We start from the raw sequence: 51,405 nt of genomic DNA, 5'->3' as shown, positions 1-51,405 counted from the left end.
ACAGAATATAATAATTCATCATAAAATCATGTAAAACCACTGCACCTTTTAATATTTAAACTCACCACCGTGATTATAGTTTAATTAAATTAAATCACCTCCCAATAAGAAGTGAAAATTAGAAATAAACTTCACTATAAATAGTGTGGCTTAATAAAATACAAGATATTGATATGTCGATTCAGTCGACATATCAATATCTGAATAAACTAAGGGTGACATATCCGTTTTGGTTGCTCAGTACCGAGACTGAACCGGAGCTATTTAAAGCACAGAAAAGAGAATAACCGAAAATAAAAATACAATTACAACCGCCGCGAGTAATACCCTGAATATCCCCTTCACCGTCTGTTCAAGAAATACCAGTCCGTGTTTGTTACCCATCTCGTTCAAGATCCATCATTTTACTCATTTTATTTTTAGTTATGTGAAACCCATCACGATATAATGATATTACTTATTCATTTAGTCAATAAATATACTGTTACCGGACTCTTTTTTTGATGACCATCAGTGTCACCCGCTCAGCAGACAAGGCAGCGCTCTGCATTCAGATCTGACGTATTTTTTATCCGTTTTGCTCTTCACCGGGGAAAAAACACATTCCCGCAACCGAACTGAAACAATTCATCGGATGCTGCCAATCAGTTGATAATGCTTTATCACTGAAAGTATGACGTAACGCAACAAACACGGTATAATCATGTTATTACTCAGCTTTTACCCTTACAACACTATGCCTTTCATAAAACAGATCTGCCATAAATACAACGTCAATTGCAATTAATTCCAACTTATTCAAAATAACCAGATTTATAATCCGGAAATACCCTTTCAACCTCCCCAGAAGCAGTTCATCTGTTTTTTTTACTAAAAAAATGTGTCTGAGCGCAATTTTCATTTGCCTTAAGATCGAAAACCCAATAAATTACGCATCAAATTGGTTTAACCCAAAATTTTCATGCAGTCATCCGCAACGGCACACGCGTGCCTGACACGATCTGGTTTGCATCCCCATTTTTATGATGGACATATATTATTAATATAATTAACTAATCTGATTTTTTAACATAACTTTTGATTCAACACCGGGTTTATTGCTGACACTGCAATAAGTCACTTCATCGTATTACCTGAAAAGAATAAATATCATCATGGCTTACGCACATAAAAAACACTTTAATAAAACATTACTGGCATTATTACTGACGTCACAAAGCACACTGGCATTTTCCGCAATGGATTATGAAGTCTCAAAGATAAAAAACATTGGTCAGTCTGCCGCTATATCAGCAGATGGTCGTGTAGTTGCCGGTACTTATGAAATCTCAAATGATAATTACCGTCCTTTCATTATTATTGATGGCAATGCAGTTGACCTGAGTAAATATGCAGCCGGGAATAACAGTATTTATGTCTCCGGCCTTTCAGCAGACGGTAATATCGCCATCGGTTATATCGTTGATGTAAATAATAAATCTGACTCTAAAATGTATATTTATGATACCAATACCGATACGGTGAATATCCCTGATCAGCAGGCATTTGCCAGTGTCGCTTCCCTGGGTATTTCCGGTGACGGTAAAACCGTTATCGGCATTGCAGACGAAAAAGCTTTCCGCTTTAGCGGACAGGACGGCATTACATTATTAGATCCGTCAGAAACAGCAACCTCCACCGCAAACGGCGTTAATTATGACGGCAGTGTAATTGTCGGCCGCTTCATCAGCGGCAGTGGTCAGGCATTTAAATATACCGGTGATAAAGGCATGGTTTCACTGGGCACCCTGAGAGAAGAGAATGCGGGCGAATCCGGCGCTAATGCCGTATCCGCTGACGGGCTTGTTACCGTAGGCTGGTCAAATATCAGTGAATATGAAACACATGCGATGAGTCATACCGATAAAGACGGTATGCGTGATCTCGGCACCCTGAAGAAAGATAACAGCGGCTATTCCAGTGCTTCATCTGTTTCAAGTGACGGACAATTTATTGTGGGTTCATCCGATAACGAAGATGATATCGCACGTGGCTTTGTCTATGTTTCAGGTGAAAAAAAGATGTACGAACTGAAACCACTACAGGAAAGCTTTGAAGGTGAATCCAGTGCGGAAGCCATTTCTGCGGATGGCAAAGTGGTCGCCGGTTATGTGCAGAATGACAATAATGAAACATCCGCTGTTCTATGGAAACTGGACTATAAACCACCAATGACCCCGCTTGAGCCGTCAAAACCGGTTGATCCGTCTGAACCACTGACACCGCTTGAGCCATCAGAGCCGGTCAAACCAGTCAAACCAATCCTGCCGCTGACACCGGTTGACCCGGCTGATAACGGCGGTATCACGGTCTCTGATCCTGTTGATATTATTAAAACCCGCAATACAGTAACAAAACTGGCAAACAGCAGTTATCAGGTTCTGGATTTATACCAGACCGCCCTGTATAACCTCGCGGAAAGCCGTTGCCAGATGGGTGACGATAATTACTGCGCCGGCCTGTTTACCCAATATGACAATGTGCATCAGAACAGCCGTGTGGCCACCGGCGTATTTGGTTCATTCCGTTTACCGGCAGAAAACTGGACGCTGGGCGCGTCACTGAATTTCGCCGTAAATACCCGTCTGGCCGATGGCTACGACACCCGCGGCAATAATCATCCCGGTGTTGGCGCATGGCTGCGTTATCAGGAAAATAAAGATAACTCCGGCTTTAACAGTGAGCTTTCCGCTGCATTTTTACAGCAGGGTCTGGAAATCACCCGTCAGGCACAACGGGGCACTGAAACCGGAAAAGGCAATTCTGATATCAAAGGTTACTATGTAAAATTCACCACCGGTTATGGCATTACCGTGAGTGCAAATACCCTGGTGACACCACTGGCTGCTATTAAATATCATAATGTCACCCGTGCCGGATATACAGAATCAAATGGTATTGATTTCCCGGCAACCTATGGCCGTGCCGGAAATAAAAACCTTGATTTACAACTCGGCGTGGATTTGAAACATCAGTTTAATAAGAGCACAGAACTGGATGCAGGTATCGGCGCGGATATTAAACTCAGTCACCAGCGTGATGCCTTTACCGGCCATATTCAGTATGTGAACGATGCTGATTATATTTATGATCGCGGCAACAGCCAGAGTGTAAAACCGTATGCCCGTGCCGGTGTGAATTACTTTATCACGGAGAACTCCACCCTTCGCGGCGATATTGGTTATCACACCACGGATTACCGTAATGATGGTTTGCAGATTGGTCTCAGCTATTCATACCACTGGTAACCACTGTTTCAGTTAATTAAAATCATCCGGCAATAACTATTTATTGCCGGATTTTTATTATCTGTACAACCTGTTTTATTTCTGTTTTTCCGTATCCGCAGAATATGAGAGATAATGCACAACCGTTTTGCTCCGGATAATAGCATTTAACTGACTGTCAATCCGGCGATCATCCACGGTTGCCCGTTTATGCTGACGGTGATGTTCTGCCGAGGATGACACCATAAATGTCTCCATAAATTCATCCTGCGTACCGGGAACCGAAAACAGCCCTCTGGAATAACCACCATCCCGTAACCGGATCCGTTTTAATTGCTCCATCAGTGCAAAAAATTGCGCCTGATGTTCCGTATCCACTTTATACTGAATACACACCATCACCGGTTTTTTATCTTCCTCAGAATACGGTAATTCCTCCGGCATTGTCAGATGTTCAGACGGTGATAGATTGATATTGTCGTGGTCAATTTTCACTTTCAGCACACATAACCAGACAACAATAATACCTGCTGCCGCCGCAAGCAGCGCGATTGTTATTGATGTGTGTGAGGCAATCTGCCCCCAGATTAATGACCCCAGTGCCATTGACCCCGAGAATACCGTCAGATACAGCGCCAGCCCTCTCGCTCTGACCCAGTCCGGCAGTGCTGTCTGCGCTGACACCATCAGCGTGGAGAGCGTGATCAGCCAGCTGAACCCGGCAATAATACTGCCGGCGATTGCCAGATATTTTGATGTGGTCACGGCAAAGATCACCAGCACAATAACCGTTCCGGCAGTCCCGGCAGTCACTAATATTCCGGTACTGAACCTGGCCCGCAGCGCAGATAAACTGAATGCCCCGGCGACCGCCCCGATACCGATACTGGTGGTTAAAATCCCGTATAACGTTGCATCCCCCTGAAGCGACACTCTGGCAACCAGCGGCAGCATCGCCCAGTAAGCACTGGCGAACACAAAGAAGGCAGCGGCTCTGATAATGGTTTTAATCAATGCCGGACTGTAACGGGCATAGCGCAACCCGGAAATCATCGCGGCGACAACAGATTCCGCCGGTAAGGTATTTTCTTGGTGTTTCTCCCCTTTCCACCACCATACCGCCACAATAATGGCAATAAAACTGAGTGCATTAAGCATAAAAGGAAGATAAAGCCCTACCTGTGAAATCAGCACACCGGCCAGAGCCGGGCCAATGGCACGACTGATATTAATCCCCATACTGTTCAGTGCGATCCCCGTTTTTAATTCATGCGGCGCCACAATACCCGGGACAATCGCCTGCCATGCCGGGCCTAAAAAAGCCGCACCGGATCCGAGAATAAAGGTAATTAACAATAACCAGCCGATACTGACCACATTGAAATAGACCAGAACAGCCAGTAATGCAGCGGCAAAAAACATCATGATATTGACAAATATAAGCAGCTTGCGCTTATCGAAAATATCAGCAATCGCCCCGGCCGGTAAGGCTAATAAAAAGACCGGCAATGTGGTCATCGCCTGAATGGTGGCAATCATGACAGGATCAGGACTCAGATTGGTCATCAGCCATCCCGCACCGACATCATTCATCCATGTTCCGATGTTAGAAAATAATGTCGCCATCCATAACACAAAGAAAATACGGTTACGCAGCGGCGACCAGGCTGATGATTGCGGATTAGTCATGTGAATATGATCTCCGGTTTAATATGGCCGGTGTTTTACCACCAGCCACAGTATTAACATGTACAGCGATAATTAAAATGCAAAGCAGGAACAGCCCAGCGCGCCCCAGAAGGCATTATCATCCGCAACCGGCACAGACGATTTACGGGCGATATCATGCTGGTGTCCGTGAACATGACACGAACCGCAGCACTGGTGTAACTGATTCAGGATCGCAGCTTTATTTTCCTGCTGTAAATAAGAGTAGTGTCCCGGCACTTTAATAACCGGTGACCAGTCAGGTAATACCGGAATTGACGGCGGTGCCAGCGGCCCGAAAATACCGTTGCCGTAAACAACCTCGCCGTTCACCACCGTCAGCAGGGATTCTATCGCTTTAATTTCCGCTTCCGGCACACGGAAATAATCGTCAGATAAGGCAATAAAATCTGCAAACTGCCCTGATTTAATCTGCCCTTTTTTACCCTGTTCATCAGAGAACCAGGAGCTGCCGATAGTCCATAACTCTAACGCGGTATCCCGGTCTAACCGGCTATTGTCGTCATACATCTTCATACCGCCGACTGTCCGGCCCGACACCAGCCAGTAAAGCGCTGTCCACGGGTTATAACTGGCTACGCGCGTCGCATCCGTTCCCAGGCCGACCGGCACTTCCGCGTTCAGCATTTTAGCCACCGGCGGCGTGTGTTTCACCGCTTCATGACCATAGCGGTCCGCAAAGTATTCGCCCTGGAATGCCATTCGGTGCTGAATTGCCAATCCGCCGCCCAGCACTTTTACCCGTTCAATATTTCGTTCACTGATGGTTTCCGCGTGATCGAAAAACCAGTGCAGGCCGTCAAACGGGATCTCTTTATTTACTTTTTCAAACACATCCAGCATACGGCTGATGGATTGATCATAAGTGGCATGCAGACGGAACGGCCAGCGGTGTTCAACCAGGTGGCGGATCACGGCTTCCAGCTCCGCATCCATATTATCCGGCAGATCCGGTCTCGGCTGCAGGAAATCCTCAAAGTCAGCCGCAGAGAATACCAGCATTTCCCCTGCACCATTGTGACGGAAAAAATCGGTTCCCTCTCCCGGCGACACCATCGATGTCCATTCGCGGAAATCCTCCAGTTCCTGTTTCGGACGCTGGGTAAATAGGTTATAGGCGATACGGATAGTCAGTTGATTCTGTTTTGCCAGCTCCGCGATAACCTCATAATCTTCCGGATAGTTCTGGAATCCGCCCCCGGCATCAATCGCACTGGTTACCCCGAGACGGTTAAGTTCGCGCATAAACTGACGGGTTGAATTAACCTGATAATCCAGCGGCAGTTTCGGGCCTTTCGCCAGCGCGGAATACAGCAGCATGGCATTGGGTTTTGCAATCAGCATGCCGGTCGGGTTACCGTGCTCATCCCGCTGAATTTCACCGCCCGGCGGGTTCGGGGTATCTCTGGTATAACCGATCACACGCAGTGCCGCTTTATTCAGCAGCGCGCTATCATAAAGATGCAGCACAAAAACCGGGGTATCCGGTGAAACCGCATTGATTTCATCTAATGTCGGCATCCGTCTTTCGGCAAACTGGAATTCACTCCAGCCACCCACAACACGGACCCACTGCGGCGCCGGCGCCACATCAGCCTGTGCTTTTAACATCGCCAGGGCATCCGATAATGACGGCACACCTTCCCAGCGCAATTCGAGGTTATAATTCAGTCCGCCGCGGATAAGATGAAGGTGCGAATCATTCAGGCCGGGAATAATCACCAGCCCTTTAAGATCAATAATCTCTGTTTCTTCATTCCGTAACTGCATAACTTCATCGTTGGTTCCGACAGCAATAAATTTGCCGTCACGGACAGCAACGGCCTGAGCAACGGGATTTTCACGATCGAGTGTATGAATATCACCGTTGATAAATATTTTTGATGCGAAGCGTTTATTCATGATGATGTGTTTCCTGTTTATGAGGAACTCACTGCTTATCAAATACTGTTGCGGCAAGCGGTATAGGAAAAAATAACCGGAGAGCGACCTCTCCGGTTGTTACGCTGTTACTTAATAACGCGCTGAGGTGCTTTATGAACCATAGTATAGGCGTAATCGACACCCATGCCGTAAGCACCGCTGTGCTCCTGAACCAGCCCCATTACTGCGTCATAGGTTTCTTTACGGGACCAGTCGCGCTGGTACTCCAGCAATACCTGCTGCCAGGTCACAGGAATAGCCCCGGCCTGCACCATACGATCAATAGAACGTTCATGCGCATCAACTGAGGTACCACCGGATGCATCTGTCACAATATAAACTTCATAACCGGCTTCAATCGCCATTAAGGTCGGGAAATTCAGGCAGACTTCTGTCCATAATGCCGCCATCACTAATTTTTTACGTCCGGTGGCTTTAACGGCTTCGACAAATTTCGGGTCTTCCCAGGAATTCATGGAGGTACGTTCGATAGGTTTTGATTCAGGATGGACGGCCAGTAATTCAGGCCAGATATATCCGCTGAAGCTTTCTGTTTCAACGGAGGTATAAATTGTCGGCACATTGAAAATTTTTGCTGCTTTTGCCAGGCCAACGGTATTATTTTTCAGCTGCTGGCGGTCGATATTTGCCACACCAAAGGCCATTTGCGGCTGATGATCAATAAAAATAACGGCAGAATTTTGTGGGTTTAACAGTTCTAATTTAGACATAATGCGTTCCTGTTCAATTGGTTAAATTGATAAAAATAAATATTAATCTTGCTCACTGACAGGAAACATAATAGGCCGGCACCGGATAATGACCAGATGCCAAATTTGACTTTAGAAGTCAAAAAAAATGAACGATATTTGTTATTTGTTGATTATATTGTTTTTTATGCTGGTTTTTTCGGAGTAAATGGCAATCGCTTTATGCACCTATAACAATATGCTCATTATAGTTTAACTAAAAAACAGCATATTAATTCTTTCTTTGTTTTATTGTTCCGGAATGAAATGATATCTACTGATCGTCGTATGTTGATGATCATTCGTTATTCAGATGATCCTCAAAAATATCTCATTTTGTCCTTCATCACTCTTTTCTTATTTTATCTTTTTATACCAGCCATAATGTAAGTATCACGGTAAAAAGATGCGATAATACCGACTTTAATACCTCATTCAACTTGTGCTTGGCGCTGCTAATAAGTACCAGATACAACAACCGCCAAAAATAAAAAAGCCCATTTTTACATGGGCTTAACTCATTATTTTGCCAGCCACTGCCAGCTAATTTCTTATTGCAGGATCATTCCCACTCAATCGTCGCCGGTGGCTTGCCGCTGACGTCGTATACGACACGGGAAATGCCGTCGACTTCATTGATGATGCGGTTGGAGACGCGGCCTAACAGGTCGTATGGCAGATGTGCCCAGTGTGCGGTCATAAAGTCGATGGTTTCGACTGCGCGCAGTGAGACAACCCAGTCGTATTTACGGCCGTCGCCCATGACACCGACAGAACGCACCGGCAGGAAGACAGTGAATGCCTGGCTGACTTTGTGGTACAGATCCGCTTTGTGTAATTCTTCGATAAAGATAGCATCGGCGCGGCGCAGGATGTCACAGTACTCTTTTTTCACTTCACCCAGTACGCGGACACCCAGACCAGGGCCCGGGAACGGATGGCGGTACAGCATATCGTACGGCAGACCCAGCTGCAGACCGATACGGCGGACTTCGTCTTTAAACAGTTCGCGCAGCGGCTCAACCAGTCCCAGCTCCATATCTTCCGGCAGGCCACCGACGTTATGGTGGGATTTGATCACGTGGGCTTTACCGGTTTCAGAGGCGGCAGATTCAATCACATCCGGATAGATAGTGCCCTGTGCCAGCCATTTGACTTGTTTCTGTTTTGACGCTTCTTCATCAAAAATTTCAATGAATGTATGGCCGATAGCTTTACGTTTGGCTTCCGGGTCTGCAATACCTTTCAGGGCATTCAGGAAACGGTCTTCCGCTTTGGCGTGGATGATATTGAGGTCAAATTTGCCCGCAAACATCTCCATAACCTGCTCTGCTTCGTTCAGGCGCAGTAAGCCGTTATCCACGAATACACAGGTCAGGCGCTTACCGATAGCACGGTTTAACAGCATGGCAGTCACAGATGAGTCCACACCACCGGAGAGTGCCAGGATAACATGATCATCACCAATCTGCTCACGCAGACGGATAACGGTGTCTTCGATAATGGCTTCCGGGGTCCACAGAGCTTCACACTGACAGATATCCAGCACGAAACGTTTGAGGATTTCCTGGCCCTGGTGAGTATGGGTCACTTCCGGGTGGAATTGTACGCCGTAGAAACGTTTTTCGTCGTTCGCCATGATCGCAAACGGACAGGTTTCGGTGCTGGCGACAGTCACGAAATCAGACGGGATAGCGGTAACTTTGTCACCATGGCTCATCCACACATCCAGCAGCGGTTTGCCGTTGTCATCCAGCATATCCTGAATACCACGGAACAGTTCGCAGGTTTCGCGGATTTCAACCTGTGCATAACCAAACTCGCGCTCGTCAGAGGTTTCTACTGCGCCACCGAGTTGCATAGACATGGTCTGCATGCCGTAGCAGATACCGAGAACCGGTACACCGGCGCTGAAGACATACTCAGGCGCGCGCGGGCTGTTGTGTTCAGTGGTGCTTTCCGGGCCGCCGGAGAGAATAATACCGTTCGGATTGAAATTACGGATCTGTTCTTCAGTGACATCCCATGCCCACAGTTCACAATAAACGCCGATTTCACGGATACGGCGCGCGATCAGCTGAGTGTACTGCGATCCAAAGTCGAGGATAAGAATGCGGTGCTGATGAATATTCGTTGTCATTAATGTATGTTCCAAGAGCAAACAATTATAGGCTGGCGGTCCACAGACCGCCGCATGAATCAGAGACCTGAACGGTAGTTTGGTGCTTCTTTGGTGATAGTCACATCATGAACGTGACTTTCCTGAATCCCGGCACCACTGATACGGACAAACTCTGCTTTAGTATTCAGTTCGTGAATAGTTGCACAACCGGTCAGTCCCATGCAAGAGCGCAGGCCGCCCATTTGCTGGTGAACGATGGTTTTCAGTACACCTTTGTAAGCCACACGGCCTTCGATACCTTCCGGCACCAGTTTGTCAGCGGCGTTATCGGTCTGGAAGTAACGGTCAGAAGAACCTTTGGACATCGCACCGAGTGAACCCATACCACGGTAAGATTTGTAAGCACGACCCTGATAGAGTTCCACTTCGCCCGGAGATTCCTCGGTACCGGCGAACATCGAACCGACCATCACACATGCCGCACCGGCTGCCAGCGCTTTCGCGATATCACCGGAGAAACGGATACCGCCGTCAGCGATAACCGGAATGCCGGTGCCTTCCAGCGCTTCAACAGCATCAGAAATAGCCGTTAACTGTGGTACGCCCACGCCGGTTACGATACGGGTGGTACAGATAGAACCGGGGCCGATACCCACTTTCACTGCGCTGACACCGGCTGCTGCCAGGGCTTTCGCGCCTTCGGCTGTGGCGACGTTACCGCCGATGATCTCGAGATCAGGGTATTTTTCACGGGTTTCACGGATGCGCTGTAACACGCCTTCGGAATGACCGTGAGAGGAGTCGATTAACAGAACGTCCACACCGGCAGCCACCAGCGCATCAACACGCTCTTCGTTACCGGCACCGGCACCGACTGCTGCGCCGACACGCAGACGGCCGTGCTCATCTTTACAGGCGTTTGGTTTACGCTCTGCTTTCTGGAAATCTTTTACGGTGATCATGCCGAGCAGATGGAAGGAATCATCCACCACCAGCGCTTTTTCCACGCGGCGCTCGTGCATTTTCTTCAGAACCACTTCGCGGGCTTCGCCTTCACGGACGGTCACCAGACGCTCTTTCGGGGTCATAACGGCAGTTACCGGCTGATCCAGGTCAGTCACGAAACGCACGTCACGGCCGGTGATGATACCGACTAATTCGTTATCGGTAGTGACCACCGGATAACCGGCAAAGCCGTTCTGCTCAGTCAGGGTCTGAACTTCGCGCAGAGTGGTGCACGGAGTAACAGTCTGCGGATCAGAAACCACACCGCTTTCGTGTTTTTTTACACGGCGGACTTCATCAGCCTGACGCTCAATGGACATATTTTTGTGAATAAAACCGATGCCGCCTTCCTGGGCAAGGGCAATCGCCAGACGGGCTTCCGTTACGGTATCCATCGCCGCCGAGATCATCGGGACGTTCAGACGGATTTTCGCGGTGAGTTGTGTCGATAAATCGGCAGTGTTGGGCAGAACTGTGGAGTGCGCAGGAACTAAGAGAACATCATCAAAGGTTAAAGCTTCTTTTTTAATACGTAACATGTGCAATATCTCACCAGGCAGCAGGATTGAAAGAAGATAAAATATTGCCGCGGCATTATACAGGTGGTAATCGGTTGCGCCTAGCCTTTTTTTCAAAAATTCGTTGCTAATCTGTCAGAAGGCGGTAGTATCGGACAATTAAGTCCTTGTTTTATTATTTGATCTGGCTCACATGTTGCTACCTGAAAATACCGCAATTTTTACTGTTACCCGGTTAAATACGACTGTCCGGCAGTTACTCGAGCTGGAAATGGGCCGGATTTGGATCAGCGCGGAGATCTCCAACTTTTCGCGCCCGTCTTCCGGTCACTGGTATTTTACCCTGAAAGATGAAAAATCCCAGGTGCGGGCAGCTATGTTCCGCGGCAACAACAGCCGTGTGACATTTGCGCCGCAGAACGGGCAGCAGGTGCTGGTACGTGCGGCGATCACACTGTATGAGCCGCGCGGGGATTATCAGCTGATTGTTGAGTCCATGCAACCTGCCGGTGAAGGTCTGCTTCAGCAGCAGTTTGAGCTGCTGAAAGAAAAACTGAAAGCCGAAGGACTGTTTGATACCCATCTGAAAAAGCCGCTGCCGGTACCTGCCACCTGTGTGGGTGTGGTGACATCTGCCACCGGGGCCGCTCTTCACGATATTCTGAATATTCTGCGCCGCCGTGACCCGTCACTGCCGGTGATTATCTACCCCGCTCAGGTTCAGGGGGCTGATGCACCGGCACAGATTGTCCGTGCGATTGAAACCGCTAACCGCCGTAATGAATGTGATGTGCTGATTGTCGGGCGCGGCGGCGGTTCACTGGAAGATTTGTGGAGTTTCAATGATGAGCGGGTGGCGCGGGCGATTTTTGCCAGCCGTCTGCCGGTGATCAGTGCCGTCGGCCATGAAACAGATATCACTATCGCCGATTTTGTCGCGGATTTACGGGCACCAACCCCGTCCGCGGCGGCAGAACTGGTCAGCCGGGACCTGACAGAGCGCCTGCGGCAGATCCAATCCGTACAACAACGGCTGGAAATGGCGATGGATTATTTTATCGCCAGAAAACAGCGGTTGTTCAGCCAGTTACACCACCGGTTACAGCAGCAGCATCCGCAACTGCGCCTGGCACGCCAGCAACAGCTTATTCAGCGCCTGGAACAACGGCTGATTCAGGCCGGACAGCTTATGCTGACTCAAAAGTCCCGTCAGCTGACACAGACAGAACAGCGTCTGATGCGCCGGGATCCGCGCCCGCAACTGCAACAGCAGCAGCGCTATATTCAGCAGTTGCAGTACCGTCTTTCCTCTGCCATGCGTGAACAGCTCAGTCAGCAGCGCGAGCGGTTTGGCCGCCTCTGCTCTACACTCGAGGGTGTCAGCCCGCTGGCAACACTCAGCCGGGGCTTCAGTATCAGTCAGACAGACAGCGGTGAAGTGCTGAACAAAACCCGTCAGGTAAAAGTCGGGCAAAAAATCACCACGCTGTTACAGGATGGCAGTGTGGAGAGTGAAATTATTGCCGTGCACAAAAAAGCGGCTGCCCGTAAACGGAAAACCGCTGAGTAACATCCAATTTTACCGGTGACATTGTCACACATTAAGTGACAGTGTCACGAAGCCTGCTGTTCATCCACCATCAGCAGGAACACATAACCGAGCGCCACATCCCACAAATAGTTGAACCGCCCTGACTTACCGCCGTGCCCCGCTTCCATGTCAGTATAGAGCAGCAGCAGATTATCATCCGTCTTCAGCTTCCGCAGTTTTGCCACCCATTTTGCAGGTTCCCAGTACTGAACCTGAGAATCATGCAGGCCGCTGGTCACCAGCATATTCGGGTAGGCTTTCGCCTCAATGTTGTCATACGGGCTGTAGGCGCGGATATCCCGGTAAGCTGATTCATTTTCCGGGTTGCCCCACTCGTCATATTCGCCGGTGGTCAGCGGAATGGACGGATCCGACATGGTAGTCAGTGCATCCACAAACGGTACCTGTGTCACGATACCGCGATACAGCTCCGGCGCCTGATTAATCACCGCTCCCATCAGCAAGCCGCCTGCACTGCCGCCGGTAGCGTAGATCCGGTTTTCCGCACCATAACGCCGGGCAATCAGTTCGCGAGTCACATCCACAAAATCATTAAAACTGTTGATTTTATGCTGCATCTTTCCGGCATTGTACCAGCGTTTACCCAACTCACCGCCGCCGCGGATATGCGCCTGAGCATAAACAAAACCGCGATCCAGCAGGCTCAGCCGGTTGGCGTCGAAATCCGGATCCATACTGGCACCATACGCGCCATAACCTTCAATCAGCAGCGGATTGAATCCCTGCTGATAGTGATCTTTATGCCAGACCAGCGAAACCGGTACCTGCACGCCGTCACGGGCAGTGATCCAAATTCGTTCACTGTGATAATTATCCCGCTGAAAACCGTTTACCTGCGCCTGTTTCAGCAGCATCCGTTCCCCGCTGACCATATCCAGCTCATACACCGATGCCGGTGTGGTCATCGAGGTATAACCGTAGCGCAGCAGCTGACTGTCCGGCTCCGGGTTCAGCCCGAGCCACGCGCAGTAAGCACCGTCATCAAACGCAACCTGTGTTTCTTTCCCGCTCTGCCGGTGAATAATACGGATTTGCGGCAGTGCGGCGTGGCGTTCCTGTAATACCAGCCAGTCACGGAACAGCGTGAAATCTTCCAGGTCGGTATCCGGCTGCGGCGCAATCAGTGTTTGCCACGGATTTTCCGGTGCATTCGTCTGGTAGAGGCCAAACAGTTCGTTTTCATGGTCAGAGCGGATATAAAACTGACCATCCAGATGATCGACGTGATACTCACGCCCGTCCTGACGCGGCGAGAAACAGACCGGCGGCTGTAATGGATCATTGGCATTGATAAGCTGAACTTCGGAGGTTACCGGGCTGTGACAACCGATAAAAATCCACTCACGGGAGGATGACAGGGATAACCCGGTATAAAAACGGTCATCGTCCTCGCGGTATACCAGTTCATCCTGTGTGGTATCTGTGCCGAAACGGTGGCGATATACCTCGAACGGCAGCAATGTCTGCGGATCCTGACGAACATAAAACAGAACCGAACCATCGGCTGACCAGACCAGATCGTCGGCCACTTCTGTCAGCACTGATTCCTGCCAGTGATTATCGGTCAGATCACGGTAAGCCACCTGATATTCACGGCGGCCGACTTTATCCTCAGCAATCGCAATACGGCGGTTATCCGCACTGACCGCCAGAGACACCAGCTCATAATAGGCCAGCCCCTGTGCCCGTTCATTGCCGTCCGCCAGCACTTCCCACTGGCCGCTAATTATTTTACGCCGCTCATACAGCGGATACTCTTTGCCCGCCTCAAACCGGGTGCGGTAAACATAACCGTTGTAACTGTATGGCGCAGATTCATCCGCCTGCGGCATGCGGGCGACCATCTCCTCATACAGCGCTTCGCGCAGCGGCTCTGCGGACTGCAATTTCTGCTGTGTATAGCGGTTTTCATCCGTCAGATACTGAATCACCTGCGGATCACTGCGGGTATCATCCCGCAGCCAGTAATAGTTATCCGTCCGGGTTTCACCATGTGCAGTGAACTGTACCGGGCGTTCCGGGGCTTGCGGGATAGTCATTCCGGCTCCTGATAAGATCTTTTTTTGTTGTGATGTCATAGAAATTTACTAAATTTTGCTCTCTGTTCCGCGATTCCGCACTATGATAGTAACGTTTTCATTTGTTTTATTGCTTGTTCATCACCGGGTTTTCACCGGTTCAGGAGGTTACAATGAAACAGTACCGCGTTGCTGTTGTTGTCGGTTCACTGCGTGAGCAGAGTTACAACCGTCAGCTGGCGCATGCTCTGGTCTCTCTTTTCCCTGCACACATTCAGTGCGAATTTGTCAGTATCGGTTCACTGCCGCTCTATAATCAGGACTGTGACGCACAGCCGCCTGCTGAGGTGCTGGCATTCAAACAGCAGATTTCACAGGCTGACGGCGTAATTTTTGTTACGCCGGAGTATAACCGTTCTATCCCGGGTGTGCTGAAAAACGCACTGGATCAGGGCTCCCGTCCGTGGGGACAAAACAGCTGGGATAACAAACCGGCCGCTGTAATCGGTACCTCTGCCGGGGCGATGGGTACCGCGATGGCACAGCAGCATCTGCGCAATGTGCTGGCATTCCTGAATATGCCGACACTTAATCAGCCGGAGATGTACCTGCAATGGTATGACGGCATGATCGGCGAAAACGGTAAATTCAGTGAAAAAACCGGTGCGTTTGTGCAGAAATGGGCAGATGCGTATGTCCGTTTCCTGGAAGCGCACGGCTGATAACCCCGCCGGGCAGACTCAGCGGAATGTCAGCTGCTGCCCGGTATTAAAATCGTCCGCATTCAGGGCATTGCGCCCTCTGGCACCGGTACAGTGACAGCCGTACACCCGGGTTTGCGGATCCACGGCCTCCTGTGCGCGGCGCAGTGCTGCCGGTGTTGCTCGGCGCAGATGCAGCCCGCCGACCACCGCCTGCACCGGTGCATTATCTGTCAGGGCACGCGCATGCTGTATCACCGATTCAATACCTGAATGGCTGCATCCGGTGATAATCACAATCCTCTCCTCCCCGCGCCAGATCAGAAAACTGTCGTCACGCACATAATCTGCCTCACCGTTACTGAGCAGTACCCCGTAACGGCGCACCACGGCCCGCTGCGTGATTTCTCCGGCGAACAGAAAGCGGGATGAGATAGAATACGGTTTTTCCGTCAGCACGAACTGATAGTCACGGCGCAGTGTTTCTTCACAAAATAACGGAGATAACCGCTTGAATTTCAGCGGGTAACTGCCCAGCCACAATGCGGCGCGGCGCGGCTCGAAAATATGCGGGTGTGCAATCACCTTCAGCGCCGACGGCAGATTATGCCGTTCCGTACGGGTTAATCCGCCGAAATGGTCATAATGACCGTGAGACAACACCACCGCATCAATATTTTCCAGTGAAATCCCCAGTGCCTGTGCATTGCGGATATAGGTATCATCCGCGCCCGTATCAAACAGCAGCGAGGTTTCCCCGTCGTCCAGCAACAGGCTGAGACCAGGGTGAGAATCCAGTTTCGGGTCAGTATTCGTATTTTCCAGTAGTGCGGTGATGCGTAACATGGATGATAATCCCTGAAAGATAAATGTATTCTGCCGTTATATATAACACAGTGTTTTCCGCTATAACGTATCTGTATTGTACCGCAGAGTGCAGATTATGATTTAATTCAGGTAATGTTAATAAATCAGCATGACCCGGCTGTAAAATTGTTAAATAATAGCCGGCCGACACAGACTTTCAGGAGTTCCGCATGGGAATTATTACCGCTTTTGCAAAAAGCATCGATAACAGTCAGCTTTTACGCCTTTTGCATCAGCAAATAGAAAAACAGGATGCGCCGGTAGCCTGCCGTGACGATCTGGACGATCAGCTCACCGATATCGCCGCCTATATGCACGATGAACATTATCCCGCCCTGGCAAAACGCCGCAAAAAGGTGAATATGCTGACCGGGTTACTCGCCCTGCCGGTATTACTCTTCTCCCTGCTGCTGTTTTCACAGAAGATTATTGATGCCCTGTCACTGAATATCGACATCAGCTATTTATCCCTGACCCTGCTGGATTACAGCCTGACCTATATCTGGGCAGTGTTTATTTATGCCGCCGTGTTGTTCGGCACCATTTTTTATTTTTATTTCCTGCAAAAACAGACAGAAAAATATGCCGGTCATCTGATTGATGATTTTATAAACCGGATATCACATTAAGCGGGATTGATTAAGGGTACATTAAGCCCCGTTGCCACAATAATTTGCCTGCGTTGTCACAGTAATCGTCAATGCTATACTGCAATCCGCTTTTACAGAGAGCCCGCTTTTACAGAAAGAGAGGAAACGTGCAAATTCTATTAGTCGAAGACGATTTACAATTAGGTAAAGCACTGTGCCGGGGACTGGAACTGGCCGGTTTTCGTGTGTGCTGGCTGCGTTTACTGGCCGATGCCCGTAAGCGGCTGACAGAACAGCATTTTGACCTGATGCTGCTGGATCTGGGGTTACCGGACGGCGACGGGTTTGACTCTCTGGTGGAGTGGCGCAACAGCGGGGAGCAAATCCCGATTATTATTATGACCGCCCGCAATCAGCGTGATCATCTGGTCAATTCCCTCGATTCAGGGGCGGATGATTTTATTTCCAAACCGGTTGAACTGCCGGAATTAATTTCCCGCGTTAAAGCGGTTTCCCGCCGTATTGCCGGTTTTTCCTCACAGTTATGGAAAGTGGATAATATCACCCTTAACCCGATGAACCATCAGGTGACACTGAATGACGAGTTATTACTGCTCTCCGGCAAAGAGTATCAGCTGTTATATGAATTAATGCGCAATACCGGTAATGTGGTGCGCAAGCATGAGCTGGAGCAGCGTTTATTCGGGCTGGACGATAAAATCGAAAGTAATTCCCTGGAAGTGCATATCCATAATCTGCGCCGCAAAATCGGTAAAGAGAAAGTGATTACCGTCCGCGGAATTGGTTATCTGCTGAAAAAGGACAGCGAATAAGTGAGAATCCGCTCATTCTTTGTTTATACCGTTCTCCTTCAGACCTTCTCAATGCTCCTGCTGTGGGGCGTCTGGATAGCCTGGCTGAAATACGCTTATCTGCCCGGTTTAAGTGAAGATTTTAATGCCCAGCAGATGGTGATTGCCCGTGGTGTCTCTGACACACTGCGGGAAACCCCCACGGATTCCGCCACCTTCCCGCAGATTGCCCGTGCCCTGGAGAGTATGTACGCCAATGCGATGAAAAGCGGCCTGGAAGAGGAAAATTATGATCCGCTGGTCGCTATTCTGCACAGTACAACGGGCGAAGTGCTGTACAGTAATAAACCGGATGTTCATATTCCGCTGAAACCAGACGGAATCGAGCGTTTCACCGAGGACGGCGAAACCTGGTATCTTGCTTATAATACCGACCCGGATATGCAGCGCACTGCGGTTATCGGGGAATCCGGCACCGACCGCCATATGCTGATCGGCGACCCGGCAACCGGCACCGCCGTTCCGCTGCTGTTTATTCTCGGCACCATGCTCTCATCCACGATTATCACCACCTATCTCAGTCTGCGCCCGCTGCGTGAAACCACCCGCAGTATCGCCACCCGTAACCCCGGCAACCTGACACCCATCAGCATGAAATATCAGTACAATGAAATGCGTCCGGTACTGCATGCCATTAACCAGCTGATGCAGCGGGTGGATGCCGCCAATCTGCGGGAAAAACAGTTTATGGCGGATGCCGCTCATGAACTGCGTACGCCGATTGCCGCCGTACTGGCACAAATTCATCTGCTCAAACAGATTGATGACCCGGCGGAGCGCAACGAAATCACTGCGGATATGGAAATCAGTCTGGATCGCGCGGTATCACTGTCACGGCAGCTGATTGATCTGGCCCGGCTGGAAACGGAAGATTATCCGCTGAAAATGGAAGAGATCGACCTGACCCAGGCACTGAGCCACACCATTGCCATGCTGGTGCCCTACGCCCTGCGCAAAAATATTGAGTTTTCCTTCGACGGTCCGGAAAGCTGCATTGTTGTCACCGATAAACAGGCGCTGTTCTCCATCATCAACAATATTCTGAATAATGCGGTGAAATACTGCCCGCCGGACAGCCAGGCCGAAGTCTCGCTGGACACCGGCAATCCGGATGAAGTGCAGATTATTATCCGCGACAACGGCAACGGCATCAGTGAGCAGTACCGCCACCGCCTGTTCTCTCGCTTTTTCCGTGTGCCGGGCTGCAGTGAAAACGGCAGCGGTCTCGGCCTTGCCATTGCACAGAATCTGGCGGAAAAAATCGGCGGTTATCTCTCCGTCACCGAAGGATTGCAGCAGCGCGGTATCGGGTTTGTGATCCACATTCCGGCAAAAAACCGTGAAATTTCCGCTGCTTCCCATGACAGTTCTGAAACATAAGGCTATGCTGAAAAAAGTCAGAACAGGAGGGACAGATGAAACAGGCACTGATTATTATCGACCTTATTAATGACATTACCGGCAAACACGGGCTTTCCAACGCCTGCCATGACCAGACTGCCGCCCGTAATCTGATTGCAGCCACACGGGAAACCGCCCGTCAGGCGCGGCAGCGGGATATTCCCGTGGTATGGGTGCGGGTCGGGTTTGCGGATGACTGGCATGATATCCCCGCCGGATCACCGATGTTTCAGCGGGCAAAAGAGATTGGTGCCCTGAAACTGAGCGGCAGCGGTTGTGACTGGGCAGACGGTACGGATGTGCAGAAAGAGGATGTCTGTTTTGTGAAGAAAGGCGTTAGTGCCTTTGCAGGAAATGATTTGCTGATCTGGCTGCGTAAAGCCGGGATTGAACACCTTGTTCTGGCCGGTGTCAGCACGGTGATGGCAATTCAGAGCACCGCGCGTTATGCCCACGACAGCGGGTTTTATGTCTCGGTAGCGGAGGATTTGTGTGCCGCACCGACAGCGGAGTTGCACCAGATAAGTCTGGAGATGCTCCGCCCGATGGCTGCTATCACCACATCCGCCGCCTGGCTGGCACAATAATCTTTTATCATCCGCGCAGTGATGCTGCGCGGGTCTCTCTGTTTACCACAGCGACAGCAGATAACGCAGCAGTGCGGTCACAATCGCAGCGGCCAGCACAATCACCAGAAACGGCTTTTTATACCACGTCAGTATTCCCGCAACCGCCACTCCGGCCATTTTCGGCCAGTCTGATAATTCCTGTCCGCTGAAAATCGTCATCGTTACCGCCACAGCAAACAGAATGACAATCGCCCCCGTGGAAAGCAGATTTTTAACGTGTGACGACACCGAGAAACGCCCGCTGAGCAGCGCCCCGGACGCCCGCATGGCATACGTACCGACCGCCAGCAGCGCGATCCCCGTCAGAATGGATAATGTATCCGGCATTACGCTCTCCTCAGGCTGACCACCAGCCCCAGCAGTGATAACAGCACCGGGATCCCCGGCGGTAAAAATGGCGTTGCCGCCAGGGCAATCACCGCTCCCAGCAGAGCAGCGCGGCGTGTTTTCGCCTCACGCAGTGCAGGCAGACACAATGCCAGGATAATCGCCGGGAACATGGCATCCAGCCCCAGCGCTTTGGTATCCACAATAAAGGTACCGAGAAACTCACCGATAATCGTCCCCAGCGGCCAGCACAGAAAAATTCCCAGCCCGCACAGCCAGAATGCGGCTTTCTGTTTGTCCTTCTGTTTTTCCGCCAGACCGAACACCACACTCTCATCATTAAGAATATGGAAGCCCAACAGTTTTTTCGGGCCTTTACCGGCAAGGTCGTGCACCGCAAGGCTGAACGGCACATGACGGGCATTCACCAGCAACCCGGCCAGCGCCGCAGACACCGGACTGCCGCCGGCCGCCACAACGCCGATAAACAGAAACTCTGACGCCCCTGCCAGCACAACCAGGGACAGTGTCAGCGGTACCCAGAGCGGAAAACCGTTGGCATGCGCCAGCGCCCCGTAGGAAACGCCGACAATTAAATCCGCCACACAAACCAGCAAAATATTGCGGATCATGGCATTATCGAGTGGAATAGCGAGTTTCATTGCGATAGACTTATAAATTGAACGATACGTTCATTATGTCGAACGCTTTGAATTACGCAAGTGTTAATTCCGGGTTATTTCCGTTAACCAGCAGAGAGTGTATTTTATGGATTCACCTATCACCCCGCCCCTGCAGATCATGGCTGTCAGGCTGACCGAAGAGCGTCAGCGCCAGGGACGTTCCATCGCTGATGTCGCGCGCAGTGCCGGTATTGCAAAATCCACACTGTCACAGCTGGAATCGGCACAGGGAAACCCGGGAATCGAAACACTGTGGTCGCTCTGTGTGGCACTGAATATCCCGTTTGCCAGTCTGTTTGAAACCCCGAAAAGCCGGGTAACCGTTTTGCGGCGCGGGGAAGGTATTCAGGTCAGTGCCGAGAATGCGTATTACCACGCTTTTCTGCTCTCTTCCGCTTCTGCGGTTAACCGCCGTGACCTGTACACCATCACCGCGCAGCCCGGCAAAGACCGCGTGTCTGAGCCGCATATGGCACAGGTTACCGAACATATCCTGCTGATGACCGGCAGTGCTGTTGTCGGTACCCTTGATGAACCCGCCACACTTTTGCCCGGCGACTATATTTCCTACCCCGGCGATGTCCCGCATATTTTTAAGGCGCTGGAGCCCGATACCACGGCAGTCATGATTATTGAGCACTGATTTTACGCATTTGGTATTCACAAATACTTACTTATCGCAAATAATGTAAAGTGAAGTTTATCATTTCGGGTATATTCCGCATCCGGTATCAGGCTGCCCTGCATGCTCTGATGCCGCTGTAACGGGCTTACTAAGGAAAAACCATGCTTGATTTTAATCGTCAGAATTTAACTCATATGACAGCCGACGCCCTGAAGAAACAACGGGGCTACCTGTGGATCATCGCCATTCTCCTGCTGGCCGGTGGTGTGGCCTGTCTGATGAACCCGCTGATATCCGGTGTGACTCTCAGCTATATTATCGGGGGGCTTCTCCTGATAAACGGGATCTCCATGTTATTTGTGACACTCAGCAGCCGGCTCTACAGCGGCGGCAGTAAGCTGTTTTCCGTTCTGGTTGCGGTCGCCTATCTCCTTCTGGGTTATGTGTTCCTGACCGAACCGCTCACCGGGATGCTCAGCCTCGCTATTCTGCTCGCCATTCTGTTTATTGCCGGCGGGATCCTGCGTCTGGGTTCTGGTCTGCGTCAGATGTCTCAGGCGCGCGGCTGGCTGAACATTATCATCGGCCTGCTCGATCTGTTTATCGCTTACCTGCTGGTCGGTAACGGCCCGATTGTGTCTGTCACCCTGATTGCGACTCTGGTCGGTATTGAACTGCTGTTCAGCTCTTTTGGTCTGATCGCCGTCGCTTCTGCCCTGAAAAAGAATAATTAACCGCATCCGGTGGCGCGGGCAAATAATTTGCCGCGCCACATCCCCCTTTTTTCTTTTTTTTTTCGCTTTTCCCGTATCTTTACATACCCTTTCAGTACCCGTGCCTGAAAAATGGTACAGTATTCAATGTGATCCCATTTTTAACATTTTGCTGCTCACTAAGGAGTCTGTAAAAACCACGTCACAGGAGACATTTTTTATGGAGCAACAACTGCGGTTATGGCTGCAACAACAATTTGAACTCAGTAATGACTACGCCTCATGGGCGGCCATTACCGGGGTTATTGTCCTTATTCTGGCTATCGCTGTTATTCTGCATCTTACCCTGCACAAAGGCCTTCTGCCGTATATTGAACGCCGCACCGGTGGTGCTCAGCGTCCGTGGGGCGCGTTAATTACCCGCACCCGGCTGTTTAACCGGTTTGCCTTTCTGATTCAGGGGATAGTGTTTAATATCCAGGCGCTGATCTGGCTGGGACGCGGCTCTGCCGCACAGGAGATCCTCACGACCGGCGCACAGGCATGGTGTCTGTTGTTCGGCATGCTGCTGCTGTTTTCCGTGATGGACATTCTTCAGAACCTCTCCCGCCATACCCCGTCTCTGAGCCGCCTTCCGCTGCGCGGCGTGATGCAGAGCCTGAAACTGATTATCGCGGTGCTCTTCAGTATCCTGATTATTTCGCTGCTGATAGGAAAATCCCCGCTGATTTTACTGAGCGGACTCGGTGCCATGACCGCGGTGCTGATGCTGGTCTTTAAAGACCCGATCATGGGCCTAGTGGCCGGTATTCAGTTGTCGGTCAATGATATGCTTAATGTCGGGGACTGGCTGGAGATGCCGAAATACGGCGCGGACGGTGCTGTGACGGATATCGGGCTGACGACGGTCAAAGTGCAGAACTGGGATAATACCATTACCACTATCCCGACTTACGCCCTGATTTCCGATTCCTTCAAAAACTGGCAGGGAATGACGGCATCCGGCGGACGGCGTATCAAACGCAGCATGAACCTGGATACCACCAGCATCCGTTTTCTGACTGATGAAGAGATCAGCCGGCTGCGGCAATCAAACCTGATAGCCGGGTATATCGATGCCAAATTACAGGAAATCGCAGAATACAATGCGCAGGAACCCGGAGATACCCTGCTCAACCAGCGGCGGCTGACCAATATCGGGACATTCCGTGCGTATGCGGAGGCGTACATCAAAGCCAGTCCGCATATTCACAAGAAGATGACGACCATGGTGCGCCAGCTGGCACCGACACCGGACGGGCTGCCGGTGGAAATCTACGCCTTCACCAATGTGACGGCGTGGATAAGCTATGAGCAAATCCAGTCCGATATTTTTGATCACCTGTTTGCGATCCTGCCGCAATTCTGGCTGCGGGTGCATCAGACACCAACGGGCTTTGATATGCGCGGTATTGCCGCGCATTTCGCCCGTGAGTGTGAATCAGAACGCCGAGCCGGGCTGTAACAGAAACTCCGCCTCTTCCGGGGTGGAGTTCCGCCCCAGAATCTCATTGCGGTGCGGGTAGCGGCCGAAGCGGTCAATGATCGCTTTGTGCCGCCGCTCAAAATCCTCAGTGCTCTCATCAAGCCCTTTAAACAACTGTTCCGCCTGCTGATGGATCAGTGCGGATTCTGAATGCATATACGGCATCAGCACAAACTTGCGCTGAACCGGGGGCAGTTGCAGATAATCCGGTGTTTTCACTGCTTCCTGTGCCAGCACCAGCGCCATCGGGTCCTGTGCAAATGACCGCGCGTCACCGCGCCAGAGGTTACGGGAAAACTGATCCAGCACGAGGATCTCCGCCAGACGTCCGCCGATGTGTGCCCGCCAGCTGGAACATTCTCCGGCAGCTGCCTGCTCCCATACCTTAAGAAAACGGCGGCGGATCAGGTCATCAAACTGTGTGTCTTTCTTAAACCATTGTTCCGGTGTGGCTTCATTAAACCAAAAATCCAGAATCTGTTGTGCTTCCATCGTCAGGCTCCTTATCAGTCCGGCCATGAGGATCTCTCCCTTTGCCCGGCGGTCATATCACGGTATGCTGGGAAATCATTATTAGTTTAACGCATATATTGTCAATTATTTATCACAGGCCGATATTCATGGGAAAACTGTCCGCACACACCGCCACATTTTACGGCGTTCTGGCCATTCTGTTCTGGAGTACTATTGTCGGATTAATCAAACGGGTCAGTGAGGATTTCGGGCCTGCTTTCGGTGCGGCACTGATATACACCCTGGGCTCAGTGATGTTACTGCTGGTGACCGGATTTCCGGCCATCCGCCGCTGGCCGCGCCGCTATCTTATCTGGGGCACGCTGTTGTTCGTCAGTTATGAGATCTGCTTTATTCTGGCGCTCGGTTTTTCTCAGAACCGTCAGCAGGCGATTGAACTGGGTATGGTGAATTACCTGTGGCCTTCCCTGACTGTCGGACTGGCTGTACTCATGGGCGGGCAGCGTCTGCGCCTGCCGCTGATAGCCGGTCTGGTGCTGGCGGTGCTCGGTATCAGCCGGGTGATTGGCGGAGAGAACGGGTTATCCCTCAGCTCTGTCGCCGCCAACGTCGCACTTAATCCGCTGAGTTACGGCCTGGCGTTTGCCGGTGCGGTGATCTGGGCCTTCTACAGTAATTTATCACGCAGGCTGGCGGATGGTAATAACGGCATTACCCTGTTTTTTATCATCACCGCCCTGATGCTGTGGGTGGTAACCGCCTTTGACGACATCACACTGCCCGCTGAATTTTCCGTGTCGACCGTTGGTTTTCTGATTGCCGCTGCGGCACTGTCCTGTGCCGCAAATGCACTCTGGACCATCGCGGTACTGCGCGGTAATGTTGCCCTGATAGGCACGCTCTCTTATTTTACCCCGGTACTTTCCACCGCATTTTCCGCATTATTACTCAGCACCGCCCTCTCCTTTGCATTCTGGCAGGGGGTACTGATGGTCACCGGTGGTTCCTTATTATGCTGGCTCGCCACCCGCCGGAAATAACATGAAAATGAACCGGCGGATTTCCGGCGGAATATGCTAAATTAGCGCCATGCTATTATTGGTCGCTTTTCAGGAAATACGATGTCCAAAAAACTTAAACATAAACTGGTTAATTTATTCTTACAGATTTATACGCGCCGCCGTGATTTTTCGCACTCCGTCGCTGCCTTTAAACAGCTGAAGACTATCGACTTCCGGAATATTGTTATTTATTCGACAACGGCACTCGGGGATTTTCTGATGAATACCCCGGCGATTCATGAAGTCAGAAAACGTTTTCCTGATGCCAGAATTACCGTTGTTTCCGGCAATAAAATGGCACCTTATATCCGCACTGGTATCGGTAAGGACTGGGACGATGTGGTGTGCTGGAACAGCAAAGTCAATACCGTACTGAAACTGGTCAGGGATTTAAAAGCGCACGGAACACCGGATCTGGTTCTGATTATGCACTCACATAACCCGTATGATTATCTGAGCGCAGTCATGACCGGGGCACCGTTTGTTTTCCGCTGTAATCATCCGACAAACCCGTATATGGAGCGCTGGCTGACAAACTCGACCCGCTTTGCACACCGCCATTCAGTACAGGTCCGCCTTGATCTGATCACTCCGCTCGGCTGCCGGTTTACCGAAAAAAGTGTTGAGATGCGGGTACCGTGTGAGGTCACAAAAGTACCGTCACCGGTAAGACGGGTTGGTTTTCAGATGGGCGCTTCCAGTGAGGAACGACGCTGGCCGGTTGAGAATTTTGTCACACTCGCACGCACTCTGCTTACCCGGTACCGTGACCTGAATATTGTTCTGGTCGGCGCGCCGAATGAAATTCGCCTGTCCGATGAGTTTCTCAGTTTACTTGAGCCGGAATTTCACAACCGGATTGAGCCTCTGATCGGTAAAACCACCGTCGAAGAATTAACACAAATCGTAAATAACCTTGATCTTCTGGTCACAAATGACACCGGAACCATGCATCTGGCATTTGCGTTAAAAGTCCCCAGTGTCAGCATGCATGTCAGCACCTGCCCGCAATTCACCGGCCCTTATCAGGACTATGAATTACATGAAATTATTTCCGGGTTTGCCTCAAAATTACTACTGGAAGAGGGAGAGCATGAAATGGCCTCAATTTCTGCGGATACAGTAATTGAAGCAACCGTTAAATCATTATCTGCGCGGGGAATATTGCCGGCATCAGAGGAATAACGCTGCGGAATAATCCTGAGTAAAAGCACGGTCTCACACCCGGCCGTAAAATACAGTAGACTGACAGAAAAAGGAGGATCTATGTCAGAGAATATGCAGAAGCCGAAAATGACACAGGAAGAAGAGGACGAAATTGAGTCCCTGACAAAAAGCCTTGTCATGCGGGATAAGATGAAACTGCCGGGAACGTCTTAAATTCCACCGCGATGCAGCCAGAAACCGTTAACCGTAAAACTAAGCCTGCCGGCAGCAGATAAACCGGCAGGCTGAAAAGGGTTATTTTGCCATTTCAATAATTTCTTTTGCTGTTTTACCCTGTAATTTTTCTTTCAGCAATGCCATCATTTTTTCTTCATCGCCACCGCTGGCAAAAGCCACCTGGAAGCTGATTTTAGTAATAGCGCCTTTCAGCTCACGGGATTGCTCCGGGCTCAGATCTTTTTCCATTTTTGCAATGGATTCCTGTGCTGCCTGCTGAGAAGACATATCCAGTGTTGCATCACCACAAGCGGTAAGAGCAAAAGAGAGCGCGATAACTGCCAGTAATTTTTTCATTTTCCACCTCGTTAATAATATCTGCGGTATTTTACATTGCCGGACAGATAAAACCATGTTTATTACAGGCAGAATTAACCGTTTATTTATACAGTTATAACCATGTTTGCCCGCCCTGTGAAAACGGGAAATTTATTTGTTATTGTAAATCAGCTGTTTTTCAATACCGGTGCCGATATAATACCTCCGTCTGAGAAATACACGGAAAAGCTATGTTTAACGAATGCGTTGTTGATGAAATTTTAAACTGGATAGAAAATAATCTTGAGTCTGATCTTTCATTAGAAGCCGTTGCCGGGAAAGCCGGATATTCCAAATGGCATTTTCAGCGTATTTTCAAACAACAGACCGGCTATACCCTGGCAAATTATGTCCGTGCACGGCGTTTATCCTGTGCGGCCATCGCCCTGCGCCTGCTACCGCTCAACCTGATGCATTTATCCATGAAGTACCGCTTTGATTCACAACAGACATTCTGCCGTGCCTTCAAACAACATTTTGGTATTACCCCGTCAGGATACCGTAAAAAAAGCGGCTGGCAGCCGGGAGGCTTTGTACTGCCGAAACGTTATGCCGGAAAACTGCACTCCTCGGTTGAGATGACGACATTGCCGGAAAAAGTGCTGACCGGGACTTCGAATGTGTATCAGGCGGCATCGGATACCTGGAATATGAACCTGCCAAAGCTGCGCAAATATTACTGGCAGCCTTTTTTACAGCGGCTGACCGCTTTACCGGAGGCGGTTTATGCCATACACGGTGTCAGTAAATCTGCCGGGGACACTTTCTCAATGTATTATGCCACCCTGGCCGAAGCACACTGCCTGAAAAATACGATGCCGCAGGATATTGTTTATACGCCCGGACATGCCCATTACTTAAAAATTATTTTTACCGGTGATTTTTCAGATATTGATTTTCAGGATATTACTTATGATATCTATAATAATATTCTGCCGGAACTGAATATAATCCGCCATCCGGAGCATCCGGATACGGAAGAGTACATATTTCAGGAAAACATCACTGAATTAAACCCGGAAAACCCGAAACTGGCAGTCCGGGTGATTAATTATTACATCCCTGTTATGACTGATGCAGCAGGCTGGTGATCATTATCGGCCGGGACTATGCTGTTGCGGCCATTTTGTTCTGATCCCTGCTGTGCAATAACTCCCTGCATATATTCCAATCGTAGTTTATCTTATCTGCCCGTATATTATTCTGATAGTTGTCTTAAAATAACAAAATCAGGAATTGACTGTTATTTATTCTCTGTTTTTACACATGAACCGGTTACTATGAAAAGGAGTATCTTCTGATTTGCGGAGGTAACCGATGTCATCATATGCAGAACATATCACCACGGTGCACATTCAGTGCGATGCGGAAGAAGCGCTGCTGCCGACACATCCTTTCACTGCTGTTTCGCCGCTATTGAGGATGAAGCCGAAGTCACGGCGCATAATGGCCGGATTGAACATCTCAGTAATGCCATCAACTCCACTTACGGTATTTTATATTGCCATCTGTCGTTTAAGCCATTAGCGGTATAGCTGATATCAGGTAATGTACCGGGATTGTTACGTATTTCCCGATTATTCTGATACAGACGATTCCCGAACAGGTCTATGTTGTAACACGCCTATTGTTCAGGAGTTTATGAGATGAAAATGAATATTAAGAGAGTAAGCACAGTGACTTTATCCGCAGTCCTGCTGATTGCTGTAGCCGGTTGTTCAAATATGTCGAAACGTGACCGGAATACTGCTATCGGAGCCGGTGTCGGTGCTGTTGGTGGTGCAATCCTGACCGACGGCAGCGCACTCGGAACCGTCGGCGGTGCGGCAATCGGCGGCCTTATCGGACACCAGGTGAAAAAATAATTTCCGGAGCCGGCATACCGCCGGCTCTTTCATTCTTTCCCGGCTTTATACCGGTAATGCCCGGTGATTTTCCAGCTGAACAGCACATCCTCACTGACCTGTCCGCCGCCGATATTATGCATGACCAGCGGATTTCCGCTGAACAGCGCAGTTTTACCGATCACAATACCGATATGCGGACGACCATTATCCAGCTGCCAGGTCACAATGTCACCAGCCACATAATCCGCCGCGTTTTGTGTGATCGGTTTGGTTTCTCCTTTCCGGCTGAAAAAAACCATCAGATTGGGCACTCTGCGGTGATCAATATTTGTATCCGGCCGTGTCTGTCCCCACAATTTACGGCCCGGGTAGAGAGAAAACGCCGTTTTGATATCTTCATGCACCTCTTTTTGCAGATCGATACCTATTTTCCGGTAACTGCGGATCACCACATCCGAACATACCCCTTTCCGGGGTGAAACATCCCCGCCGGGATAGGCGATTTTTTCATAGGACGGATCATACAACACCAGCCGGTCAAGCTGCTGAGCCGCCTGATTCAGCGTTCCCGCACCGTAACCGGCGGGTATTATGGCGACAGACAACAAAGCAGCACATATTCCGGCAATATAATGACGCATCATTTCCTCCGTAACCGCTCAGAAAATCCCGTCCCTGCCCCAGATGTAACGTAATACCCCGGCAGCATCCCGCGGACTGAGCTGTAATATATTCTGATACAGCGCTGATTTTATTTCACAGGCCAGTATGGCATCCTTTTCCAGGGTTTCGGCTTCCTCTTCATCTAGCAAATCACCATAGGTATGGCGCAGCCGGAGAAAGATACCGGTATATAATGCGTCAGTTTCTGCCTGAGATAAACCCGGCATTGTTTCTTTTGCGGGTAAAAATGTCATGACAGCTCCGTTATCCGGCTCTGCAGGGTAAATGAAGCTGAAACAAAGCAACCCAGAGGGATCTTTATCCATCGCGCTGTTAAACAATGCCTGCCGGTTTTCTGCATATTGCAGTATCATTTCATCCGGCGTTTGCTGCAGCAGTACTTTTCGATCGTCTGTATTACTCATATAAATCATACGGTAAAAATTCCGCAGTTTAATACCGGATAAAAGAGAATTCCGTCCTGATATATTGCTGTGCATTGTTTCTGCCGCAACCGCTTTTGGTGACAGAAAAAAATAAGAAGAAAAAACAGAAAGAAGGCAGAAAAATACACTGTAATACGTAAACGGGGCATTACAGTAAACAGCAGAAAAACCCCCGGCACCGGAGCGGAATGTCCGGATAAAATGCCGGGCAGCATCTGCGCTGTCATATCAGCAGGTTACCCGGCTCATTCCAGTACCAGCTTATCCGGCCCGTTCAGCCCAGACATTATATTCTCTGACCAGCGCCATGACTTCATTATTGGAATCTTTCATTTCCCGCATATGCGCCTGAAGCTTTTTCAAATCACCGGGAAATTCCCGCTGAATTTCCTGTGTTTTTATCCGCAGACGCTGCATTTCTTTATTTCGTCTTTCCAGCGCCGCCATCAGCATATCTCTGATTTGATTACACTGCGCAATAGCTTCAAAATCGAATTCTGAATACGCCCGCATATCGTCGTTGTCAGTCATAAAAGCATTACCCTTATCTGCAATATACTGAACACCGATTATAGCGTTTTACCGCCGTGATTGTCCCCGTACCTTGTGGCAGGTAAAAATATTACCGTCTCTTTATCCGGCAGAATATTTTCACCAGCAGTCAGATTCACTGGTTACGCATGAGGTGATTAAATTGCCATGGTTCACCGTCTAATCTCTTCATGGATATGATCCCGTATTTACTTAATAATGAAAAGATGCATTTTCAAAGTATCAGTGCTCCGAAAATAGTTATCATTTATTTCAATGTATTCAGAAAAGCCGGATCCTCCTTTTATCCATAGGATTCTTACATGGTATTAATACTAACAGCATTAAATATAAAATTAAAAAATGTTATAAGGCTACTCTCATGTATAGGACACATAAAAGTCTAATCATTCTACTTAATTACTCTTTTCATTAAGAAGCGGCAGATTAAACCGCCGCTTCTGATATTATCAATCCACCGAATCCGGAAAAACAGGCCATGTTGTAGCGATACCTGCTGATGTATCAGTATCAGTGACTTCTATACTAAAAATTTCCCATTTTGTCAGCTTAACCTGATCTTCAGCAGTTGCCATCCCCAGGCGTATTTTTCTCTCAAGCATAACAATCATCTGTTCTGCTTCAGACAGCAAGGATTGTTTTCGACTATTCGCTATGGTGATTTCATGTTTTAATTTTTCGGACTCATCTGTGACCCACTCCTCACCATTCCATTTATCAAAAGGTGTCAGTGGTTCACGTAATGTCAGATTTTCTGGTAAAGTACCAAACATACTTATTTGAATTTTTTCTTTCGTAATTTTGTCATAACCAGTTTTACCTCTGTGATCTTCAGTATGCACCCAATGTTTACCATCTTCACTGCGAACAACTGCAAATCCGGGAGCAGGTATTACTGGTTTATCCAAATAAACATCGGCTTTTAAACTAAATCCTAACGGAACTTCATCCTGGCTTTTGCCGGTATATTCTCTTGTAAGGGGATGACAACAATAAACCTCCGCCCATCCGGGAGTGATTGCCAGGCCATTCTTGTCAAATTTTGCGTACTGAATTTTTGTATTGTATTCTGCCATTTTAAATAACCCTTGTAATATAAATAACCGCTTTATTTACCGGTCTGAATTCATGAGCTGTCCTTACTTGCCGGGAAGCATCAAAAGAGTACGAAATTGAGTTTGCATTGGCACCAGCAGCACGTCCGCCTTTATTTACTGAATGCCGGAATACTCCTTCTGAGAAATCACCGCCTTCAATTGTCGGGTTACCAAAATTCCCGGTTAAATTTTGCATTGCATCATTTTGAAAACTCCCGAGTTTTCGTCCGGAATCATATCCTCTCCCATTGTCTAATGCGCGTTTAAAAAGTCCTCTGTCATCAGGGAGTTTCAGATCCGGAAAAACTTTGGCAAGCATTGGGTATAAAGATGCATTAAACTCGCGACCATCATTTATTAAAAACCCGTCAGGAATGGCTACTGCTGACTGCCATTCAATAGTGGCGCCAATAGGAATACCGACAATCTTATCCTCATTTACTGCCCCATTATTATTTAAATATCTAACTGTCAGCCCTGCTTTATGGTCAATATATAGCTGCGCTGTATCAGACCCTCCGCTTCCTGATGATATTGAAAACCCTTTGATATATTTAACACTCACTCCGCCTGAAAAAACCCCATTGAAACCGCGTTCCGGCATTGTTGTAATATCACTAAAAACATAATAATTCCCCGCCGGTTGGTAGTTTCCCTTCGGCTGAAATTTTTCACTCAAACCGAGATTATTGATAAATTCGCTTTTATCCGGTATATCCGCACCATTTTTATCTTTAGCTAGTTTTCCGTTACTCTCTGTTTTAGTTGCATAATCACCAACCGGTTGTTTACCTGCCAACCCGTTAATCAATTCAGATTTAGTGGCATAATTACCTTTCGGTTGGAAATTAGTATCAGATTCCGCTTTGGAATAACTGTAACCTTCCGGCAGATAATTACCCGCAGGCTGGAATTTCTGATCAGACTCACCTTTGCTGTAAGCGCCCACCTCTCCGGCGGTCAAATCTGCTTTCAGTTCTGCCCATGCCGTTCCGGCAACCGGTTCGGTGGTGTTATTTTCAATTTTTGACTGCCAGGTTTTATTTTTGTGGTACACAATACTGCGGACAGCATACGGTTTACCGGCCTCCTGCCAGACCGGCACTCCGAAGGACTGCATTTCGCCGACCGCTTCCGTGATATCGTGGAACAGGCTGTTCATCTTCTCACGTTCAATATCTTTGGCAGCCGGATCTGTGGCCTGGTCCCGCTCGTAGTCATACCCGTAGCCCTGGGTATAGGAAACCGCGCCATCGGCCCGGACTTCATCAGGAATAGCAGCGCGGTCCCCTTGTGTTGCAAAGGGGACTTTAAATAATTTAGTCATACGTTTTATGCTCCGAAGTTACTGCTCAGGAAGTTTTTCCGGTTTTCACCATGACCAAAGGCTTTTTTGGTCACAATCCGGTATTTGACGCCGACACCGGACGGGCGCGGCATAAGATCGAAGTTCTCCAGCAGAACGCGCAGGCGTTCATCCGGATTAAAATTAAACACGTAATACAGATAGGTCATATCCAGCGGATCGAGCACAAATACCCTGCTGTCTTTATTGCCGAAAAACCGTTCAAGGAATTCATTAATATTGCTGACAGTCGGGCTTTGCGTCAGATTGAAATAACGCATACGGATAATCAGCCGTTTTTGTTCCTGTGTCAGTGACAGTGTGTAATCACTGTTACGCCGGAAATTCGCCCTGAAATTGGCCTTTTTATTACCAAAACCGGTACCGATTTTTGTTTTATCATGCGGCGGAATATCCACCCCGAGCGGCACATCCAGGATCCGCGCCCAGATACCGAGGCCAAAATCAGTGGCGGTATCGATATTAAACACATCGTTGTACCAGTTCTGCCAGAAGCTGACGGTCGCCCGCTCAAACCAGTCCAATTTATGGCGGGCCAGCGCTTTCAGGTTTTCCGCCTCTTCGTACTGCCATAACAGTGCCCGCAGCAGATCTGAATGAAATGAAAACGACTGGATGGAGTCTGTCATACAAACACCACCTGAACCGCACTGCGGTTAATTTTGGCAACTTCCGTCAGTTTTACCGGATAAATATCCGGTGACCAGTGTGTGCCGTCTGCGGATAATTCAATACGGTTGATAAACAGCCGCGGCTCAGCGGCGTTAATGCCGGCAGAAATCTCAAACGGTGAAACTTCCCGCCCGCCCCCCAGCCAGCCATCCCCCCCGGTATCGCCGTTTGCCCAGGCTTCCACCGCCGCCGGGATAAGCGTTTGTGCATCCAGGGTGGTTTTTTTGACCGTCACACGACAAAACAGCACCACTTCTTTTGCGCGATCGAATTTTACCGTGTAAACCTGCCCGCTGACCGGCTCCGTCACCTCAACCTCCTCACTGCCGTTATAGGCGGCACCGATGGTTTTGGTCCGCAGCAGTGCGGCAGCAATTTACTGACTCTCCCCGCCCTCGACGCAGACATACACACTGTGCGGTACAAGCGTGATACCGTTCGCTGCCATCGGGGTATTGGTATAATTTTCCCGGTATGCCAGAGAGCGGACACCTTCCAGTTCATACAACGCGGAAGTCATGGCCTCACCGACACTGACCGTATTTTTTGCCAGTGTCAGTTTACGGCGGCGGCGGGACTGTAAATCAGACTCCGCAATCCGGCCGGTAACCGCACCGGTCGGGTTAGTCACCGTCTCCCATCCGAGAACAGAACTGGCCACCGTCATCATCTGCCCGGCCGGACACTCCACGGGACCGGTTTCAACTGCACGCATATCGCCGCTGACAGTCCCGTTTTTACCGATAATCAGCGATTTTGTGGTGAAAAACGTGTCACCGGCCAGTGTTTCTGCCTGTGCCCCTTTCGGAATGATAGTGCCCGGCACACCGCCGAACTGTACCTGCGTCAGAATCGAGCGGGTGGCATCCCGGCGCTCCCCTCCCATCAGTGCCCAGATAGCATCCAGAAACACGCCTCCGGCAAGATCCGGGTTTATCTGATTTGCCAGTTCCGCATTATTACGCACAATGGCATCACGATTCTCTGTTTCCATCGTGATCAGCACCCCCTGCGGGGTTTCCGGCGAAATATCCAGATCCTGACCAAACACCGCCTTAAACTCATTTTCAACGGCTGTGCGCTGCTCAGCAGTATCCGGGATAATCACGCCGGATGAGGTAATATAGTTATATTCAGCCATTTAACCTGATACTCCCGTATTCAGTTTGTAAAACAGCGGTATAGCTCAGATTGTTATCTTTCAGGACGGCCGCGAATGAAATCACTTCTGTGACCTGCGGGATCTCCCCTATCCGTTCACGGAATGCGGTTTCAAACACCGGCAGATCCGCCTGCCGTCCGAACGTGGTTTTCCAATACGGAATGCCCTTGTCCTGCTTATGCAGCATTTCGCCGCGCAGTGCTTTGATATACTGAGCACAGCTGTTTTTTACTGCCTGTTCATCGCGGGCGATGGCGAGATTACCGTCTCCCCCGGTGAACAGATCATTATTTTCACTGACATCAAATGTCATCATAGCGGTTCTCCTGAATCCTCATGTCCGCGCTGAATACCGCTGTGTTTGTGGGTTGAACCGATGTCTTTGCCGTTATGTTTCAGGGTGCCGCCCGCCGCATTACTGTCACCATTCACAGCGTGATTACCATTAATAGTCACATTCCCGGTATAAATGGTTTCCGGTGCATTAACCTCAAACAACGGTGTATCCAGTACGGCTTTATCCCCGTGCAGCGATAAACACACAGCACCATCCGCAGACTGCACCACCAGGGCATCCGTATTTTTGCCGTCGATTACCCAGCCTTTGAGTGTATCGGGAAAAAACATGGCATCACTGAATGTGTGCAGACGTGCGGTATTGGGTTCGTCTTCCAGTCCGCCGCGCTGGAAAATCAGGCTGATATCCCGGTCATTGGCTTTCAGCCAGCCGAAATCCCCCGGTTTTACCGGCATACGGATAAAAAAACCGCCGCCGCCGAAACGAAACACCGGAATATTAGCCAGCGCACCGCGCCCGACTTTCTTTCCGGCGGTCGTCACCATCATCACCAGCGGTTTCACCACGGCCCGGTTGCTCGTGTCGTCATAACTGACCACCGTGGCCGGCAGCATATCGTCAATATTCATCAGCAGACTGCGGAACGCAGCCGCAAACTGCCCGGCCAGACTGCCTTCACTGGCCATATCACTGTTAGGTTTATTCATTGCTTTGCCCGTGTCGTCAGGCCCGTTTGCAGGTTGCCGTATAAAAAAAGGCATCCTCATGTGAGGCGATATCGAATTTCAGCTGCTCGATGATGTAATCCCCGTTCAGCGAAGGGTTGAATTTGCTGTTCAGCCGCAGCATACCGCCGAGGCAGGATTCACCGTCGATCAGATATGACACTTCAAGCCCTTTCTCTGTCGCTTTCGGGATCCCGATCATGCCGGTTTTCTGACTCAGAATACGCAGTTTGCCGGACAGCGCTTTATCCCTGTCTTTCACATACAGCACATCGTCATCAATAAAGGCTTTCACATTCCCGGCGTCCTGCAGCCGCTCAATCTGCTTCAGCGCGGGACCGCAAAAATACCAGTTAGCGACATTTTTATCGGTCGCCTGGAAATCCAGTGAAACATGGCAGTCTTTTGCGATTTTTGCAGCGATCTCACTCATTTTTGACATCGCCTGCCCCCCGGAAGTCACAATATCGCGGGTGCCGGCATTGCCGGTTTTGGCTTTCAGCGTCAGTGTCACATCCGGCGGTGACGCAATTTCCGCGCTGACAATATCGCCGGTAAAGATGCGGAATACGCCGGTACTGCGCCGCCCGGCTTCCAGAATGATCCGGGGTGGTGTTTTGCTCTCCGTAAAGGGACTGGTTTCCGTCAGCAGCATGTTGCGGGTTTGTGTATTCAGGCCATCAATGCTGAATGAACAGTCATTCTGTAACGGATTGGCGTATTTCGTGCCCGAAGCATGCATACGCATGCCCTCATACCATTGCAGACGGCCGTTAACCTCGATGGCGCAGCGGATCCTGCGTAAGTCAATCATCATCCCCCCGCCAGACCAGTGTCTGTGTTTTTCCGAACTGTTCCCACCAGGGCAATGCGTCCCCGCCGGTCAGTAACGTAAAATTGCCGCCTGACGTAAGATAGCGGTACGGGATCAGCGGCTGATCCGGCAGCATCCGCATCCCCTGCACAACAATCTCATCATCGCAGCGGATATCACAGCACATCACTCCGTGCGCGGTTTTGATTGTCAGTTCCCATTCCTGTTCATTCAGCGTGACCCGCAGGCGCTGATTCGGCACGGTATTCAGTGGTATAATTTTCATTTGCCCCCCGGTTTACCGGCAGCCCCGCCGGCAAGTTTTACGGCAACAGAACTTTTTTTCGCCGGTGGCGGTGCCGCCGTCTGAGCCTGCACTTTGCCGCTGTTCACTGTGCTGCTCTGTTTTTTCTTCACCACCTTGCGCGGCGGTAGTTCGCCGTATTCCGGTTCAATCACCCGCCACTCGGTAAAGGTCAGCGAGAGGCTGAGACCATCAGCCATTTCCGGATTTTCATCATGGGTAAAAGAGGTGATCAGCATCGGCCCGTAGGCTCTCACCCTGGTCTGAATACACACCAGCTTGTGATAGTCATACGCCTGCTGCATTGCCTTAAACTCATCTTCTGTTTCGCCGGTGAGCATTAAATCCATACTGATAGTTACCGCATTAACCACGACATGATCACTGCGGGTTTCACCGGATTCCACCTGAAACGATGTGGCTTTATGGGTATCAGAGACTGTCAGTTTTACCGGGCTTGCTGAATCAAACAGCGTGGCAAATGAGTTCACATCAAAGATTTTGACTTCTGTTATCATTTCTCCATCCCCGAATTATATTCATGTCCCATATTTTCGATGTGCTGCCGCAGCACCTCAACGATATCCGCCGCAATAGTCTGCGGATCACCGTCTTTGGCAACGATACTGACCTCACCGACAGAGATAATATTTTCATTGCTGACCGCAGACTGATTACTGATCGTTCCGCTGGTCAGGGATGCCATCGGGTTAGCCGCCAGCGTGGTGACATGGCCGGTGATTTGTCCGGCAAGTTTCAGTGTTTCCTCTTCACTGAGAGACGGGGTTTCCGGGATGCTGTACTCCAGTTTGCCCTTCGTGGTCACGGTACGGTTAACGTTCTGTTCAATCTCTGCCGAATCCCCCATACCGACCCAGCCTTTCACTGTACTCCAGCCCTCTTTGACCAGATCCATCCCTTTACTGATCCAGCCGAGGATCTCCTCAATCTGCTCCCACAGCCATGTGAAGATACCAACAACCGCATCTGACACGGTATCAAAGACCGCTTCAAATTCAGCGCCCCAGGCCATCACCCCCTGAATACTGGCAGTCAGCCAGTCAATAAACTCATTGAGTGCCGTGTTCATGGTGTTGTAAGCCGCGACGACAATATCCGCCACAACGCCAATCACCGACATAATGAAGTCAAACAGGACGACAAACGCCTCCCACACCGTGAGAATGACCGCTTTCAGTCCCGGATAGCTGTCGAGTATCCGTCCGATCATCGAGTCGTTACCGTCGATGAAATTCATGATGTCGTCATACACCAGCGCAAAAACCGCCGCCAGCAGAAGGATCCCCGCCACCACCGCCATAACCGGCAGCATGGCGGTCCATGTACTGATCTGTGCCAGTTTCATAGCGTGAACATATTTGCCTGTCACGACGGTGGCCACCGCGATAAAAAAGCCGGTGACAAAATTTTTGTTTTCTTTCGCAAAAACAACGATTTTTTCCAGCCAGTCCAGCCCCTGAGCCAGCGCCGGGATCAGCATACCCATCAGACTGTTTTTCAGGAGACCGGCGGATTGTTCCAGGCTCAGCATGGCATTGTTAAAACTGATGGATTGCTCAATACTCTCGCGGGTGATACCGCCATAGTCTTTCTGTGTTTCCATCATCCGGGATAACTCTTCCCGCCCTTTCATCAGCATCTCAACAGTGCCGTTATCCTCAACACCCAGTCCGCCGAGTGTCTTTTTGGCCTCACTGAATGACATGCCCTGCACTTTATCCGCAGTCTGTAACACCTTTTCCATCGAATCCCCGGCAAAACCGAATGATTTTGCCATCGCGGATAAATCGGCCTGTGCGGCACTGCGGGTTCCGCCGAGAGCAGCGACCGAGCCGGAAAACGCATCCACATCCTGCGTGGTGATATTGATTTCTCTGCCCAGTTTATCAATGGATTCAATTTCAGCGGCGCGGGCTGTCGCATCACTGATAAGTCCGGTGATTGTCGTTGAAATACCGGCGAAATTAAGGGATTTTTCCGCCAGTGCCGCAACGTTATCAAATGCACTTTGCCAGGCGGCATCCGAATCACGGAGAGCGCTCTGTACTTTTTTCTGGGCACTTATTTCTGCCGCCGCTGCCGCCTCGCCGGTGCGCCGGGTTTCAGAGATGCTGTTCTGCAGGTCATCATAATTCTGCTTCAGCGCCTTAAATACAGCGTCAGATTCCCCGCCGGTAAACTGTACCAGCGAGGTCACAATGGCACTCAGTTTCGTACTCATTTCACCGGTCTGTTTTGTCACTTCCCCGGCATTACTCTCAAACTCAATATACTGTCCGCCGCTTACCTGCTCCTGCCACGGCCACATCTCTTTCAGCAGGCTGCCGAACGTCAGCGTGTTTTGCTGCGCCTGTTTTATATCGTCAACGATGTCATCCGTGGAACGCCGGAGATTATCAAGTGCGCCGTTTGTCTGACTGATATCAGATTCAATTAACTGAACAAAGGTTTCCGTCAGAGACATTATCTATCCTTTAAAGCGGCCAGCGCTTCGTTATATCTGTTGGTAATGGCGATTTCCCACAGATCCAGTGCCTCCTCCAGATCTACTGAGGTTTTGAGTTCGCTGAGGGTGGCGAGTTTTTCGCTGATGATGACTGCAAAGAAGCTATCAGCGTTTTTATAACCGACGGGAGTGAACTGCCTGCCCTGCTGAGCAGGGAGGGGAGGAAACCCCGGCTCCCGCCTTTGCCGAAAAAACTGGTGTTGTACTTCAGCATTTCCAGCTCAAGGCGGATCAGCGATTCCCCGTCCGGCACATGGTTATCAATCAGAGCCTGTGTCTTCAGCGGGATCTCTTCACCACTGACCGGCACACACACATAGACCATCATTTTCAGCATGGCATCTTTACTGACTTCGTAGTCACCGATTTTCGGCGCATTGGACAGCGGATATTTGGCGAGAATTTCCCGCCCGGTAATTGCCGGAAGACGGCTGATAATGAATGTTTTCTCAACACCATCGGCATCTTTTACCGCCACTTCTTTAGGTTTGATCAGCATATTTTTTCCCGTAAAAAAAGCGGGCTTTCGCCCGCTCAGAATTAACGATTACGTGTAAAATCAAAATCCTGGAATACAAATGTGTACTGTTTGGATTTCAGACGGCCCGCACCGGCGACAGAGCTTCCGCGGCTGCCGTTGGTGATACGGCCGTTACGTGCGGTGGTGGTCGAACCGTTGCCGTAAGAGGCAACCATCGTGATATTATCCCCAGCGGCGCGGCGGCCTCTTTTCGCCGTATTGGCGTCCAGCAGGATAGCCAGGTTCTGATCTTCCTCACTGCCCGCCGGCACGTTAATTGTGACCGTCTGCGGTGCCGGTGCTGACCAGCTCAGCAGGTTACCGTTGATATCGACGCCTGTTTTAACAATCTCGGTCGGCGGGAGATCCAGCGGATCCGCATCATCCGCAAAGGCGGTGATAAGAATACCTGACGGAAAGGTTTTGCTGGCTTTCACCACCAGCGCGAGACCGGTTGCTGATACTTCAATCATATTTTTCTTCCTTACTTACACTAAGTTATGTGAGCCTTCGACTTTACGGACCCAGTCGCCTTTGCCGTAAATCAGCACGTATTTCATGACATACTCCGGCAGACCGTTTTTGCCGGTGTTTTCGGTGATTTTCGCGTCATACCAGTAACCTTTGTCCTGCACATCGTGCCAGGCCAGATCATCACCGGAGGCATCTGCCACTGCGATTTTCTGTACTTCTGTCAGGTTCTTACCGGCCAGAATAGTGCCGTTATCCAGCGCTTTGGTAACTGCACCGGCAATCACCATCAGCGCCTGTGCCTCACCGTCTTTGTTGGCCGGAACACCGCGGGTGGCCAACAGAAGGCTGAACCACTGCTGTGCGATATACGCTTTCAGCCACTGCTCGTTGGCGTGAACACTCATATCCAGCGGATCAGATGCTCCGCCGCACAGGAAGCCGCGCTGATAAAAACGGATTTGCGAGCCGGCCACCGCCGTTTCGCCGTAATAGTTCACGCGCAGCTTGTCGAAGCGATCCGCATCCGCGTCTTTGGTCACCTGTGCCGGGAAGGTCACACCCAGCTGACGGAACATGTAGTTTGTCGCAGCATTCGTCCGGTCATAATCGGTCGCTGCCATCACTGCCATCGGCAGCGCCTGGATAAAGTAACCATTGTCCGTTTTCAGGTTCAGACCAACAGATGCCGTTCCTGCCAGCGCGGAATTTAATTCCTCTGCATTGTCGGCAGACACACTGAGATGCAGCTGATATTTCACATTCTCACCGGCGACATACTGCGCCAGCGGCACAGCCTGCTCCGCCGGTAATTCAGTGAGGAACGTCACACTGCCGAATGAGTCAGATACCTGCTCTGCCACCATAAAAGCTTCCAGTGGTGTCTGCGCCGGATGCCCTTCTGATGACAGCCCGGAAGAAAGTCCCATGGCATCCGCGAGAACGGAATACGCCACACCGGCGGAGACATGCTCCTGTACACCGCCGTTCAGTTCGAACGCATTCTTTTGTGCATTAAAAGTGAGATAACTGCCCGCGAACTGCGGCTCACTCTCAGCATTCAGTTTTGCCTGGATCAGTGAGGCAATATCGGCATAGGATTTGGCCGCCGCTAAATCCAGATCCTTATAGTTTTTGGTGGTCTGACCGATGGTTACGGACAGTGTGCCGTCGGTGACGGCAGTCAGATCAGCCAATGCAGCCGCTTTAACGCCGAACAGTGCCGGTGTGCGCCCGACCGGCGCGTATGCGGCAATCTGCAGTTCTTTCGGTTTACTGACCGGTGCCGGACTGACATAACTGAAATACTGACGGGCAAACTGAGCTTCCGGTGAATCCGCCCCCAGCAGTTCATCAACCTGACCCGGCGCAAACTCAAGGACATGACCGGCCGGAATTTTCGGATCAGCAGAGAATAACCGTGCGGTCAGCTTACGCTCAGGCACAGCAGAAGCGCCGATGACCGCAGAGGCGATATCGACATAGCGTGTTTGTTTAATTGGCATAGTAAAACCTTATATGCAGTAAATATCCGGGAACAGCGCTGAAACAACGCCGGTCTCCGGGCGGAGTGTACGGGTAAACGTCACATTGAAATCAAAAGAAGGTGCCTGTCTGTAATGCCCCTGGTCATCAGCCAGATACGGCACCCGGATAGCACCGGCGCGCTGAACGCCGACTCCCTGTTTATTCAGCACACCGGTAAAGGGCAGTGAATTCCAATAATCAGTTTCCCTAATGTTAATCGTCAGGTGGTGCAAAGGAAAGCAAAACGGTGTGAACATTTGAGGTAGGCGGCAACAAGAAAAGCCCGCGATATCAAAGATATCGCGGGCTTTAATATGGTGCCGGCTACCGGAGTCGAACTGGTGACCTACTGATTACAAGTCAGTAGTTTTGTTTTTTAATCAATTAGATACCGCATTAAGTCACGCTTTCACGTCCCAACAATTAAAAAGATTGAAAAGGTATAAAGCACATCTAAAACCATTTGTGTCCCAAATATGTCCCACCACTCCTACCAACAGCTATACACCCATCTTTTAAACAAACTGCATATTTGCAACAACTCTTTATCTCACTGGTGCCACATTAACTTTTCACCACCGGTAACTGACTAAAGTTTGTTGTGTATGCCGGTGACAGCATTTCGCGCTTCATCTTGTACCCGCTATCGCTGCCTTTACCGGCAAACCACACACGGCCCAGCCCACTGTTGTTTATTGTGTCCATAGTCTTCATCAGCTCATCACTGTTTTTGAACGGCTTCCGGGTGGCGAACATATCGAACTGGGTGACGGTTGAATCAGTGAAGTCTGACAAGATGATGCCAGCCTTATGATACCGATACCCGTCACACCAGATACTATCCAGTGCTCTCATGGCGGCATTGATGATGTCCCGCGTGTCGCAGCTGGGATACTCGAGCGAAATGTTTGCACTGTTCGCATAATCCGGCCCGTTAGCGTGTCTGCTGGTCTGTACAAACAGTCCGATCATCCGGCAGCGCTGTTTTTCTTCCCGGAGTTTTTCCGCTGACCGTTCGGCATATTCACACACAGCCTTTCTCATGGTAACAATGTCCGTCACTTTGGTACCGAATGATCGGGAGCAGAGGATCTGCTGTTTCACCTTTCTGACTTCTTCCAGCTTGATGCAGGGTTCTCCGTTCAGTTCCCGCAGCGTACGCTCAGTAATAACACCGAAAGTTTTACGGATAGTCGCCGGTGCGGCGTTCGCCAAATCTAATGCAGTGCGAATCCCCATGGTGTTCAGTCTGGCCGATATTCGCCGACCGATACCCCACACTTCACTGACCGGTATCAGTGCCAGTAACTTACGCTGGCGCAGCCTATCAGAAAGGTCGACCACTCCGCCGGTTTTTTTCCATGTTTTTGCTGCATGGTTGGCAAGTTTTGCGAGTGTCTTTGTCGGTGCAATGCCAACACCGACCGGAAGGTGTGTTTTCTGCAGAATAGCAGCCTGTATCTCACAGCCGTAATCTTCCGGGCTGAATATCCTGGTCATGCCGGTAAAATCGAGAAAGGCTTCGTCTATAGAATAGATTTCTGTGGCGGGTGCGAAGGATGAGAGCAATGTCATCACACGGCTGCTCATATCGCCGTACAACGCATAATTTGAGCTGAATACTGTCACATTGTTTTTATAACAAAAATCGCGACACTCATAATACAGCGCCCCCATTTTGATGCCGAGGGCTTTCGCCTCTGCTGAACGGGCGATCACGCAGCCATCATTATTGCTCAGGACGATAACCGGCTTACCTGTCAGATCGGGCCGGAATACTCTTTCACAGCTAGTGTAAAAGCTGTTTACATCCACCAGCGCAAACATCACTGCGCCCGATGGATGATGTAGGTGACCACACCGAAAATCTGTAAATCCTGCTCACTGCTGATTACGATAGGCTGATAATCCGGATTCATCGGGATCAGCATAGGTACCGGTGACAATTGCAATTTTTTGACAGTAAACTCTCCGTCAAAACTGGCAATCACAATATCCCCCTCCGCCGCAGTTACCGCGCTGTCCACGATAACCACATCACCGTCAAAGATATTCGCATCTATCATCGAGCTACCTTCAACCCTGAGTAAATAGGTACTTTCCGGGTGTCGGATCAGTTCACTGTTCAGGTTTATGCGTTCCTCGATATAGTCCGCCGCCGGTGACGGGAACCCAGCGGGGACATGCTCCAAGAACAGAGGCAATGTCAGAATTGTATCATCGTTGATCTTGACAAGTTTCATACTCAGAACCGATTAGCTGTATATATATACAGCTAATGATAGAGAAATTTGACTGTCTCATCAATCTGATTTTTACTAATCTTATGCGTCACATATTTTACTCGTTGAAATCAAATCCGGCAGTCCGCTATAAGCGAAGAACGAATATTGCTAACAGCATTCTGTGTGAATCAATGGGGAGCAGGCCAAAGTTAAAAAAGGGAGCTTTATGAAACAAATCACACTTTATCGTATGATACATACCCATATTTAAATTGTGTGTTACCATTTGTTCCGTAAATACCTTTCAACTAACCCGAGGCTTTGATGCTGGAGAATGTAATCATCCGATAATCAGCTTACCGACCTTTTCAGGTCGAACTGATTATCAATGCGCCGAAATCGAATGCGGACACCGCTATGTGTTTGCACGTTTTGCACATGATGATTAAACAGGTTTTCCAGTATGAATTTATCCCGTCAGGAACAACGTACCTTACACGTTCTCGCTAAAGGTGGTCGTATCGCGCAAGTCCGAGATACGTCTGGCCGCCTCATCGCCGTTGAATGCTACACCCGCGAAGGGCTGTTGCTTACCGACTGCACCCTTGCCACCTTCAAAAAACTCAAAACCAAAAAACTTATCAAGTCCGTTAACGGTCAGCCGTACCGCATCAACACTACCGGGCTGAATAACGTTCGCGCACAGCTTGATAACCGCTAAGGAGGCATGATGGATATTAATACCCTTATTTACGCATCCCGATATGACCGGCTTTCAGCGGATGAAAGCAAAATTCCCTGGGATGAACCAGCATTCAGCCAGCGCATGCTGGCGAACCACTTGTCGCAGGATCACGACTGGGCCAGCCGCAGGCAGGAGATCATTGAGCAGCAGGTAGAGTGGATCGCCAGCCAGTTATCCCCTGGCGCGCACATCCTCGATCTCGGCTGCGGTCCCGGCTTTTATACCCACCGCTTAGCGGAGCGCGGATTTCGCTGCACCGGCGTGGATTTCTCACCAGCATCTGTGAGCTGGGCCCGCCAGCAGGCGCAAAATGCCAATTTGAACATCAACTATATTCAGCAGGATATCCGTGCATACTGGCCGGATAGGTCATTCGATTTCATCATGATGACGTTCGGGGAACTGAATGTGTTCAGCACTGCGGATGCACGCTTACTAGTCAGCCGGTGCGCGCTGTGGCTGGAGTTGGGTGGCAGGCTGCTCACTGAAGTCCATACTTTCGAAGAAGTTAAGCGTCAGGGAATGGCTGAAGCGAGCTGGCAACGCTGTCCGGATGGACTTTTTCTGGGCGTCCCTCATCTGCTGCTGACGGAACATAGCTGGGATAAAGAAGAACAGACCAGCTCAACGCAGTTCTGGGCCATAGAGGCAAACGGTCACACCACTCGTTTCGGCAGCCAAATGACGGCCTGGCGCGATGAAGAGTACGTCAGCCTGCTCAATAATACCGGATTTACCCTGCTGCCTCCCCCTGCAGGCCACGACTGGCCAGTCAGCGAGACATTTGAAGGGAAGCTGTTTGCTCTGTTGGCTGAAAAAGCAAAAACCTCAGGGGAGCTTCCTCTTAATACTCAACGCAATAAAAGGAATTCAGCATTGGATATCCCACGTATTTTTACCATCAGTGAAAGCGAACACCGCATCCACAACCCGTTCACCGAAGAGAAGTACACCACACTGGGCCGTGTGCTACGCATGAAGCCGGAGACCCGCATTCTTGACCTCGGCAGCGGCTCAGGGGAAATGCTCTGTACCTGGGCGCGGGATCATGCGATTACCGGAGTCGGTATCGACATGAGCCAGTTGTTCAGCAAGCAGGCCAGACGACGCGCGGAAGAACTTGGTGTCAGTGATCGGGTCCAGTTCATACATAATGATGCCGCTGGGTATGTGGCAGAAGAGAAATTCGATGTGGCCGCCTGCGTAGGTGCGACATGGATTGCCGGTGGATTTGCCGGGATGATGGAGCTGCTGGCGCAGAGCCTTAAGCTGGGCGGGATCATGCTTATCGGGGAACCCTACTGGCGTCAGCTACCCTCAACAGAAGAGATAGCTCAGGCATGCGGCGTCAGCGCAATAGCTGATCTCCTGATGTTGCCTGAACTTATCAGTGCGTTCGACTACCTCGGCTACGACGTGGTGGAAATGGTGCTGGCAGACCAGGAAGGCTGGGACAGGTATGAAGCCGCGAAATGGCTGACCATGCGCCGCTGGCTGGAAGCGAACCCTAACGACGACTTCGCGGCAGAAGTCAGGGCTGAGCTAACGGTCTCGCCAAAACGTCACGTGACCTACGCGCGTGAATACTTTGGCTGGGGCGTGTTCGCGCTGATCGCCAGGTAACAACAGACTCCCGGTATTTCTTTCCGGAAATACCGGGACTTCTTCTTTGCATTGAACAGATGCATTGATCTGATCTCTATAAACTGGCTCACGAAGGATATAAACTATATCTATTGTTGGCACAGAGCGGTCTGTAAGATTAGATTTGGCTTTATGCTCCAGTTATGTCAGGTTACATTTGGGCCAACGCAATAAAAATTGCCGAGCCGGACATCCGCCAGCGCGGCTTTGTTTTATTCCTCTGTGTCTCCGGCCTGCTCTGCCGCTTCCCGTGCGTCACGCTCTGCCTGCTCACGGTCCATCTGTTCGCTGCTTCACATTCCACACTGAGCTCTGCGGCATTTCAACACGTACATCGAGGCGGGTTGGATTCCAGTAGATCGCATAGCATAACGTCCTGACAGAATACAGTCACGGACCGCGCCGGTAACCACCGGCGCAGTTTACCCTGAGCTTTCTCCGTCCCCGCTATCTGAATGATGCGGAACTGCGTTTGAAGGCCATCACAACCCCTTCCCTCAGAACCACATGTGCCCTGCCTTTATGCCTGACTCCCACTTCAATTTCTATTTTCACATTCTTTCGTCCACGAGGAATAACCGCATGAGCTGATCCCATAACACTCAGTCCTGACCACTGAGAAGTTGCCTGCTGACCAACTCCATCCACACGTATACTGAACCGCAGTTCTCCCTCAACCGGACGTGGACGCCCCCCCGTATCATCCTCAATAATGGCAGTTATCGAAGGGAGTACCAACGTCATGTCATAAGGCATTCCGCCTGCATACGTAATTACAGACGTTGCCGTTGTCCACCCGCCACGACCACTATGGATATTTTGTGCCGAGGCGTGAGGATATGAAGCAGCCACTGCAACATCCCCGACCAGTCTCTCCGCATATACCGTCCCTGTAAAACGACCGTCCACACCGTCCAGGGTCCCTCTGAACACTCCGTTGTTAAATTCTGCATTTCCGGTCTGCGCATTCAGAAAATACCCGTTCCGGCCTGTTTCATAATTCACTGATCTGATGTGGTTACCGACCAGTAACTTATCAATTGTTGCCTGGCTGATTAGCGCATCGTTAAAAAATGCCTGGCCGTTCTGAATAACAAAAGGGGTTACTACTTTCCCGTTCAGTGACGATATCACGGCAAAATTTTGAGCATTAACAAGAAACTGACTGTTTCCCTGAGCATTAAACCCCAGTCCGATACCTGTAATGACCTTATTCCCTTTGCTGTCCAGCTGGACTTTCATTGTCCACGATGCAGAAATCCTGCCGTTTAAGTCAGTAAGAACCTTTGACGTTTGTTCAATTTTTGCCGAATCCGCCCCGACCTGACTTTCCAGACGTGTCACCTGCTGAGCCGTTGATGTGACCCTTCCTGAAACCTCTGTCACACTCGTTTCAAGCCGGTTCACTGCGTTTGCTGTGGCATTAAACCGCTGTTCACCGGACACCGGTATTTCACCGGCAACAAAACCTTTTGGTGTAACAGATTGCCCGTTACCTGTGTAAGTATCAGTGACAATCCGGTGACTGACACTTTTATGCCTGGTCAGCTGATATTTTGCGCCTCCGCGTAAATACACATATTCCACTGAGCTGTGAGTCAACTGCGCAGGGCCCATGACAGGAGACTGATTTGTCCATCGCCAGTCAACATTATTAATAATACGGTTTTCAGACTGAGTCCCCCATCCTGAACCGCTCACCAGCCACTCAACAATCATGGCAAAACCGCCGGAGCCGTGAGTTGCATAACCGGGTTTGTTATCTCCGTATTGCCCCAGCGTACGAAATACCCTGAAGTAATAGCGACGGGAGGTCGTCAGAGGGAGAATAACCGGGTAATAAGTACTTTCATCTAATGCTGACAGATCCAGATCAACAACGACTGACTCTGTTAAATCAGCCTTTACTTTGTCCAGTTTACCGGACAACGCCTGTACCTGAGAAGTTGCCTCAGTCACCTCCCCGCCAATATCCGACATACGTTCGTCCAGAGCACTGACCACACTGCTGTCCGCTTTACTGTTGATTTCGGTCAGCAGGTCCTGTGCTAATTGGTCATGACCTATCTTCCCTGACAAATCAGCCAGTATTTCTCCTGCATCAAATTCAGAGATCCCCCTGACATAATCGGTCCATGCTGAATAATTACCACTTTTGTCCACCAGGCGGGCGCGGAAATAAAACGCGGTACCGGCGGCCAGACCGGCCAGTTCGTGAGAGCGGGACGGGTACGGCACATCAGCCAGCAGTAACAGGTTCTGCCCGTCATTGGTTTTGCTGTACTGAATTTCGGTTTTCAGGGTGTCTTCCGTGAATTTCCCGAACTCCCAGTTCAGTTTGATCCCGAATACCAGTGTGGACGCACGGAAGTTCAGTGGCATCGGCGGATCACCCACCTTGCCGGTCAGCCGGGTTTCCTCTGAATATCCCCAGCCGCTGGAGATTTCCGCCGCGTTAATCGCCCTGACCCGCACCAGATAGCGGCCGGAATAGACCCCGGGCACGTCAAATGAAGTCGTGGCATTGCGCGGTACATTGATCCAGTTGCCGTCATCACGCCGCCACTGCGCCTCATAGGCAATGGCATTCTCTGCCGGTGACCAGGTAACCTGCATGGTTTCAACGCTGATCCCCTGGTTCACGACAGAATAAGAGTTAATGATGATATCTTTCGGCGGGAACTGGTTGCCGGGCGGAATAACACTGATTGGCCGTTCATCGAGTACCGCGCCGGTGTCTATCCGGTCGTATTTGTCCGGATCATGCATGGCCGCCGATATCGTGAATGTGCCATCATCATTCTCAGTCACACTCACCACCCGGTACTGCTGGGCGTACAACTCGTCTGATTCCGTTACCCAGACACATTCCGGTTCCGGCGTTTCACTGTATTCCGTGGTAACAGTGACCACGTTATCCGTGACCATCTGAATAGTGCGGGCCTGTGATTTACCGGACGGCAGGTTCAGCATCAGCCTGTCACCCGGCGCGGCATCCGGTTTGCGGTCGAGGGTGATACTCCGGCCATTCACCGCACTGACGCGGCCGCCGGTCACTTTCCCTGATAAGTTTTCATCCGCCACCGCAATGATGTACCCCGGCTGCGGGATATTGCCGTCCAGCCCCACACCGAATGTCACTACCCGGTCTTTGTTGTTGGTGAGTATCCCCCAGCGGCCTTTGCGGTTGGCCTCAGATTGCCGGGTGCAGCCGATTGCCGTCATTTCCAGCTGATTAAAGCCGAACCGGTAAACCAGCTCATTTTCAAACACCGGCTCCATCGCATCGACATAGCCGTTCAGCGGATCCGAGTACGATACCAGCGCGGAGGAATAGCGGGCCTTACTGCTGCTGCCGGAATAGGTGAAACGGCCGTCCAGCACGTTGGCTTTGGTGTAACTGTAATCAATGTCACGCGGCATATCCGCCAGGGTGATAATCTGGTTGCCGCCCCAATAGGTCATACCCCGGAAGATGGCCGCAAAGTCACGCAGCACGGTATAGGCTTCATTACGATCCTGCACATACACATCACAGATATAGCGCGGCTCAGTACCGCCGCCGCCCTTGCCGTCCGGTACCGGCTGGTCACAATACTGCGCAACACGGTACAGTTCCCATTTATCGATATTTTGCATTTTGATGCGGTCGCCGAGGCCGAAGCGATCGGAAACCACAATATCGTAAAATATCCAGGCGGGGTTATTGGTCCATGCCCACTTAAACGAACCATCCCAGGTGCCGGAGTACGTCCGGTGCTCCGGGTCATAGTTTGACGGTACACGGATGATCCGCATCTTCGGCTCGCAGGTGACCTGCGGGATGGAGCCGTTAAACTGTTTTGAGTCAAACTCGATATACAGCAGCGAGGTATGCGGATACCTCAGTTTGGCATCAATCACCTCGGTGTAACTCTGCAGCACCATGGTGTCACCAATTTTGGCACTGTTGGCATCTGCCGTGATTTTCCGCACCCGCAGTGTCCAGGATGTGGCCGACTGTGGCAGATCAATACGGTGAGTACGCTCATAACCTGATGTAGTTTTCCCCTTCGCCCGGCCGTCCACAACCGTTTTCCAGCTGCCGCCGTCGGTCTGCAAATCAATGGCGTATTTCACCTCGTTACCGACCATGTCCCCGTTATCCTGCTGGCGGAACAGGGACGGCCATTTCAGGCGAACGCGGACAGCGGATAATTGCGGGTTGGTGAATGCGTGCGCCCACGGTGTGCTGCTCTGCACGGTAGTACCAACAGTGATTTCATTCTCCGCCGCCGGCATCCCCTGAATGTAGGTTTGTGCCTGAGTGCCGGGACGGTATTCCCACACCACACCGGGAAAGTTTTCTGATCCGTCAGCATTCAGCAGCGGGGTACCATCCAGAAAAATAGTCTTCCCGGTCAGCTCACCGGCAAATTCACCTTCACCGAGGGCGATCAGCAATTTAGCTTTGGCTACGGACTGTAAGTCGTCCGGTTGTTCGACGGGCGTACGCGGGCTGCCACCGCCACCTTTGCGGCCTGTGATTTGTGTCATTGTGGATTTCCTGCTGAATAACTGAAGGGAAAGTTACTGCTGATCTTCGACGTAAATTCCGGCTGAGATAACCGCGCCGCCGATGCGGCGCTTA

The 51,405-nt window shown here is 50.3% G+C and carries 46 protein-coding genes and 2 pseudogenes; 17 read left to right on the top strand and 31 right to left on the bottom strand.

Annotation, left to right across the window (positions count from 1 at the left end):
• Positions 1-1,154: 1,154 nt before the first annotated feature.
• The gene (locus GN208_RS14090; protein ID WP_004237398.1) at positions 1,155-3,287 is read left to right on the top strand and encodes an autotransporter domain-containing protein; all 2,133 of its coding nucleotides are present in this window, start codon (positions 1,155-1,157) and stop codon (positions 3,285-3,287) included.
• A 75-nt stretch (positions 3,288-3,362) separates the two neighbouring features.
• Here the strand turns inward: GN208_RS14090 and GN208_RS14085 are convergent, their stop codons facing one another.
• From GN208_RS14085 to guaB, 5 genes are all read right to left on the bottom strand, one after another.
• Positions 3,363-4,955, bottom strand: a complete 1,593-nt coding sequence (locus tag GN208_RS14085) for an MFS transporter (RefSeq protein WP_004237399.1) — start codon at positions 4,953-4,955, stop codon at positions 3,363-3,365.
• A gap of 72 nt (positions 4,956-5,027) precedes the next feature.
• Positions 5,028-6,896 carry an amidohydrolase gene (locus GN208_RS14080; protein WP_243828450.1) on the bottom strand — a complete coding sequence of 623 codons (1,869 nt, stop codon included), beginning with the start codon at positions 6,894-6,896 and terminating at the stop codon, positions 5,028-5,030.
• Between the two features lie 107 nt (positions 6,897-7,003).
• On the bottom strand, positions 7,004-7,648 hold the full coding sequence (locus tag GN208_RS14075; protein WP_004237401.1) for a hydrolase: 645 nt from the start codon (positions 7,646-7,648) through the stop codon (positions 7,004-7,006).
• A 580-nt stretch (positions 7,649-8,228) separates the two neighbouring features.
• Positions 8,229-9,806 (bottom strand): glutamine-hydrolyzing GMP synthase, encoded by a 1,578-nt coding sequence (gene guaA / locus GN208_RS14070; protein ID WP_004237402.1) that lies wholly within the window; start codon positions 9,804-9,806, stop codon positions 8,229-8,231.
• A 59-nt stretch (positions 9,807-9,865) separates the two neighbouring features.
• Complete coding sequence (guaB, locus tag GN208_RS14065; protein WP_004237403.1) at positions 9,866-11,332, bottom strand: IMP dehydrogenase; 1,467 nt, start codon at positions 11,330-11,332, stop codon at positions 9,866-9,868.
• A gap of 172 nt (positions 11,333-11,504) precedes the next feature.
• Here guaB and xseA point away from each other — a divergent pair, with 172 nt between their 5' ends.
• Positions 11,505-12,881, top strand: coding sequence for an exodeoxyribonuclease VII large subunit (gene xseA / locus GN208_RS14060; RefSeq protein ID WP_004237404.1), 1,377 nt, complete (start codon positions 11,505-11,507; stop codon positions 12,879-12,881).
• 44 nt (positions 12,882-12,925) lie between these two features.
• On the opposite strand, the gene GN208_RS14055 is transcribed toward xseA, so the two are convergent.
• A complete protein-coding gene (locus GN208_RS14055; protein ID WP_243828449.1) occupies positions 12,926-14,962 on the bottom strand; it encodes a S9 family peptidase in 2,037 nt (678 codons plus the stop codon).
• Between the two features lie 152 nt (positions 14,963-15,114).
• On the opposite strand from GN208_RS14055, the gene GN208_RS14050 reads away from it, so the two are divergent.
• The gene (locus tag GN208_RS14050) at positions 15,115-15,663 is read left to right on the top strand and encodes an NAD(P)H-dependent oxidoreductase (RefSeq protein ID WP_015422667.1); all 549 of its coding nucleotides are present in this window, start codon (positions 15,115-15,117) and stop codon (positions 15,661-15,663) included.
• Positions 15,664-15,681: 18 nt separating this feature from the next.
• Here the strand turns inward: GN208_RS14050 and GN208_RS14045 are convergent, their stop codons facing one another.
• A complete protein-coding gene (locus tag GN208_RS14045; protein WP_004237408.1) occupies positions 15,682-16,488 on the bottom strand; it encodes an MBL fold metallo-hydrolase in 807 nt (268 codons plus the stop codon).
• Between the two features lie 191 nt (positions 16,489-16,679).
• On the opposite strand from GN208_RS14045, the gene GN208_RS14040 reads away from it, so the two are divergent.
• The 4 genes from GN208_RS14040 (at position 16,680) to GN208_RS14025 (ending at position 19,959) form a co-directional block, all read left to right on the top strand.
• Entirely contained in the window at positions 16,680-17,138 is a 459-nt protein-coding gene (locus GN208_RS14040) for a DUF6097 family protein (protein WP_004237409.1), read from the top strand.
• A gap of 128 nt (positions 17,139-17,266) precedes the next feature.
• On the top strand, positions 17,267-17,932 hold the full coding sequence (locus GN208_RS14035; RefSeq protein WP_004239617.1) for a response regulator: 666 nt from the start codon (positions 17,267-17,269) through the stop codon (positions 17,930-17,932).
• Entirely contained in the window at positions 17,933-19,351 is a 1,419-nt protein-coding gene (locus tag GN208_RS14030) for an ATP-binding protein (RefSeq protein WP_015422665.1), read from the top strand. It begins immediately after the preceding gene.
• Positions 19,352-19,386: 35 nt separating this feature from the next.
• Positions 19,387-19,959, top strand: coding sequence for a cysteine hydrolase (locus GN208_RS14025; RefSeq protein WP_004237412.1), 573 nt, complete (start codon positions 19,387-19,389; stop codon positions 19,957-19,959).
• A gap of 42 nt (positions 19,960-20,001) precedes the next feature.
• Here the strand turns inward: GN208_RS14025 and GN208_RS14020 are convergent, their stop codons facing one another.
• Positions 20,002-20,328 (bottom strand): AzlD domain-containing protein, encoded by a 327-nt coding sequence (locus tag GN208_RS14020; RefSeq protein ID WP_004237413.1) that lies wholly within the window; start codon positions 20,326-20,328, stop codon positions 20,002-20,004.
• On the bottom strand, positions 20,328-20,990 hold the full coding sequence (locus tag GN208_RS14015) for an AzlC family ABC transporter permease (protein ID WP_004237414.1): 663 nt from the start codon (positions 20,988-20,990) through the stop codon (positions 20,328-20,330). Before GN208_RS14015 ends, GN208_RS14020 begins: the two co-directional genes overlap by 1 nt.
• Before the next feature lie 106 nt (positions 20,991-21,096).
• Between GN208_RS14015 and GN208_RS14010 the strand changes: the two genes are divergently transcribed.
• The 3 genes from GN208_RS14010 to GN208_RS14000 all read left to right on the top strand — a co-directional run bounded on the left by GN208_RS14010 (position 21,097) and on the right by GN208_RS14000 (position 23,853).
• The gene (locus GN208_RS14010) at positions 21,097-21,654 is read left to right on the top strand and encodes an XRE family transcriptional regulator (protein WP_015422664.1); all 558 of its coding nucleotides are present in this window, start codon (positions 21,097-21,099) and stop codon (positions 21,652-21,654) included.
• Between the two features lie 143 nt (positions 21,655-21,797).
• Positions 21,798-22,370, top strand: a complete 573-nt coding sequence (locus GN208_RS14005; protein WP_004237416.1) for an HdeD family acid-resistance protein — start codon at positions 21,798-21,800, stop codon at positions 22,368-22,370.
• 199 nt (positions 22,371-22,569) lie between these two features.
• Positions 22,570-23,853, top strand: a complete 1,284-nt coding sequence (locus GN208_RS14000) for a mechanosensitive ion channel domain-containing protein (protein WP_004237418.1) — start codon at positions 22,570-22,572, stop codon at positions 23,851-23,853.
• On the opposite strand, the gene GN208_RS13995 is transcribed toward GN208_RS14000, so the two are convergent.
• Complete coding sequence (locus GN208_RS13995) at positions 23,830-24,366, bottom strand: DUF924 family protein (RefSeq protein ID WP_032098766.1); 537 nt, start codon at positions 24,364-24,366, stop codon at positions 23,830-23,832. The genes GN208_RS14000 and GN208_RS13995 overlap by 24 nt on opposite strands.
• Positions 24,367-24,494: 128 nt before the next feature.
• Here GN208_RS13995 and yddG point away from each other — a divergent pair, with 128 nt between their 5' ends.
• Together yddG and GN208_RS13985 are read left to right on the top strand one after the other, a co-directional pair.
• Positions 24,495-25,388: an aromatic amino acid DMT transporter YddG gene (gene yddG / locus GN208_RS13990; RefSeq protein ID WP_279577444.1), complete on the top strand. Its 894-nt coding sequence runs from the start codon at positions 24,495-24,497 to the stop codon at positions 25,386-25,388.
• Between the two features lie 81 nt (positions 25,389-25,469).
• Positions 25,470-26,594: a glycosyltransferase family 9 protein gene (locus tag GN208_RS13985; RefSeq protein WP_004237421.1), complete on the top strand. Its 1,125-nt coding sequence runs from the start codon at positions 25,470-25,472 to the stop codon at positions 26,592-26,594.
• A 276-nt stretch (positions 26,595-26,870) separates the two neighbouring features.
• Here GN208_RS13985 and GN208_RS13980 read toward each other — a convergent pair whose 3' ends face one another.
• The gene (locus GN208_RS13980) at positions 26,871-27,149 is read right to left on the bottom strand and encodes a DUF6694 family lipoprotein (RefSeq protein WP_004237422.1); all 279 of its coding nucleotides are present in this window, start codon (positions 27,147-27,149) and stop codon (positions 26,871-26,873) included.
• 212 nt (positions 27,150-27,361) lie between these two features.
• Between GN208_RS13980 and GN208_RS13975 the strand changes: the two genes are divergently transcribed.
• From GN208_RS13975 to osmB, 3 genes are all read left to right on the top strand, one after another.
• Entirely contained in the window at positions 27,362-28,261 is a 900-nt protein-coding gene (locus GN208_RS13975) for a helix-turn-helix domain-containing protein (RefSeq protein ID WP_004237424.1), read from the top strand.
• Between the two features lie 267 nt (positions 28,262-28,528).
• Positions 28,529-28,705, top strand: a complete 177-nt coding sequence (locus GN208_RS13970; protein WP_243828448.1) for a hypothetical protein — start codon at positions 28,529-28,531, stop codon at positions 28,703-28,705.
• Positions 28,706-28,816: 111 nt separating this feature from the next.
• Positions 28,817-29,035, top strand: a complete 219-nt coding sequence (osmB, locus tag GN208_RS13965; RefSeq protein ID WP_004237426.1) for an osmotically-inducible lipoprotein OsmB — start codon at positions 28,817-28,819, stop codon at positions 29,033-29,035.
• A 29-nt stretch (positions 29,036-29,064) separates the two neighbouring features.
• Here osmB and GN208_RS13960 read toward each other — a convergent pair whose 3' ends face one another.
• From GN208_RS13960 to umuD, 19 genes and pseudogenes are all read right to left on the bottom strand, one after another.
• Positions 29,065-29,658, bottom strand: coding sequence for a DUF1287 domain-containing protein (locus GN208_RS13960; RefSeq protein ID WP_015422662.1), 594 nt, complete (start codon positions 29,656-29,658; stop codon positions 29,065-29,067).
• Between the two features lie 18 nt (positions 29,659-29,676).
• The gene (locus GN208_RS13955) at positions 29,677-29,934 is read right to left on the bottom strand and encodes a hypothetical protein (RefSeq protein WP_225310084.1); all 258 of its coding nucleotides are present in this window, start codon (positions 29,932-29,934) and stop codon (positions 29,677-29,679) included.
• 453 nt (positions 29,935-30,387) lie between these two features.
• Complete coding sequence (locus GN208_RS13950) at positions 30,388-30,657, bottom strand: hypothetical protein (RefSeq protein ID WP_004237430.1); 270 nt, start codon at positions 30,655-30,657, stop codon at positions 30,388-30,390.
• A gap of 470 nt (positions 30,658-31,127) precedes the next feature.
• Positions 31,128-31,754 carry a tail assembly chaperone gene (locus GN208_RS13945; protein ID WP_004237433.1) on the bottom strand — a complete coding sequence of 209 codons (627 nt, stop codon included), beginning with the start codon at positions 31,752-31,754 and terminating at the stop codon, positions 31,128-31,130.
• Position 31,755: 1 nt separating this feature from the next.
• A complete protein-coding gene (locus GN208_RS13940) occupies positions 31,756-33,102 on the bottom strand; it encodes a phage tail protein (RefSeq protein WP_004237434.1) in 1,347 nt (448 codons plus the stop codon).
• 5 nt (positions 33,103-33,107) lie between these two features.
• Entirely contained in the window at positions 33,108-33,770 is a 663-nt protein-coding gene (locus tag GN208_RS13935) for a DUF2612 domain-containing protein (protein WP_004237438.1), read from the bottom strand.
• Positions 33,767-34,954, bottom strand: a pseudogene (locus GN208_RS13930) (baseplate J/gp47 family protein). Before GN208_RS13930 ends, GN208_RS13935 begins: the two are co-directional and overlap by 4 nt.
• The gene (locus tag GN208_RS13925; protein ID WP_004237440.1) at positions 34,947-35,291 is read right to left on the bottom strand and encodes a hypothetical protein; all 345 of its coding nucleotides are present in this window, start codon (positions 35,289-35,291) and stop codon (positions 34,947-34,949) included. The pseudogene GN208_RS13930 and the gene GN208_RS13925 overlap by 8 nt, the downstream one beginning before the upstream one ends.
• Positions 35,288-35,980 (bottom strand): Gp138 family membrane-puncturing spike protein, encoded by a 693-nt coding sequence (locus tag GN208_RS13920; protein WP_004237442.1) that lies wholly within the window; start codon positions 35,978-35,980, stop codon positions 35,288-35,290. The genes GN208_RS13925 and GN208_RS13920 overlap by 4 nt, the downstream gene beginning before the upstream one ends.
• A gap of 16 nt (positions 35,981-35,996) precedes the next feature.
• A complete protein-coding gene (locus tag GN208_RS13915) occupies positions 35,997-36,812 on the bottom strand; it encodes a hypothetical protein (RefSeq protein WP_243828451.1) in 816 nt (271 codons plus the stop codon).
• Positions 36,805-37,098 (bottom strand): hypothetical protein, encoded by a 294-nt coding sequence (locus GN208_RS13910; RefSeq protein ID WP_004237445.1) that lies wholly within the window; start codon positions 37,096-37,098, stop codon positions 36,805-36,807. Before GN208_RS13910 ends, GN208_RS13915 begins: the two co-directional genes overlap by 8 nt.
• Positions 37,095-37,634: a phage baseplate protein gene (locus GN208_RS13905; RefSeq protein ID WP_004237446.1), complete on the bottom strand. Its 540-nt coding sequence runs from the start codon at positions 37,632-37,634 to the stop codon at positions 37,095-37,097. The genes GN208_RS13910 and GN208_RS13905 overlap by 4 nt, the downstream gene beginning before the upstream one ends.
• Positions 37,631-39,601, bottom strand: a complete 1,971-nt coding sequence (locus tag GN208_RS13900) for a hypothetical protein (RefSeq protein WP_004237447.1) — start codon at positions 39,599-39,601, stop codon at positions 37,631-37,633. The genes GN208_RS13905 and GN208_RS13900 overlap by 4 nt, the downstream gene beginning before the upstream one ends.
• A gap of 82 nt (positions 39,602-39,683) precedes the next feature.
• Positions 39,684-40,142: a hypothetical protein gene (locus GN208_RS13895; RefSeq protein ID WP_004237448.1), complete on the bottom strand. Its 459-nt coding sequence runs from the start codon at positions 40,140-40,142 to the stop codon at positions 39,684-39,686.
• A 41-nt stretch (positions 40,143-40,183) separates the two neighbouring features.
• Positions 40,184-40,636: a hypothetical protein gene (locus GN208_RS13890; protein WP_004237449.1), complete on the bottom strand. Its 453-nt coding sequence runs from the start codon at positions 40,634-40,636 to the stop codon at positions 40,184-40,186.
• A 15-nt stretch (positions 40,637-40,651) separates the two neighbouring features.
• Complete coding sequence (locus GN208_RS13885; protein ID WP_004237450.1) at positions 40,652-42,139, bottom strand: DUF3383 domain-containing protein; 1,488 nt, start codon at positions 42,137-42,139, stop codon at positions 40,652-40,654.
• Positions 42,140-42,148: 9 nt separating this feature from the next.
• A pseudogene (locus tag GN208_RS13880) lies at positions 42,149-42,352 on the bottom strand (hypothetical protein); the annotation flags it as partial.
• Positions 42,353-42,725: 373 nt separating this feature from the next.
• The gene (umuC, locus tag GN208_RS13875; protein WP_096875109.1) at positions 42,726-43,988 is read right to left on the bottom strand and encodes a translesion error-prone DNA polymerase V subunit UmuC; all 1,263 of its coding nucleotides are present in this window, start codon (positions 43,986-43,988) and stop codon (positions 42,726-42,728) included.
• On the bottom strand, positions 43,988-44,404 hold the full coding sequence (gene umuD / locus GN208_RS13870; protein WP_015422655.1) for a translesion error-prone DNA polymerase V autoproteolytic subunit: 417 nt from the start codon (positions 44,402-44,404) through the stop codon (positions 43,988-43,990). The genes umuC and umuD overlap by 1 nt, the downstream gene beginning before the upstream one ends.
• Before the next feature lie 445 nt (positions 44,405-44,849).
• Here umuD and GN208_RS13865 point away from each other — a divergent pair, with 445 nt between their 5' ends.
• Both GN208_RS13865 and GN208_RS13860 read left to right on the top strand, forming a co-directional pair.
• On the top strand, positions 44,850-45,107 hold the full coding sequence (locus GN208_RS13865; RefSeq protein WP_015422654.1) for a YjhX family toxin: 258 nt from the start codon (positions 44,850-44,852) through the stop codon (positions 45,105-45,107).
• Between the two features lie 9 nt (positions 45,108-45,116).
• Positions 45,117-46,754: a class I SAM-dependent methyltransferase gene (locus GN208_RS13860; protein WP_015422653.1), complete on the top strand. Its 1,638-nt coding sequence runs from the start codon at positions 45,117-45,119 to the stop codon at positions 46,752-46,754.
• Positions 46,755-47,222: 468 nt separating this feature from the next.
• Here the strand turns inward: GN208_RS13860 and GN208_RS13855 are convergent, their stop codons facing one another.
• A complete protein-coding gene (locus GN208_RS13855; protein WP_243828447.1) occupies positions 47,223-51,311 on the bottom strand; it encodes a DUF1983 domain-containing protein in 4,089 nt (1,362 codons plus the stop codon).
• Positions 51,312-51,405 lie beyond the last annotated feature (94 nt).

The sequence above is a fragment of the Morganella sp. HSTU-ASny43 genome, assembly GCF_022819185.1.
GTDB lineage: Bacteria > Pseudomonadota > Gammaproteobacteria > Enterobacterales > Enterobacteriaceae > Morganella > Morganella morganii.
The sequence above is the reverse complement of the archived record's forward strand: the minus strand, read 5'-3'. Positions and strand labels throughout refer to the sequence as shown.

What these genes read in the sequence shown, in the direction of transcription:
- guaB (WP_004237403.1), bottom strand. Translation starts at nt 11,332, where the DNA reads ATGTTACGTATTAAAAAAGAAGCTTTAACCTTTGATGATGTTCTCTTA.
- GN208_RS14040 (WP_004237409.1), top strand. Translation starts at nt 16,680, where the DNA reads ATGGGAATTATTACCGCTTTTGCAAAAAGCATCGATAACAGTCAGCTT.
- GN208_RS13915 (WP_243828451.1), bottom strand. Translation starts at nt 36,812, where the DNA reads ATGATTGACTTACGCAGGATCCGCTGCGCCATCGAGGTTAACGGCCGT.
- GN208_RS14075 (WP_004237401.1), bottom strand. Translation starts at nt 7,648, where the DNA reads ATGTCTAAATTAGAACTGTTAAACCCACAAAATTCTGCCGTTATTTTT.
- GN208_RS13980 (WP_004237422.1), bottom strand. Translation starts at nt 27,149, where the DNA reads ATGAAAAAATTACTGGCAGTTATCGCGCTCTCTTTTGCTCTTACCGCT.
- GN208_RS14045 (WP_004237408.1), bottom strand. Translation starts at nt 16,488, where the DNA reads ATGTTACGCATCACCGCACTACTGGAAAATACGAATACTGACCCGAAA.
- GN208_RS14090 (WP_004237398.1), top strand. Translation starts at nt 1,155, where the DNA reads ATGGCTTACGCACATAAAAAACACTTTAATAAAACATTACTGGCATTA.
- GN208_RS14050 (WP_015422667.1), top strand. Translation starts at nt 15,115, where the DNA reads ATGAAACAGTACCGCGTTGCTGTTGTTGTCGGTTCACTGCGTGAGCAG.
- GN208_RS13910 (WP_004237445.1), bottom strand. Translation starts at nt 37,098, where the DNA reads ATGAAAATTATACCACTGAATACCGTGCCGAATCAGCGCCTGCGGGTC.
- GN208_RS13895 (WP_004237448.1), bottom strand. Translation starts at nt 40,142, where the DNA reads ATGCTGATCAAACCTAAAGAAGTGGCGGTAAAAGATGCCGATGGTGTT.
- GN208_RS13935 (WP_004237438.1), bottom strand. Translation starts at nt 33,770, where the DNA reads ATGACAGACTCCATCCAGTCGTTTTCATTTCATTCAGATCTGCTGCGG.
- GN208_RS13950 (WP_004237430.1), bottom strand. Translation starts at nt 30,657, where the DNA reads ATGACTGACAACGACGATATGCGGGCGTATTCAGAATTCGATTTTGAA.
- GN208_RS14055 (WP_243828449.1), bottom strand. Translation starts at nt 14,962, where the DNA reads ATGACTATCCCGCAAGCCCCGGAACGCCCGGTACAGTTCACTGCACAT.
- umuC (WP_096875109.1), bottom strand. Translation starts at nt 43,988, where the DNA reads ATGTTTGCGCTGGTGGATGTAAACAGCTTTTACACTAGCTGTGAAAGA.
- yddG (WP_279577444.1), top strand. Translation starts at nt 24,495, where the DNA reads ATGGGAAAACTGTCCGCACACACCGCCACATTTTACGGCGTTCTGGCC.
- GN208_RS14085 (WP_004237399.1), bottom strand. Translation starts at nt 4,955, where the DNA reads ATGACTAATCCGCAATCATCAGCCTGGTCGCCGCTGCGTAACCGTATT.
- GN208_RS13865 (WP_015422654.1), top strand. Translation starts at nt 44,850, where the DNA reads ATGAATTTATCCCGTCAGGAACAACGTACCTTACACGTTCTCGCTAAA.
- GN208_RS13885 (WP_004237450.1), bottom strand. Translation starts at nt 42,139, where the DNA reads ATGCCAATTAAACAAACACGCTATGTCGATATCGCCTCTGCGGTCATC.
- GN208_RS13855 (WP_243828447.1), bottom strand. Translation starts at nt 51,311, where the DNA reads ATGACACAAATCACAGGCCGCAAAGGTGGCGGTGGCAGCCCGCGTACG.
- GN208_RS13955 (WP_225310084.1), bottom strand. Translation starts at nt 29,934, where the DNA reads ATGACATTTTTACCCGCAAAAGAAACAATGCCGGGTTTATCTCAGGCA.
- umuD (WP_015422655.1), bottom strand. Translation starts at nt 44,404, where the DNA reads ATGAAACTTGTCAAGATCAACGATGATACAATTCTGACATTGCCTCTG.
- GN208_RS13975 (WP_004237424.1), top strand. Translation starts at nt 27,362, where the DNA reads ATGTTTAACGAATGCGTTGTTGATGAAATTTTAAACTGGATAGAAAAT.
- guaA (WP_004237402.1), bottom strand. Translation starts at nt 9,806, where the DNA reads ATGACAACGAATATTCATCAGCACCGCATTCTTATCCTCGACTTTGGA.
- GN208_RS14020 (WP_004237413.1), bottom strand. Translation starts at nt 20,328, where the DNA reads ATGCCGGATACATTATCCATTCTGACGGGGATCGCGCTGCTGGCGGTC.
- GN208_RS14025 (WP_004237412.1), top strand. Translation starts at nt 19,387, where the DNA reads ATGAAACAGGCACTGATTATTATCGACCTTATTAATGACATTACCGGC.
- xseA (WP_004237404.1), top strand. Translation starts at nt 11,505, where the DNA reads ATGTTGCTACCTGAAAATACCGCAATTTTTACTGTTACCCGGTTAAAT.
- GN208_RS13940 (WP_004237434.1), bottom strand. Translation starts at nt 33,102, where the DNA reads ATGACTAAATTATTTAAAGTCCCCTTTGCAACACAAGGGGACCGCGCT.
- GN208_RS13925 (WP_004237440.1), bottom strand. Translation starts at nt 35,291, where the DNA reads ATGATGACATTTGATGTCAGTGAAAATAATGATCTGTTCACCGGGGGA.
- osmB (WP_004237426.1), top strand. Translation starts at nt 28,817, where the DNA reads ATGAAAATGAATATTAAGAGAGTAAGCACAGTGACTTTATCCGCAGTC.
- GN208_RS13960 (WP_015422662.1), bottom strand. Translation starts at nt 29,658, where the DNA reads ATGCGTCATTATATTGCCGGAATATGTGCTGCTTTGTTGTCTGTCGCC.
- GN208_RS13945 (WP_004237433.1), bottom strand. Translation starts at nt 31,754, where the DNA reads ATGGCAGAATACAATACAAAAATTCAGTACGCAAAATTTGACAAGAAT.
- GN208_RS14010 (WP_015422664.1), top strand. Translation starts at nt 21,097, where the DNA reads ATGGATTCACCTATCACCCCGCCCCTGCAGATCATGGCTGTCAGGCTG.
- GN208_RS13920 (WP_004237442.1), bottom strand. Translation starts at nt 35,980, where the DNA reads ATGAATAAACCTAACAGTGATATGGCCAGTGAAGGCAGTCTGGCCGGG.
- GN208_RS14000 (WP_004237418.1), top strand. Translation starts at nt 22,570, where the DNA reads ATGGAGCAACAACTGCGGTTATGGCTGCAACAACAATTTGAACTCAGT.
- GN208_RS13860 (WP_015422653.1), top strand. Translation starts at nt 45,117, where the DNA reads ATGGATATTAATACCCTTATTTACGCATCCCGATATGACCGGCTTTCA.
- GN208_RS13890 (WP_004237449.1), bottom strand. Translation starts at nt 40,636, where the DNA reads ATGATTGAAGTATCAGCAACCGGTCTCGCGCTGGTGGTGAAAGCCAGC.
- GN208_RS13905 (WP_004237446.1), bottom strand. Translation starts at nt 37,634, where the DNA reads ATGATAACAGAAGTCAAAATCTTTGATGTGAACTCATTTGCCACGCTG.
- GN208_RS13900 (WP_004237447.1), bottom strand. Translation starts at nt 39,601, where the DNA reads ATGTCTCTGACGGAAACCTTTGTTCAGTTAATTGAATCTGATATCAGT.
- GN208_RS13985 (WP_004237421.1), top strand. Translation starts at nt 25,470, where the DNA reads ATGTCCAAAAAACTTAAACATAAACTGGTTAATTTATTCTTACAGATT.
- GN208_RS14015 (WP_004237414.1), bottom strand. Translation starts at nt 20,990, where the DNA reads ATGAAACTCGCTATTCCACTCGATAATGCCATGATCCGCAATATTTTG.
- GN208_RS14005 (WP_004237416.1), top strand. Translation starts at nt 21,798, where the DNA reads ATGCTTGATTTTAATCGTCAGAATTTAACTCATATGACAGCCGACGCC.
- GN208_RS13995 (WP_032098766.1), bottom strand. Translation starts at nt 24,366, where the DNA reads ATGGAAGCACAACAGATTCTGGATTTTTGGTTTAATGAAGCCACACCG.
- GN208_RS14080 (WP_243828450.1), bottom strand. Translation starts at nt 6,896, where the DNA reads ATGAATAAACGCTTCGCATCAAAAATATTTATCAACGGTGATATTCAT.